This is a genomic window from uncultured Oscillibacter sp. (genome assembly GCF_910579365.1).
Lineage (GTDB): Bacteria > Bacillota > Clostridia > Oscillospirales > Oscillospiraceae > Oscillibacter.
Genome location: NZ_CAJTUX010000004.1, coordinates 1 through 57462 on the forward strand (window position 1 = coordinate 1; position 57462 = coordinate 57462).

Genomic DNA, 57462 nt, shown 5'->3' on the forward strand with positions numbered 1-57462 from the left:
GCTGCGAGAGCACTGCGTCCACTTTATCTCAGCGAAGTAAATTGGAAGCGGAACGCCAATCAACGGCGCTCCGCTTCCTTTTTGCATCCTTTTCCAGCGAAATCTTTCGTCGAAATACATATAATGGAAATGAAGAAACCGCTGTTTTCTACAAACTTCTTTGTTTTTAATAAAAATAGAAAAGTTATAATTGACAAAAACAAAATTATAACATAGTATTGTGTCAATAAAAATTGCTTAAACAAAAAATAGAGGTGACGATCATGGATTTCAGCCCAGTGTTTACGTACCCGGACGGAGTGGATGAAGAGCTGCTGGCCCAAACGATCCTCCGCCTGAAACGACCAAGGGGACCCGTCGACATGGTGTTGGACACCGACACCTTCAATGAGATCGACGACCAGTATGCCATCGCCTACATGCTGGCCTCTCAGGACCGTCTGCGCATCCGGGGCATCTTTGCCGCCCCCTTTGCCAACCACCACGCCTCCACCACCCGGGAGGGCATGGAGCGGAGCTATGAGGAAATCCTGCATGTTTTGTCCCTGACCGGATGGGAGGACATGGCCGGCCGGGTCTTCCAGGGGGCCCCGGAATTCCTGCCCGATGAAAAAACGCCGGTGGACTCCCCCGCCGCCCGGGAGCTGGTCCGGCTGGCCATGGAGCACTCCCCGGAACGTCCCCTCTACGTGGCCTGCATCGCCGCCCCCACCAACGTGGCCTCCGCGATTTTGCTGGAGCCGGAGATCGTGAACCGCATCGTCGTGGTGTGGAGCGGAGGCGTGGGCCTGGGCTGGCCGGACTGCCAGTGCTTCAACGGCGGGCAGAGCGTGGCCGCCAGCCGGGTTCTGCTGGAGAGCGGCGTGCCCCTGGTGCTGGCGCCGGGCCGGGCCGTTTCGGACAGGCTGCTGGTCACCGGGCCGGAGCTGGAGCATTGGCTCCGAGGGAAAAACCGCTTCTGCGACTACATTGTGGACCGCACCATCCGGGAGGCGGAACAGTGCTTCGGCGAACAAATCTGGAGCCGCCCGCTGACGGACGTGGTTCCCGTATCCTGGATCGTGGGAGGGGACTTCCTCCTGGACCGGTTCGCGTTCCGGCCGACCATCGAATACGACCGGTATTACAGCTTCGATCCCCGCCGCCCCATGATGCGGTATGTGTATTACGTCAAACGAGATCAGCTGATTGCCGATCTTTTTGAAAAACTGTCCAGCACACATTAAAAACAGGGAGGGAGCATATTGAATCCAACCAAGAGCCCGCGCAAACCCGTGCGCCTCAGCAAGCGGATCGAACCCTATCTCTATCTGCTGCCGGCGTTTATCTTCCTAATCGGGTTTGTCTACTATCCGTTTGTGAAAAACGGATGGCTCAGCCTGAACATTGTCAACCAATTCCGAGAAATCAAAAGCTTCGCGGGGCTGAAAAACTACACCCGCGTACTCTCGGACCCGGACTTTCATCAGGCGGTGCAGAACACCTTCGTCTATGTCCTGGTCACCATCCCCATCTCCATGGTCATCGCCTATTTCCTGGCCTGCATGGCCCGGAAGAAGCGGAAAGCCTCGTTGGTCTACGAAACACTGTTCGCCTTGTCCATGGCCACCTCGGATGCCGTCATGGCCATGATCTTCCAGCTTATGTACAGCGAACAAATGGGCATCATCAACAAGCTGCTGGGGTTCAAGATCGGCTGGCTGACCGACCCCAAGTACGCGCTGCTGAGCCTGATGATCATCCAAATCTGGCACAACATCGGCTATAACTTCCTCTTCATGCTCTCCGCCCTACGGGGGCTGCCCGGCGAGGTGATCGAAAGTGCCAGTCTGGACGGAAGCACCGGGCTGAACCTCCACCGGAAGGTCATTCTGCCCATGATCTCCCCCACCATGTTCTTCCTGCTCATCAAGGACATTGCCTACGGTCTGACGGTTTCCAGCTATACGCTGATTCTGACCAACGGCGGCCCCAGCGGTTCCACCCAGACGATTATCACGTACATCTATCAAAAGGCGATCTCCAGCACGAACTATAACTATGCCTTCTCGGCAACGATGATCGGCTTTGCCCTCTCGGCGGTGCTGATTGCCCTGAGCATGATTTTAGAAAAGAAGAAGGTGCATTATAATTGAAAGTGAGAGCGGACAAGCTGCACTGGCACAGCGGACTCTTCCAGGTCTTCTGCATTTTCCTGGGACTCTGCCTGATGGCGCCCCTGATCTACTGCCTGATCGTCTCCTTCATGCGGGAACCGGAGATTCTCTCCCCGGACCTGCACCTGTGGCCGGATGAGTTTTATCTCGGCAACTACATCCAGGTTATCACAAAGACCAAAATCTTCCGCTTCATGCTCAACTCTTTCATTGTGGCCTTCGGCTCCAGCATCGCCCGGGTGGTCACGGGGTGTCTGGCGGCCTACGCCTTCTCCTTCATGGAATTCCGGGGGAAGAAGGTGCTGTTCTGGCTGGTGCTGGGCTCCATGATCGTGCCGGCGGAGATGCTGATGGTGCAGAACTACTTCACCACAGCGGAGCTGAACATGATCAACACCTACATGGGCATGATGATCATCTACATGGTCTCCGGCGCCAACATCTTCATGATTCGCCAGCACTTCCTGAACTACTCCAAGGCGGTGCGGGAGGCGTCCCTGGTGGATGGCTGCGGCAACTGGCGCTTCTTCTGGAAAATCCTGATGCCCATGTCCACCCCGGTCATCGCCACGGTATTCATCTCCTCCTTCGTCAACTCCTGGACCACCTACCTCTGGCCTCTGATTGTGACGAACGTGGACGAGATGCGGACAGTGCAGGTGATTATCACCATGCTGAACGCCAACAAGATGGAGTCCGTCTACGGCCTCGTCATGGCGGCGTCGGTGCTGATTCTGATTCCCTCCGTGGTGATTTTCATGCTCTTCCAGCGGAAGATCACCGCCGGAATGACCGCCGGCGCGGTGAAGGAATGATTTTTCACAGGCTTCGCACTGTGTTAAATACAGCAAACCACCCAAAGAATTTTTGAATGGAGGATGAACAAATGAAAAGAGTATGGTCCATCATACTGACAGCGTCTTTGATTCTGGCCCTGGCGGCCTGCGGCGGAAACAGTTCCGAAGGCGGCGGCTCCAGCAGTGATGCCGGCAGCGGCTCCAGCGGCGGCGGCACGGCGGAAGTGGTATTCTGGCACAGCCTCAGCGGCGAGATCGGCGAGGAGCTGGAGGCCATCGTGGAGGAGTACAACACCGGCCGGGGCGCCGAGCAGGGCGTTCACGTCACCCCGGTTTACCAGGGCTATGACGGAACCGACAAGCAGATGCTGGCCTATCAGACCAAGGACACGGCCAACGCCTGCGACATCAACGTGGGTCTGACCTCCACGCTTCCCGCCATGCTGGAGCTGAGCTGGACCACCAAGGTGTCCGACATGTACGAGAAGTACGGCTCCTACGTTCCTATGGACAGCTTCTCCGACGCTCTGCGGGGCGCGGTGAGCTATCAGGGCGAGATGATCGCCCTGCCCTACCTGAATTCCACCCTGGTTCTCTATTATAATGAGGACCTTCTGAAGGCCGCGGGCTTCAATGCGCCCCCCGCCACCCTGGACGAGCTGGCGGAGTACACCGCCGCCCTGACGGAAAAGGACGCCTCCGGCGCCGTGACCCAGTACGGCTTCGAGTGCGAGCCTAAACGCTATCACGTGACGAACTACATTGCCCGTCAGTCCCCCAACGCCTACTTCGGCGACCTGAAGAGCGGCCGTGAGGGCCCGATGAACAAGGTCATCGCCGGTGAGGAGGGCACGCTGAAGGCCTTCCTGGAGGGCTGGGACAAGCTGGTGGAAACCGGCGGCTACCTCTACAAGGAGGAGACCATCCGGGAGGAGTTCACCAACCAGAAGACCGCCATGGCCATGATCTCCTCGTCCTCCTGCCGGTCCGTCAGCGAGCTGATCGGCGACTCTTTCCAGTGGGGCACCGCCATGATTCCGGCGGTCAGCGCCAGCGACACCGGAAGCTCCTGCGTGGGCGGCAGCTGCCTGGTGCTGTTTGACCGGGGCGACGAGGCCCGCCTTGCCGGCGCCTGGGACTTCATGCAGTACCTGAGCACCGCGGATGCCCAGTACCGCATCGCCACCCATTCCGGCTATATCCCCACCAACAAGGAGACCGGCAATCTGCCCGAGATGCAGAGCTTCTGGGAGGAGAATCCCCAGTTCAAGACGGCGTTTGACATCATTGCCAACGGCCCGGAGAACGCTCAGGAGCCTATGGACCTGATGTACAACGAGATCGACTCCGCCATCTCCGACAATATGCGCCTGTTCTGCGACCGCCAGCTCACGGTGGACCAGACGGTGGACGCCATTGTCAGCCAGTGCAACCAGCTGCTGGACGAGTGGCACGAGGCCAACGACTAAAGACTATGCTTTGGAAGCGGGACGGCAATCCGTCCCGCTTCCTCAAAAAATGGGGGACAGTAAATGATCCGACTAATTGTAACCGATCTGGACGGCACCTTTCTGGACGAAAACCGAGAGATTTCCGACGAGGCGGTGGAGATGGTGCGCACGCTTCGAAGCCGGAACGTGGACTTTACCTTCATCACCGGCAGGCCCTGGCAGGGCGCCCGGCGGTTTGCCCAGCGGGCCGGCATCCAGCTTCCCACCATCACCTGCAACGGCGCGGTGATCAACGACAAGGACCGCATCATCTGGAGCGCGCCCATGCCCCTCGCGCCCCTGCGGGAGCTGATGGAATCCGCCGCGGCCCAGGGACTGACGGTGCTTTACTCCAAGGACGGCGGCGAGTCCGCCCTCTCTGAAACCGAGTGGACCCGGTCCCGGAATTATCCCATTGCCATTCCCGACTGGGACCGCCAGCAGGCGGACAAGGTGAACCTCATCAGCGGGGACCACCGGGCGGAGTTTCGCGGCCTGACGCCGCTGATGGAGGCGCTGCGGGACCGCTGCGAAATCGTACGCTATGAGGACGTGGGCTGTGAGATTGCCGGGAAGGGCGTCCACAAGGCCGGCGCCCTGGAGCGCTACGCCGCCCTTCGGGGCGTCTCCCTGGAAGAAGTCCTGGCCGTGGGAGACAATGAAAACGACCTTCAGATGCTGCGTCTGGCCGGCGTGGGAGCGGCGGTGGCAAACGCCACCGACTCCGCCAAGGCCGCCGCCGACTATGTCTGCCGGGCCAACCGCACCCAAGGCGTTCTGGAGGCCATCCGAACGTTTTGCCTGGGAGGTGAAGAACCGTGATTCTGGCCACATCCACCAACGCGCTTTTCGAGCGGGCCGACGGCAGCCGGATTCCCGTGGAAGAAAGCATCCGCCGCTGCGCAGAGGCGGGATACCGCGCCCTGGACTTCTGCTTTTTGGACCAGATTACCACCAAAACCGCCTTTTTGGGGCCGCATTGGCGGGACTATCTGAAAGAAATACGGGACCTGGCGGAATCCCTGGACGTGCGCTTCATCCAAAGTCACGGGCCGCTCTATGACTTTTGCAACTCCTCCGACCCGCAGCAGGAGGAGCTGGTCCGCCGCAGCGCGGAGGGCAGCCGTCTGCTGGGCGCGCCCTGGATGGTGATGCACCCCATGAGCAAGGTCCGGGGGGACCGGCTGGACCCGGAGACGCCGGAGCGGAACGCCGCCTTTTTCCGGGAGCTCTCCGACTATGCGGGGAAATTCGGCGTGGGCGTCGCCGTGGAGAACATGTGGGGGAAAACCCGGGAGGGCGTCCGCCGCTATGCCGTGGACCCGGAGGAGTTTTTCGATCTGCTGGACCGGATCGACGCGGAAAACACAGGCGCCTGCTGGGATGTGGAGCACGGCAGCATCGAGGGTCTGGACCAGGGGGCGGCCATCCGTGCCCTGGGCGGCCGGCTGAAGGCGCTCCACATTTCCGACCAGACCTCCCACGCCAACATTCACATTCTGCCCTATCTGGGCGTCACCGACTGGGATGAGATTCTGACGGCCCTGGCGGATATCGGATACGACCATCCCTTCACCTATGAGATACAGCACTATCTGCTCCGCCTCCCGCTGGAGCTGGTTCCCTCCGCGCTTCGTCTGAGCTGGGAGATTGGGGACTATCTGGTCCGGCGGCTGGAGCAGTTCCAAAAGCAAGTATAATCCTGAAAGGAGAAGCAATATGAAACCCCTGGTATTTCAAACGGACTTCGGCATTGAGGACGGCGCGGTCAGCGCCATGTACGGCGTGGCCTACGGCGTGGACGGCGGACTGAACATCTCCGATCTCACCCACGGCATCACGCCCTATGACATCTGGCAGGCCAGCTACCGGCTGGTTCAGACCGTCCGCTACTGGCCCGAGGGCACCGTGTTCGTCTCCGTGGTGGACCCCGGCGTGGGCTCCACCCGCCGCAGCATCGTGGTGAAAACCGCCACCGGCCAGCTCATCGTCACCCCTGACAACGGCACCCTCACCCACATCAAGCGGAAATACGGCATCGCCGAGGCCCGTACCATCGACGAGACCGTCAACCGCCTCGCAGGCTCTGAGGAGAGCTACACCTTCCATGGCCGGGACGTCTACGCCTACACCGGCGCCCGCCTCGCCGCCGGGATCATCTCCTTCGAGCAGGTGGGTCCCGCCGTCCCGCCGGAGTCCGTCATCGAGCTGCCCGTGGTGGAGCCCGTGTGCCACGAGAACAACGTGGAGGGCACCATCGACGTGCTGGACATCCGCTTTGGCAGTCTCTGGACCAACATCCCCCGGGAGATGTTCAAATCCCTCGGCATCCAGGTGGGCCAGCGGGCGGAGCTGACCATCACCAACGACACCCGCACCATCTACCGCAACACCATGATTTACGCCCAGTCCTTCGCCGGCGTCTTCGTGGGCGAGCCCCTCATTTACGTCAACTCCCTGGACTGCATGGCCGTCGCCATCAACCAGGGCAGCTTCGCCAAGGCCTATAACATCGGCACCGGCAACAGCTGGCACATCGCCATCGGCCCCGATTCCAGGGCGTAAGGAGGAACATCCTATGCGCGCAATCCTCATTCAGACAGATTTTGGACCGGATCATCTCTCCGCCTCCGCCATGACCGGCGTCTGCCGGGGCGTCTGCCCGGAGCTTTCGATCTACGAGGCAACCCATATGATCCGGCCGTTCGACGTTTTGAACGCCTCGGACGCGCTGATGTACAATCTGCCCTTCTGGAAAGAGACGGTGTTCGTCTCCGTGGTGGACCCCGGCGTGGGAACCCGGCGGCGCTCCTGCGCCGCCAAACTGCGGGACGGAAACTTCATCGTGACGCCGGACAACGGCACGCTGACCTACGTCAAGCAGCGCTGGGGCATTGAAGAAGTTCGGGAGATTGACCAGACCATCAACCGCTATCACTCTACCCGGGACATCTATGTTTTCCATGGCCGGGACGTCTACGCCTACTGCGCGGCCCGGCTGGCCTCCGGTGTGATCTCCTTCGAGGAGGTGGGCCCTGCCTATCCGGTGGAGGACATTGTGGAAGCCCCCTACCCCGTTCCGGAAATCGGACCGGAGGGCTTTCTCACCGGCATGGTCATTGAGGCGTCGGAGCACTTTGGTCTGGTAAACAGCAACATTCCTTTCTCCTGGCTGGCCCAGAAGGGCATCCAGTACGGCACTCCCGTAGACGTGGAAATCCTGCACAAGGACCGCCCCGTCTTCGTGGGAACGCTGGCGGTGGAGCGGTCCTTCGGTTACGTCGCCCCCCATGACGCGCTGGTCATGCAGAGCGAGACCGGAACTGTCTCCCTGGGGGAAAACCTGGGGAATTTCGTAACCCGCCACAATCTGGATTTTGGCTGCGACTGGACCATCCGGCTGAGAAAGTCAACCGGCATTCCGGCAACAGCCGGCGGCGCACAGTGACCCGGCAGCCAAAGCCGCCCCAGAAAATCGAAAAACAATCAATGGCAGGACGGATTCAAAATCCGTCCTGCCATTTTATTTTGGGTAACGCCGGCTCAAGGGTCCGGCCGCGCAAAGCAGCGTCATCTTCTGAGAAATCCGATAGCCGGATTCAAAACATCTACGATGCACACGACGACAATCACCGTCATCAGCAGCGTGCAGCAGACAAACAGGCGGTACATCCACTTTTGATTGGTGGAAAGCTGCTGGTCCTTATCCGCAATAATGCTCTTGTACATCTGCACCGTCTCCGGATTGACCGGCTCCGAAGCGGCCTGCGGAGGAACCGCCTCCTCTTTCCTCTCAGGAGCCGCGGCAATCCCGGTCAGCTGATCCAGCGACCCGCCCATAGCGCGAACGAGGTCATACACATTTTGAAAATAAGGCGTATCCGTCCGGCCCGACATAATCCGGTTCACCGTACTCAAGGGCACGCCGGAGATCTGGGATAAATCCTTATTGGTAAGGTTCCGCTCATCTCTCATTTCTTTCAGCTTTGCCGTTATCATATGGACACTCTCCTGTACATGCCGGACCGGGACGCGCCGCATAGCCGTGCCGGATGACCGCCTTGTATATCCCGGTTTCCTTTCTTGAAATTATATCCATTTTTTCGCGCTATGTCAAGGCGTTATGCCGCCGGGGAATGTCCAAGCGCGCAGGGAATGGAAGCCGAAACAGAAAAAGGGACCGAACGGCCCCCCCAACGCCGGAACAAAAGTTGGTTACACCCGTTCCAAACTTGGCAGCGCAGCATCCATCCGCCGCACGGGAAACCGGAGCCGCCCTCCGGACGCGGCGCTCCATCTTCCGAAATCCTGGCGGCCGCTCGTTTTCTTTTCCGCCAACTACGAGTTGCACAAAAGTTTTTATTTTTTATATAATTTCTGTATTCTCCCACCAAATCATACAATAAAATTCCAAAAAATCACGGATGAAACTGTGGAAATCCAAGGATCACCATGCAAAACCACAGTTAAATATTGACAGGCCATTTTTGCGGCGGTATGGTTTGGGCAGTTCCAGCCGAGAGGCGATTTCACACCGGCGGCCCCAGGCTGAGACACAACATCACGAAGAAAGAAGGTGGGAGCATGGGTCACTTCATCCGCAGGTGCTCCTGCGCGGCCTGAGACGGGCGCCTGCCGCCGTAAACCGCAAATGATGCCGCTTCCCGTTTATACACAATCACACCATGTGAGATGCAGCGTGCTGCACTCCGCATGCAACCATGGAAAAGGAGGAGCTTTATGAAATCCAGTACTATGCGCAGGACTTCCTTCCTGCTGGTCATGTCTATGATCGTTACCCTTATGACGCCTTCCGCTTTTGCCGCCGGGGACAGCGCCGCTTCCCTCTTTGACGACGTCGGACGCGAAACCCCCTTCCGGGAGGACATTGAGGTCCTGGCCGGCGAGGGCATTCTGAACGGAACCTCGGACAGCGCCTTCTCTCCGGATTCCGATATCTCCGCCGAGGACTTCCTGCAGGCGCTCTACCATCTGGACGGCGCGCCGGTGATGACCTGTGTGGAGTCTCCCGAGCCGGTTCTGGACGCCTTTGAGAACGACAAGATGGCCTCCTGGGCCTACGCCTATGGAATGGTCCCCTCCGCCCCCGCGTTTTCGGGAGACTCTGACGTCACCTGCCAGCTGGCCGCCGAGATGCTGTACCATTACGCAGCGCACCATGACGCTGTGCTTCCCGAATTTTCCCAGGCGCTGGATTGGACCGTAGACCAGGGGATGATGGACGCGGACAGCAGCCGCGGCGATGCGCTGACCCGGGCCGAGGCGGCCAACGTCCTTCATAACTACATGGAGGCGGACCTTGCGGTCAACGGCGTGACGGAGGAAGGCCTCACCCTGATTTACCCCTCCGAATCCCAGCGCACCATCTGCCCCCTCCGGGACTTCTACGTGATCGGCGATATTGACGACGACATCTTTGTTCCCGCCGACGCGGCCCTCACCGTCACCGTCACCGCCAAAGACGGCACGCTCATGCGGGAGGTGTCCACCAATATCAAGGACAACCAGAACGGAATGTACGTGGATTATCCCGGCATTGACATCGTGGGCGACCGGGAGGCCTTCAAGACCTCCATGATGCCGGACCTGGTCTATAATCCCGCCAATCCGGAGACCTTCAAGGACACCTGGAACAAGGCGTACTACACGGATGACCACTATACCTGCGTCGTGTACGGCGGCTCTTATCACCAGGACATCAATCCCATAGACCAGTTCGGCCATGAGCTGAAGCCCCTTCCCGAAGGTGATTACGAGCTGAAGGTCACTCTGACCTGCGCTGGGCTGACCCTGGGTTACCTGGACACGCAGATCACCATCGGCGTCGTGGCTAACAAGGTTCTCTCCCGCTTCTCGCCCGACATTCACATGGAGAAGGTAGAGGCCTATGCCAAGAAACACCGCTACGTCGTCTTCCTGGACCCCTTCCCGGGTTACTGGAACACCACCCTGTTCCTGCCGGACTGGGGAACCGATTTCACCGCCGAGATCGTCAGGCGCTGGTCCCTGGCGGATCGGGAGGAGTACATCGGCGGAATGACGCACTTCTTTGATTACAATATCACCTCCTCCAGCACCTCCTACAGCGTGGAGCTGGGGCAGCTGGCCTACGACAAGGCTCTGGATCAGATGAACAGCCTCTCCTACTGCTACTACGACATTGGAGAGCCTGAGATCACCCAGCACGGAACCACCATCCAGGGCAAATTTATCCAAAAGGACAACGTGCAGATGAATCCCCTTGAGTTCACCCGGACGGACCACAGCATGACGGAAAGCCGCGAAAACTTCATCAGCCCCGCCATTCTAGAGGAAACCACCAGCCAGTTTGACTCCTCGAAATCCTTTGACGTCCATCCCGGGGAAACCATTTCTCTGAACGGCGTCTGCAAAGTCATCCAGCCCGAGGAGGTAACCTTCCTGCCGGATACGGAGTCCTTCCAGATGGGCAACCGCATCGCCAGCGTCACCTATACGATCAAGCTGGCGGACGGCACCTTCGTGAAATCCATCGACAAGGAGATTTCGGGCCTGGACCGGGAATTCGCGGACGGAAAAATCTCCAAGTCCATTCTGGAGTTCCGCCACAACTTTACGGTGGATGAGACCATGCGCGGCAATACCTACCGGATTTTCGCCCAGGCAAAAGACATGTTTGGCAACGATGTGGGCGGCATGCTCTACGGCTGCATGTTCCGCGTTCCCCGCTGAAGGCCGGGACCTTTGCATCCAGCCTTACCGTATCCTTTGGCACCGCATCCTATGTGAGGAAAAGGACTCCCCCGGCATAGCCGGGGGAGTCCTTCTGCGCATCCGGCAGACCACTTTTCTTTTTTGCACAGTCTCCTGTCATGCTTTTATAACCAAATGCCGCTGCAAATTATTGGTAACTCCAACAAATTTATCAAGAACCCACGAATCTTATTGACTTTTCCAGATTCTAATGATACTCTGTGTCAAAGAAAACGTTTTAGGAAAATAGTTTCTCTAAGGGCCGCAGAAAGGTGCAGACCATGACCATACGGGACATTGCAAAACTTGCCAACGTATCTGTCTCCACCGTCTCCAAAGTTTTAAACGGGAAGGACGGCAGCATCAGCGGGGAAACCAAGGCGCGCATTCAGAAAATCGCCAAAGAATACAACTACATGCCCTACAGCAGCGCCATCGCCGGAAGATCCTCCCAGCTGCTGGGAATACTGCTGGGGGATAAGGCGGACCTGTCGCTTTTAACCGGACTCTCCCTCCAGGCGCAGAACCGCGGGTACAGCACCGTCATCTCCATGTACTCCTCCCCGGAGGAAGAACGCGCCAACATGCGGGCGCTGGCGGCGCACCACGTTGACGGCGTGATCTGGGTGACAAATCCCCTGTCTCCGCCGGCCGCCGCCTTTTCCGGGGAATTGGGAAACACGCCGGTCTATGTGCTGGACGAATTCGGCCATCCGGCCCAGGGAACATTCTTCTCATACGAGGAGCTTGGCTTCAAAACGGCCCAGGCCTTTATTCGTCTGGGGCATCAGAAGATCGTCTGCGTCTCCTCGGCGGACGATTCCAGGCAGCGGGCGTTTGTAAGCGGGATTCGGAAATGCCTCTTTGAAAACGGCGTCTATGCCGAGCCCCAGAGGCTCTGGACCCTGAGCGGCGCCTGCAACTCCGCCTGGCTGCTGTCCTACACCGGTGTGATCTGCATGGACAGCAAGTCCATGGCGCGGGTGGCCGGTCTGGTGGAACGGCTGAATCTGCGCGTCGCCGGGGACATATCCGTCGTCTCTCTCTGCCCGGAGGAGTGGACGCTGAACGGCGCCCATGTCTCCAAAATCGCAAAACCTTATCGGGAGCTGGGCCAGTTTGCCGCCAACCAGCTGATCGACCGCGTGGAGCAGACGGAGCATGGCGGCGGCTTTGTCACAGAGGCCCGCATGGACCATCCGGACAGCCTCGCACCGCCAAGGCAGGACAAACGCAGGCATTTTGTGGTCATCGGCATGTCGAACATCGACACGCTCCTCTCCATCGACCACCAACTGGAGCCGGGGGAAACCGTCGGCGTCCGGCACCGCATGATTACACCGGGCGGCAAGGGCCTGAATCAGGCTCTGGGCGTGGCGAAACTGGGGGAGGACGCCGCCCTGATCTCCTCCCTGGGTGGAGACCTGGAGGGGCGGACCATCTACGAGTGCCTGAAAACAAACGGCGTGAAGACGGAGGGCATCGTTATGCACAACGACGCCAGCTCCGGATGCGCATATATTTACGTCCAGAGGGACGCGGAGAGCAGCATCTCCGTTTACGGCGGCGCAAACGAACGGCTGACCGTCTCCCACATCTCGGCCAACGAAGCGCTGTTTGACAACGCGGCCTACTGTCTCATGCAGACGGAGCTGCGCCAGGAAATCGCGCTGCATGCCGTGGAGCTGGCGAAAAAACACGGTGTGAAGGTAATCTTGAAGCCCTGCGCCATCTCTCAGATGGACCCGGAGCTGCTGCGCGGCGTGAATATCCTGGTTCCCAACCAGAAGGAAGCCCAAAAGCTGCTTCCCGGCTGCGCTTCCGTTGAGGAGCAGGCGGAGCGCTTCCGCCGCGGCGGGGCGGAAACCGTCATCATAACGCTGGGAGAACAGGGCTGCTACAAGCTGGACGAAACCGGCGGCGCTTACTTCCCTCCCGCCCCCATCTCTCCGGTGGACGTCACCGGAGCCGCCGACGCATTCATTTCCGCTCTGGCGGTTTATCTGGCAAAGGGAAGCGCGCTCAACACGGCGATTCAGTACGCCACCTGCGCCGCAGGGCTCTCCACCACCCGCCACGGCGTGCCGCCCGCCCTGGTGGACGCCGACACGCTGGAAATCTTCTACGCGGCGCACCGGGAAGAGCTGCGGGAGCAGACCCACGAACAAAACCCGTATGAACCGGCCTGACCGACCGTTCAGATAGAAGCATCATTTTCGCGATATTGGAAAGGAGAAGCAATATGAAACCCCTGGTATTTCAAACGGACTTCGGCATTGAGGACGGCGCGGTCAGCGCCATGTACGGCGTGGCCTACGGCGTGGACGGCGGACTGAACATCTCCGATCTCACCCACGGCATCACGCCCTATGACATCTGGCAGGCCAGCTACCGGCTGGTTCAGACCGTCCGCTACTGGCCCGAGGGCACCGTGTTCGTCTCCGTGGTGGACCCCGGCGTGGGCTCCACCCGCCGCAGCATCGTGGTGAAAACCGCCACCGGCCAGCTCATCGTCACCCCTGACAACGGCACCCTCACCCACATCAAGCGGAAATACGGCATCGCCGAGGCCCGTACCATCGACGAGACCGTCAACCGCCTCGCAGGCTCTGAGGAGAGCTACACCTTCCATGGCCGGGACGTCTACGCCTACACCGGCGCCCGCCTCGCCGCCGGGATCATCTCCTTCGAGCAGGTGGGTCCCGCCGTCCCGCCGGAGTCCGTCATCGAGCTGCCCGTGGTGGAGCCCGTGTGCCACGAGAACAACGTGGAGGGCACCATCGACGTGCTGGACATCCGCTTTGGCAGTCTCTGGACCAACATCCCCCGGGAGATGTTCAAATCCCTCGGCATCCAGGTGGGCCAGCGGGCGGAGCTGACCATCACCAACGACACCCGCACCATCTACCGCAACACCATGATTTACGCCCAGTCCTTCGCCGGCGTCTTCGTGGGCGAGCCCCTCATTTACGTCAACTCCCTGGACTGCATGGCCGTCGCCATCAACCAGGGCAGCTTCGCCAAGGCCTATAACATCGGCACCGGCAACAGCTGGCACATCGCCATCGGCCCCGATTCCAGGGCGTAAGCGCGGGGGCGGATATCGTATGACGCTTGTTTCAAACCGCAAGCCCTGCATCGTATGGCAGACGGACTTTTCCAGGAAATGGGGTGCGGTCGCCTCCATGGTGGGCGTCTGCAAGCTGGTGGACCCGGAGCTGGAATGCGTAGACATCACCCATGACCTCCCGCCCTATGACATCTGGGCCGCCAGCATGGAGCTGGACTATGTGGAACCCTACTGGCCCAAGGGGACGGTGTTTGTCTCCGTGGTGGACCCCGGCGTGGGCACGTCCCGGAAGGCCTGCGTGGCGCTGCTAAAGGACGGAAACTATGTCGTGACGCCGGACAACGGCACCCTGACGCACCTAAGCAAATCCCCCGGCATCGCCGCCGTCCGGGAGATTGACGAAACCGTCAACCGCCTCAAGGGGTCGGAGGCCTTCTCCGTCTTCCATGGCCGGGACATCTTCGCCTACTGCGCAGCCCGGCTGGCCTCCGGCGTGATCTCCTTCGAGGGGGTGGGTCCCGCCTATCCGGCGGAAGACGTCGTCCTTTTGGAGGACGCGCTCAAAACCGCCGAGGTTCGGGAGGGCGCCATCTCCGGCATTGTCACCAGCACCAGCGATCATTTCGGCAGCATCGTTTTCAACATTCCCCTGGCCCAGGTGGCGGAGGCGGGCTTCCGCCACGGCGATACGCTCCGCGTCCTGCTGACCCACGGCGGCAAGACGGTGTTCCAGGATGACGTGCTCTACCACAAGTCCTTCGGCTATGTGGCCCAAGGCGCCCCCATCCTCTTCAACGCCTCCGCCGGCTACCTCTCCCTGGGCCTCAATCAGGCCAGCTTCACCGCGAAGTACCAGTGCGGCCGGGGCGGGGATTGGGCGGTCACCGTCAGCCGGATTCCGGCGGAGGACGCCCGCCTATGACGGATTCAGCGCTTCGCAAAATGCTGGAATTCCCGGGAACCCAGCCCATCGACGCCGTCATCGACACGGACACCTTCAACGAGGTGGACGACCAGTTCGCCCTCGCCTATCTGCTGCGGAACTCCCGGCGGCTCCGGCTCCAGGCCATCTACGCCGCCCCCTTTTTCAACGAGAAAGCCGCCTCCCCCCAGGAGGGGATGGAGAAGAGCTACCAGGAGATTTTGAAGGTCCTGGACCTGGCGGGCCAGCCGGAATACCGGAGCCTCGTGTACAAGGGAGCGGACCGCTTCCTGTCCGACGCGTCCACGCCCGCCGTCTCCGACGCCTCGCAGGACCTGGTCCGCCGGGCCATGGCCCACTCCCCGGAGCATCCCCTCTATGTGATCGGCATCGCCGCCGCCACCAACATCGCCTCGGCCCTGCTGCAATGTCCGGCGATTCGGGATCGGATGGTGGTGGTGTGGCTGGGGGGCAGCGCCTATCACCGCATGGAACAGGAGGAATTTAACCTGATTGAGGACCTCCCCGCGGCGCAGGTGCTCTTTGGCTCCGGCGTTCCCCTCGTGCAGCTTCCCTGCTGGGGCGTGGTGGAGCATTTCACGGTCAGCCGCTCCGAGCTGGAGCAGCATCTGCTCCCGGCCAATCCCCTCTGCCGCTATCTCGCCTCCAACGTCATTGAGGAGGTTCATTCCTACTCAACCGACCTGTGCTGGACGAAAACCATCTGGGACGTGACCGCCGTGGCCTGGCTGCTGAACGACGGGGGGCGGTTCATGGAAGACAAACTGGTTCCCGCCCCGGTCCCCCTCCGGGCAGGATACGAATTCCCGGAGGGCCGGCACCTCATGCGTTACGTCAGCCACATTGAACGGGACGCCCTGGCCAGCAGCCTGTTCCAAACACTGATGGAAGGGGGAGATTCATGAAGGTCCTCTGTTTTGGCTCTCTCAACATTGACCATACCTACCGTGTGGAGCGTTTTTTGAAGCCGGGCGAAACCGTCTCCGCCGCCGGATACGCCCTCCACGCCGGGGGCAAGGGCCTGAACCAGGCGATTGCCCTGGCCCGGGCCGGAGCCGAGGTGCATATGGCGGGCTGCGTCGGCCCGGACGGGGAGACGCTGCTGAAGATTCTCCAGGCCGACCGCATTCACACGGACTGCGTGGAAACCGTCTCCGTCCCCACCGGCCACGCCATCATACAGGTGGACGGCAGCGGGCAGAACTGCATCCTCATCTGCGCCGGGGCCAACGCGGCGGTCTCCCGGGAACAGGCGGACCGGACGCTGTCCCGCTTTTCTGCCGGAGACGTGCTGCTGCTGCAAAACGAGATTTCCGAGAACGACTACATCGCCCGCCAGGCAAAGGCCCGGGGCATGGAGCTGTGGCTGAACCCGTCCCCCATCACGCCGGAGCTCTTGCGGGGGGACGCTGTGGGCCTGGCCGACTGGCTGGTTCTCAACGAGCTGGAACTGGCTGCGCTGACGGGGACGGAAGACCCCTCCCAGGGCGTCTCCCGGTTTATGGAGGCGTATCCCCAAAAGAAGCTGGTGCTCACCCTTGGGGGAGAGGGTTCCCTCTTCGCCGGGGAGGGGGAGGTACTCCGGCAGTCCGCCTTCCCCGTGACGGCGGTGGACACCACCGGAGCCGGGGATACCTACCTTGGATACTTCCTGGCCGTCTATCTGGAAACCCGCCGTCCGCAGACGGCCCTGGAGCGGGCGGCAAGGGCCGCCGCCGCCGCTGTGACCCGGACCGGCGCGGCGGAGGCGATTCCCCGGGCGGAGGAACTTTTCTGACCCCTCCACGGACTTTCACCAGCCGCGCGCAGATCACGAAATATAAAGGAGTGTCTACTATGAAAAAGTTCAGTATCAAGACCATCGTCGCCATCGGCATTGGCGCCGCGCTGTTCTTCGTGCTCAGCACCTACATCGCCATCCCCACTCCCCTGCCCAACCTGAAGCTCAGCGTTCACTACGGCACCATGGCGGTCATGAGCATGCTGTTCGGCCCCATGGCCGGCGCGCTGATGTGCCTCATCGGCCACTTCCTGGGCGACCTGGCCGGCGGCTGGGGCGTGTGGTGGAGCTGGATCATCGGCTCGACCTTCTTCGGTCTGGCCATGGGCCTGCTGGGCAAGAAGCTGCGCCTGGACGACGGCGAGTTTGGCATTAAGGGCATCATTCTCTTCAACGTCGCCCAGGTTGTGGCGCACCTGATCGCCTGGGGCCTGATCGCCCCCGGCCTGGACATCTTGCTGTACAGCGAGCCCATGGAGAAAATCTTCCTTCAGGGCGCCGTGGGCAGCGTGGGCAACATCATCTCCACCGCGGTGGTGGGAACGCTGCTCTGCATCGCCTATGTGGCGGCCCGCCCGAAAAAGGGCTCCCTCCAGAAAGAGGACTGATCGTTTCCCTGGTCTCAACCCTGCAAGGCAACATCGATAAAAGATAAAAAAGAAGGGACGCGGCGCCTATGAGCAGCCCTATCATTCAATTTGAGAATTTCTCTTTCCAATACAAATCTCAAGCCGAACCCACCCTGTACAACATCAACCTCTCCATCTATCCCGGCGAGAAGGTGCTGATCGCCGGTCCCTCCGGCTGCGGCAAGTCCACGCTGGCCAGCTGCATCAACGGGCTCATCCCCTTCGCCTACCCCGGTGAGCAGAGCGGAAGCCTGAAGATCAGCGGGGAGGAGGCCAAGGACACCAGCATCTTCCAGCTCTCCAAGACCGTGGGCACCGTGCTTCAGGACCCGGACGGGCAGTTCATCGGCCTGACGGTGGCGGAGGACATCGCCTTTGTTCTGGAAAACGCCTGCACGCCTCAAAAAGAGATGATTCCCAGGGTGAAGGCGGTCTCCGAGAAGGTCGGCATTGAGCGCCACTTGGACCACGCGCCCGACGAGCTGTCCGGCGGACAGAAACAGCGGGTCTCCATGGCCGGCGTAATGATCAATGACGTGCAGGTATTTTTGTTTGACGAGCCCCTGGCGAACCTGGACCCCGCCACCGGCAAACAGGCCATCGAGCTCATCGACCAGATTCACCAGGACACCAAGGCCGCCATCGTCATCATTGAGCACCGGCTGGAGGACGTTCTCTGGCGGGATGTGGACCGCATCATCCTGATGCGGGACGGGAAAATCCTGCTGGACTCCACCCCGGACCAGCTGCTCTCCACCGGACTGCTTTTGGAAAACGGCATCCGGGAGCCTTTGTACCTCACCGCCATGCGCTACGCGGGCGTGGAGATTACGCCGGAAAGCCTGCCCCAAAGCATCCGCAGCGTGCGCCTCTCCGAGGAGGACCGCCGCCGGGTCCGGGACTGGGGCGCGCAGCAGATTCCGTCTCCCCCGCCGGAGAAGGGAGAGGTTCTGCTCTCGGCGGAGAACATCGACTTTACATACGAAAACGGCTTCCACGCGCTGAAGGGCGTCAGCCTGCGCATCGAGAAGGGGGAGCTGCTGGCCATCGTCGGCACCAACGGCGCGGGCAAATCCACCTTCTCCAAGGCCATCTGCGGGTTTGAAAAGCCCCAGAAGGGCGTCCTTCGCTTCAAGGGAGAGGATATGTCCTCCCTGAGCATCAAGGAGCGGGCGGACCGCATCGGCTATGTAATGCAAAACCCCAACCAGATGATCTCCAAGTCCTTCATCTTCGACGAGGTGGCCCTGGGCCTCCGGCTCCGGGGCGTGGCGGAGGACGAGATCACCCGCCGGGTGGAGGAGACGCTGAAAATCTGCGGTCTGTACCCCTTCCGGAAGTGGCCCATCTCCGCGCTGAGCTTCGGGCAGAAAAAGCGGGTGACCATCGCCTCCATCCTGGTGCTGAACCCGGAAATGCTGATTCTGGACGAACCCACCGCGGGCCAGGACTTCCGCCATTACACGGAGATCATGGAGTTCCTCCGGGGCCTCAGCGCCCTGGACATCACCGTGGTCATGATTACCCACGACATGCACCTGATGCTGGAGTATGCCAAGCGGGCGGTGGTGTTCTCCCAGGGGCAGATCATCGCGGACGATACCTCCGCCAACATTCTGACCAGCCCCGACATCATCCGGCGCGCCAGCCTGAAGGAAACCTCCCTCTACGACCTTGCGCTGATGTGCGGCGCGGAGGCTCCCAACCGCTTTGTTCAGCACTTTATTGATTACGACAGGGAGGCGAGAAGCCATGGTTAAGCTCTTCAACTTCATTGACCGGAAGTCCCCCATTCACGCGCTCACCGGCGCGGCCAAGCTGGCGTGCATGATGTGCTGGATTTTCGCCGCCATGGTCACCTTTGACACCCGGTATCTGATCTTCCTCACCGTGGCCGCAGTAGTGCTCTTCCAGGTGTCGAAAATCCGCCTGTCCGACGTGAAGGTGCTGCTGATTTTCACCCTGGTGTTCCTTCTGCTGAACAACGCCCTGATCTATCTCTTCTCCCCGGAGCACGGCGTCACCATCTACGGCTCCAGGACGCTGCTTCTGCACATCATCGGGCGGTATACCATCACCAGCCAGCAGCTGCTCTATCACCTCAACGTGGTCCTGAAATACACCGCCACGATTCCGGTGGTCATGCTGTTCATCTGCACGACGCAGCCCAGCGAATTCGCCTCCTCCCTCAACCGCATCGGCGTCAGCTACCGCATCGCCTACTCCGTGTCTCTGGCGCTGCGGTATATCCCGGATGTCATGAAGGAGTTCCACGACATCTCCCTTGCCCAGCAGGCGCGGGGCGTAGAGCTGTCCGGCAAGGCGGGGGTCTTCAAGCGGCTGAAAAGCGCCACCAGCATTCTGATGCCGCTGATCCTCTCCAGTCTGGACCGGATCGAAGTGGTCTCCAACGCCATGGAGCTCCGCTGCTTCGGCAGAGAGAAAACCCGCACCTGGTATCGGGAGCAGCCGTTCCTCCGGAACGACTATATCGCCTTTGTCTGCGGCTTCGTCCTGATCGCCATCTCCCTGCTTTTGAACATTCCCAACGGCGGACGCTATTGGAATCCCTTCTGAACGGAAAACTGCGGCTCCCCGGTCCGAACGACCGGGGAGCCGCGTCCTCTCGGCCTTCCGCCGGCCATTCAGGGGCCCGTTTCACGCCCGCGCCCCGCGAAAAGGCCCGCCCTCCGGCGGTCTCCGGAACGCGGGCCTCGCCCTTATTAAACCGCAGCGGCGGGGATCCCGCCGGAAAACGGCCCCAGCGGCCAAAGCGACGGCCCCTATTCCGGCGGCGCGGGCAGGCGAAGCAGGGGCGCGTCCTCCAGCCCTTCCAGGCTGTGGGTGGCCAGCACCACGGGCTTTTTCTCCCCCGCCTCCCGGATCAGGGCCAGGCACCGGGCGCGGTTCTCGCCGTCCAGGCCGGTGAAGGGCTCGTCCAAAGCCAACGCCTCCGACGGAGCCAGCAGCGCCCTGGCCAGCGTCAGGCGGCGCTGCATCCCGCCGGACCAGAGCCGGACAGGCCGGGGGTCCTCCAGGTCCAGCCCCAGACGCTCCAGCACCTCCTGCGCCGCCGGGGGAATCTCCCCCAGAACAAACCGGAGATTCGCGGCGGCGGGCAGGTCCTCCAACAGGCGGTTCTCCTGAAAGACGGCGGCCCAGTGGCCATCCGCGCCCCGGATCGCTCCGGCGTCGGGACGCTCCAGCCCCAAAAGCAGGCGGAGCAGGGTAGTTTTCCCCGTGCCGGAGGGGGCGGTGACACAGGTGATTCCGGTCAGAAACACTGCGCTCAGGTCCCGCAGCACGGCTTTGCCGCCGTAGGACTTCCACAGGCGCTCCACATAAATCTCCATCAGCGTCCCGCCTTTCCCGCAAGCCCGTCCACCGCCGCCAGGAACAGCATCTCAAACCCCGCCGACAAAAGCAGGATGACGGCGGTCCAGGCGAAGAGGTCCGGCGTTTGCAGATAGATTTTGGCGGTGTACAGCCGCTCGCCAATAGTCCCCGCCGGAAGGCCGATGACCTCCGCCGCCGCGCCCGCCTTCCAGCAAAGGCCCAGGGCCAGGGAGGCGGCGGAGCGGAAATACGGCAGCGCCTGGGGCAGGTAAATTCCCCAGATCCGCCGCCGGAGGGGAACCCGGTAAACCCGGGCCAGCTCCAGAAGGCGCACATCTGTCCGGCGAAGTCCTTCCAGCACGTTCAGATACACCGGCGGGAAGGCCACCAGAACGGAGATGAACAGCGGCAGGGACCGGGAATCCAGCCAAACCAGGGCCAGAATGATGAAGGAGGCCACCGGCACCGCCTTCGCCGCCGCCACCGGCGGGGCCAGCAGCGCCTCCAGCCAGGGCCGTCCCGCCGCCAGGGCCGCCAGCAGCGCCGCCAGCGCGCAGGAGAGCAGGAACCCGCCGAAAATGTGAAGAGACGAATTCGCCACCGCCTGCCAGAAGGCGGCTGTGGGCAGCAGCTCCAAAAGCCGCAGGACCACCCGCGCCGGCGAGGCCAGCAGCAGCGACCCGTTGGGGACCGCCGCCGCCAGGGCCATGCTTCCCCCCTGCCAGACCAAAAGCCAGAACAGAACCGGACGGAGCTTAGATGCCATAGAAGAAGTCGTCCCGAGGCATCGCGCCGCCCACGGACTCCGGAGCCGCCTCCGCCAGAATCTGGAGATAGCCCGAGAGCTTTTCATACATCTCCTGTCCGGTGAGGCAGACGATGTTGCAGTGGGGCAGGGCCTTTTCCGCCACGGCGGGACTCTCGATGATGCCGTTTTGGGCCACCAGCTCCGCCGCCCCGGCGGTGTTTTCCGTTACCCAGTCCACGGAAGCGGCGTACTCCCTCAAAAACACATCCACCAGCTCCGGCCGCGTTTCCACCAGCTCCCGCCGGGCCACGGCCACGCCGGTAATCATGGCGGAGCCGTTGTCCAGGGCGTCCCACTCCGCCGTCAGGTCCAGAGCCACCCGGAGATATTCCAGCTTCTCCTGGGCCACGGTGACGAAGGGCTGCGGCAGCAGGGCCAGGTCCGCCGTTCCCGCCGCCAGGGCGGCGACGCACTCGGCGTGCTCACTCTTCCAGTCGATGGTCACGTCCCGCTCCGGGTCCAGACCGTTTTGCTCCAAGAGGTAGCGGAGACCGAACTCCGGCGTGGACCCCTTCCCGGCGGCCACCAGGGTCTTCCCTCTCAGGTCCGCCATGGACTGGACGGTCTCCCCGCCGTTCTCCACAATGTAGAGAACCCCCAGGGTATTGACGGCCAGGGTGACCATCTGCCCCTCGGTCTTGTTGTACAGCACCGCCGCCAGATTGGCGGGGACGCAGGCGATATCCAGCTCCCCTTTGATGAGCTTGGGGGTCAGCTCGTCGGCGGAGCCCGCCAGATCGAAGTGCCAGTTATAGACGGACGCAATGACGCCCCTCTTCTCCATCATCCGCACCAGGCCCATGGCGGTGGGGCCCTTCAGCGCTCCCACCCAAAGGGGATAGGCCTCGTCCGGCGTATCATCCGGGGGAGCGGGGTCCTCCGCCGGGGTATTCTGCGTTTCCTCCGCCGGGGCGGAGCCGCTCACTACCTGGGTGGGACCGTCGCCGCGGATCACGCCGCAGGCGGAGAGGGCCAGCAGCAGGGCCAGGGCAAGAGCCAGCGTCTTCATGACTTTCATCCATCGTTCCTCCAAACTATTTCATCGCCGCAGCTGCGGCTTGGTTCTTTGCCAAAGCATCAGAGCACACAAACGTGCTTTTTGCCCGCTTTTTCTTTCAAGAAAAAGCAGGAGGGGCGTAAACGGTCTTGGCCGTCACGCCGGGCAGGCGTCCGATCTTCCCCGACAGGGCGGAGATGACGTCCGCCGGTGCGTCCAGGGCCACGCTGATCAGGCGTATTCCCCGCTCCCGGCAGGGGACGCCCATCCGGCCGATGACGGCGCTTTCGTACTGGTGCAGTAAGGCGTTCAGCGCCGCCACGGAATCCGCCTCCCGGACGATGACCGCCAGAACGGCGACGCGGGTCTCCATACAGTCTTCCCTCCTTTTCCAAAAAACCAAGCCCCTCCGCCGATTGGCAGAGGGGCTGTGAACACGCACAACGCAACAAGACCCGGGGCGGGAAAATCCCTCCGTGTCCCACTCTCTCCTCTTACGGCTCGGAACCCACCTTGCCGCCAGACCGACAGATATTCATTCCGGTCCTCCGGTCAGAAACAACTTTCCGGGAACGGGCTTGCTAAGGACGATGATAGCATGGACAAAGCCGGATGTCAAGGCCCGGCCCTGGCAGGGTTTTCATTCCTTATCCAGATAGTCCAGCTCCTCCACGACCTCGCCGCCCCGGTAATAGACCCGGGGCACCCGGCGGGCCACGGCGCAGAGGAGCTCATAGGAGATGGTCCCCGCCTTCTCCGCCGCCTGGGCGAACCCGTCCGCCGGGGCGGCGCCCAGCAGGGTGACCTCGTCCCCGGCGGCGGCCCCGGGCACGGCGGAGGCGTCCAGAACGATCTGGTCCATGCTCACCCGGCCGATTATCGGGGCGGGTTTTCCGTGGATGGAGGCCACGCCCAAATTGGAAAGGCACCGGGGATACCCGTCGGCATAGCCGCAGCAGACCGTGGCCGCCCGGAGGGGGCGGTCCGCCGTGTAGAACCGGCCATAGCCCACGCAGTCCCCCGGGGCCAGGGTCTTCACCTGGCTGACCACAGTTTTCAGCGTCATGACCGGACGGAGCCCCGGAAAGGTCACCTCGGCGCTGGGGTCCTGGCCATAGAGTATCACACCGGCGCGAACCATATCGCAGCTCCAGTCCGGGTGGGCGGTCAGTCCGGCGGAATTGGAGCAGTGAATGACGCCCAGGGCCCCCGCCTCCTCCAGCCGCTCCACTACCCGGCGGAAAAGAGCGTACTGCTCCCCGGTGTAGCGGCGGTCGTCCTCCGCCAGGGAGTCCGCAACGGAAAAATGCTGGAACACGCCGGTGACGGAGAGGCCCTTCAGCCTCCGGCATGCCAGAAGGCCCGAGACCGCCTCCTCCAGGTCCCGGCAGGCCCCGAAGCCGATGCGGCCCATGCCGGTGTCCACCTTCAGATGCACCTCCACCGTGACGCCGGCCGCCTCCGCCGAGGCGGCCAAAGCCCGGCCGTACTCCAGGCTGTAGACGGCCTGGGTGATGCCCTCCGCCGCCAGCGCCGCCGCGCACGCGGGGCGGGTCATCCCCAGGATCAAAATGGGCTGCGTGATTCCGCTGCGGCGCAGATGCCGGGCCTCCGCCAGGGAGGATACGGCAAACCAGGCCGCCCCCGCCTCCGCCAGCGCGCGGGCTGTCAAGCGGTCCCCGTGGCCGTAGGCGTCGGCCTTCACCACGGCGCAGACCACGGCGGAGCCCGCCCGCCGCTGAATCTGATGAAAATTGTGAACCAGGGCGTCCAGGTCAATCTCCGCCCAGCAGTGCGCGTCAAAGGCAATGTGCATGGGGTTCCTCCTGTCTGTTGGATCGGATGCTTGGGGATATCTTACTCCGGTTCCGTCCGAAGCGCAACGGCGTTTTCTGCTCTCTAACAGGCGTTTTGTGTGGAGGGTTCCCGCTGCTTTTCCATCTGGTAATTCGTCAGAAGGACCCCGCGCCGGAGCACCTGTTGTTCCCGGACCACACGGTAGCCCCGGCTCTCAAAAAAGGGCCGGGCGGTTATGGACGCATGGGTGACCATCCGGTCCGCACCCACAGCCCTCTCCAGCGCATCGCAGAGGGCGGAGGCAATCCCCTGCCTCTGAAAATCCTTGTGGACATACAGTCTGTCCAGATAGCCCCGGGAGGTGATGTCTCCGAAGCCGGCGATTCCGCCGTCCGTCTCCGCCACAAGCGTCACATGGTCCAGAAAGCTCCGGTCCCACTCCGCCAGGTCCGTTCGCCCGTCCGCCCAGGCGTCCAGCTGCTCCGCCGTGTAGTCCGCAGCGTTCACTGCATGCACCGTCTCGTAAAACAGCGCCGCAATCTCCCGGATATCCGAGGAGGCATACGCCCGCAGGCGCACCCTCTGCCGGCTCACACCCGGACGCCCCGCTCCGCGAAGGCCTCCAGCAGCCGCTCCATGTCGCCGGGAATGGAGATGGGCTCTCCGCAGGCGGCGATGGCGTTGGCCACGTCCTTCAAGCCGTTGCCCGTCACCACAGAGACCACCGTGTCGTTCTTCCCGATGACGCCCGCCTCGCAGAGCTTCTTCACCCCCGCCGTGCCGGTGACGCCGGCGGGCTCGCCGAAGACGCCGCAGGTCCGGCCCAGAAGCTGCTGGGCGGCCATGATCTCCTGGTCCGTGACGTTCACGGTCAGGCCGTTGGACTCCCGAATCGCCATGAGGGCCTTGTCGGCGTTCCGGGGCACGCCCACGGCGATGGAATCCGCCAGGGTATTCTCCTCCATGGGCCTCCAGGGCTCTCCGGTCTCAATGGCCCGGTTCAGCGGGCAGCAGCCCGCCGCCTGGGCGGAGATCAGCCGGGGCAGCCTGGGGATAAAGCCGATGGCGTGCAGGTCCTTGAGGCCCTTCCACAGCCCGGCGATGGTGCAGCCGTCCCCCACGGAGATGGCGATGTAATCCGGGACCTCCCAGTTCAGCTGCTCCATGATCTCCAGGGCCACGGTCTTCTTGCCCTCGGAGAGGTAGGGATTGATGGCGGCGTTGCGGTTGTACCAGCCCCACTTTTCAATGGCCGCCTTGCTCAGCTCGAAAGTCTCCTCATAGCTGCCCTGGACGGAGATCACCATGGCCCCAAAGGTCATCAGCTGGGCCACCTTCCCCTTGGGGGCCCGGGAGGGCACGAAAATATAGGTCTCCAGTCCCGCCGCCGCCGCGTTTCCCGCCAGGGAGGAGGCGGCGTTTCCCGTGGAGGAGCAGGCGATGACCTTCGCCCCGGCCTCCTGGGCCTTGGCCACCGCCATGGCGCTGGCCCGGTCCTTCAGGGATGCGGTGGGGTTCTGCCCGTCGTCCTTCACGAAGAGGCGGCCCAGTCCCAGCTGCTCCGCCAGGCGGGGCTCCTCATACAAAGGCGACCAGCCCACCCGCAGAGGCGTGGGGGCGGTAGACTCCTCAATGGGCAGCAGCTCCCGGTAGCGCCACATGGAGCGCTCGGTCCGCGCCGCCAGAACCTCCTTGGTCAGCCGGGTCCTGATCCAATCATAGTCGTAGGTGATGTCCAAAATGCCCCCGCATTCGCAGGTGGTCAGGTCCGGCGCCGCCTCATAGGTCCTGCCGCAGCGGACGCACTTGCCGTATTTCACGTGTTTCATAGTCCCGCTCCTCTCCTTGTTGATGGTTCCATCATAGCAAATAGGTTGGCCTTTGTCAAAGGGGACCGGAAAAACTCCCGCTTGAGAACCCTGCCGCCCATGGAAAACTGCGGCAATTCCATAGGAGCCTATTGAGCGGAAGGGTAGCCCATGATAAAATCAGCGCAGCAGATTTTTATTCGGAGGGGAACATCCATGTTTACTAAAGCAATCGTTATCGGCTGTCCGGGCGCGGGAAAAAGCACGTTTGCAAGAAGGCTGAAAAAGAAAACCGGTTTGCCTCTATATCATCTTGATATGCTGTGGCACAAACCGGATAGAACCACCGTCAGCCGGGATACCTTTGACCGCCGGTTAAAAGAAATTATTTCAACAGGACAATGGATTCTGGATGGAAACTATGGCAGGACGCTTGAACTGCGGTTTCAATCTTGTGATACGGTGTTTTTGCTGGATTTCCCGGCAGAAACATGCCTCGCAGGGGCAGAGTCACGGATCGGAAAGCCCCGCGAGGATATGCCATGGGTGGAAACCGAATCCGACGAAGAATTCCGGCAGTGGATTTTGGACTTTCCGCAGAATGAAATGCCCGCAGTTTATGAACTCATCGATCGATACCGGCAGGAAAAAAGCATGTTTATTTTCCGTTCAAGAGAGGATATCGAGAACTACTTGGAAAAAACATTCGGCTGACGGCCCCCCCAGGCAAACGGCGGAGAGCCCTTCCCACGGAAACTGCATGCAGCTCCAAGAGAAAAACTCTCCGCCGGTTCTTATGCGCTCCGCGCTCAAATCCGGGCCCGGATCTCCGCGCCCATCTCCTTGCAGCCCAGAAGCCTGCCGCCCTCGCCCATGATATCGCCGCAGCGGAAGCCCGCCTTCAGCGTCTGGTCCACGGCGGCCTCTACCGCGCCGGCCTCCTCGGCCATGTCGAAGCTGTAGCGCAGCATCATCGCCGCCGCCAGGATGGTGCCGATGGGGTTGGCCTTGTTCTGCCCGGCGATGTCCGGGGCGGAGCCGTGAATGGGCTCGTAGAGACCCCGAGTCCCCTCTCCCATGCTGGAGGAGGGAATCATGCCGATAGAGCCGGTGATCTGGCTGGCCTCGTCGGAGAGGATGTCCCCAAAGAGGTTCTCCGTCACGATCACATCAAACTGGCTGGGGTCCCGGACCAGCTGCATGGCAGCGTTGTCCACATACATGTGGAGGAGCTCCACATCCGGATACTCCCTGCCCACCTCTTCCACGGTCTTCCGCCACAGACGGGAGGTGTCCAGCACGTTGGCCTTGTCGACGGAGGTCACCCGTCCCCGGCGCTTCCGGGCCATGTCAAAGGCCACCCGGGCCACCCGGCGCACCTCATGCTCCGTATAGGAGCAGACGTCCACCGCCTTCCGCTCGCCGTCCGCCTCCGTGGTGGTGTGCTCGCCGAAATACAGGCCGCCGATGAGCTCCCGCACCACCACGAAGTCAATGCCCCTGGCCGCGATGTCCGCCCGGAGGGGACAGGAGGCGGAGAGGTCGGAAAACATCCGGGCGGGCCGGACGTTGGTATAGAGCCCCAGGGCGCTGCGGAGCCTCAAAAGCCCCCGCTCCGGCCGGTTGGCGGAAGGCTGGTCGTCCCACTTGGGGCCCCCCACCGCCCCCAGCAGCACACTGTCGGAAGCCAGACAGACCGCAAGGCTCTCCTCCGGCAGGGGCACGCCGAAGGCGTCGATGGCGTTTCCGCCCATAGGGGCGTCCTGATAGGTGAAGGTATGGCCGAACTTTTTCGCCACGGTATCCAGTACGCCCACAGCCTCGTTCACGATCTCGGGGCCGATGCCGTCGCCCCGAATGACGGCGATGGTCTTGTTCATGCGTCCGCCTTTCCGGCCTTCAGAGAGGCCATGAGTCCGCCCTGCTCGATCATATCCTTGATAAACGGCGGGAAGGGCTCCGCCTGATAGGTCTCGTTCTTGGTGAGGTTCGTGATGACGCCGGTGTCAAAGTCCACCGCCACCTCGTCGCCGCCAGCGATTCCGGCGCTGGCGGCGGGACACTCCAGAATGGCCAAACCGATGTTGATGGCGTTGCGGTAGAAAATGCGGGCGAAGGTGGCGGCAATCACGCAGCTGACGCCGCTGGCCTTGATGGCGATGGGGGCATGCTCCCGGGAGGAGCCGCAGCCGAAGTTCACGCCGGCGGCCATGATATCCCCCGGTTTCACCCGGCGGATGAAGTCCTTGTCGATGTCCTCCATGCAGTGGGCGGCCAGCTCCTTGTGGTCCGGGGTGTTCAGATAGCGGGCGGGGATGATGACGTCCGTGTCCACATGGTCTCCGTATTTATGCACGGTTCCCTGTACTTTCATAGTTCAAACCTCCTCGATCAAACGTCTTCCGGATGGCAGATGTGCCCGGCGATGCCGGAGGCCGCCGCCACGGCGGGAGAGGCCAGATAGACCTCGCTGTCCACGTGGCCCATACGGCCCACAAAGTTGCGGTTGGTGGTGGAGACGCAGCGCTCTCCGGCGGCCAGGATGCCCATGTAGCCGCCCAGGCACGGCCCGCAGGTGGGGGTGGAGACGATGCAGCCCGCGTCCAGGAAGATATCCGTCAGGCCCCGCTTCATGCACTCGCGGTAGACGTTCATGGTGGCGGGAATGACAATGCCCCGGACGTCCTTCGCCAGATGCCGCCCCTTCAAAATGGCGGCGGCGGCCTCCAGGTCGGGAAGCTGGCCGTTGGTGCAGGACCCGATGACGATCTGGTCGATTTTGACATCCTTCCCCTCCCGGGCGCTGTGGGCGTTTTCAGGAAGGTGGGGATAGGCGACAGTGCAGTCCACCTGGGAGAGGTCGATTTCCACCGTCCGCTCATACTCCGCGTCGGGGTCCGCCTCGTAAACGGTCCAGGGGCGGGTGACCCGGCCCTCCACATAGGCCTTCGTCACATCGTCCACGGGGAAAATGCCGTTTTTCGCCCCGGCCTCAATGGCCATGTTGGAGATGGTCAGCCGGTCGTAAATCGAGAGTGCGGCCACACCGGGGCCGGTGAACTCCAGAGACTGATACCGGGCCCCGTCCACGCCGATCATACCGATGAGGGTCAAAATCACGTCCTTGCCGGAGACGAAGGGCCGCAGGCTTCCGGTGAGACGCACCCGGATGGCGGCGGGCACCTTGAACCAGGCCTCCCCGGACGCCATGGCGGCGCCCATGTCCGTGGACCCCACACCGGTGGAGAACGCGCCCAGCGCGCCGTAGGTGCAGGTGTGGGAGTCCGCGCCGATGACCGCCTCGCCAGGAGCCACCAGACCCTTTTCCGGAAGCAGGGCGTGCTCGATGCCCATGTCGCCCACGTCGAAATAGTGCTCGATGTCAAAGCGCCGGGCGAAGGTACGGCACTGCTTGCATTGGGCGGCGGCCTTGATGTCCTTGTTGGGGGCAAAGTGGTCCATTACCAGGGCAATTTTGCTCTTGTCGAAGACCTGGTCAAAGCCCGCCGCCTCGAACTCGTTGATGGCCACGGGGGTGGTGATGTCGTTGCCCAGCACCAGGTCCAGTTTCGCCTGAATGAGCTGGCCGGCCCGGACGGACTCCAGCCCCGCGTGCTTGGCCAGGATTTTCTGCGTCATAGTCATTCCCATATTAATCACGCTCCTTTACGATGATGGAAAGTATTGAACGGAACTCAGGCCGTGGCCCCGGCGGTATCGTCCTCCAGCATCTTGTTGATGCCGTTGACATAGGCCCGGATGGAGGACTCGATGATGTCCGTGGAGAGGCCGGTGCCGGTGTAGGTCTCTCCATTGGGGGCCTTGATCTTTACGATGCCCTCGCCGATGGCGTCCTCTCCGTCCGTGACGGCGTTGAGGCTGAAGCTCTCCAGCTTGATGTCCATGTTCAGCATCCGGTTGATGGCGGTGAAGGACGCGTCCACCGGGCCGGAGCCCACGGCGACGTCCTCCATAACCTCCCCGTCCCGCTCCAGCTTGACATAGGAGGTGGTGGGAAGGCTGGCGCTGGTGCTGGTGTTGATCAGGTGCCCCAGCAGGCGGCAGGCGCCGGTCTGGGCGTTGAGGCTGTTGTTCCGGCGGTGGAGCACCAGGGACTCCAGGTCGGAGCCGGTGATGCTCTTCTTCTTGTCCGCCAGGCCCTTGAAGCGGGTGAAGACGCCCTCCAGCTCCTCGTCGCTGAGCTCGTAGCCCATGGACTCCAGCTTCTCCCGAAGCGCGTGCTTGCCGGAGTGCTTGCCCAGGACCATGGTGTTCTGGGGAATGCCCACGTCGGCAGAATTCATGATCTCATAGGTCTGGGCATTGGCGATGACGCCGTGCTGGTGGATGCCGGACTCGTGGGCGAAGGCGTTGGCCCCCACGATGGCCTTGCTGGGGGCGATGGCCACGCCGGTGATGGAGCTGAGGAGCTTGCTGGAACGGTAAATCTGTTTCGTGTTGATGCCGGTGTCCGCGTCGTAGAAGTCCCGCCGGGTGCGGATGGCCATAACCAGCTCCTCCAAGCTGGCGTTGCCCGCCCGCTCGCCGATGCCGTTGACGGTGCACTCCACCTGGGTGGCCCCGGCCTGGACGCAGGCCAGGGTATTGGCCACGGCCATGCCAAGGTCGTTGTGGCAGTGGACGGAGATGTCCACGTTCTCCACCCCCGCCACGTTTTCCCGGAGGTAGCGGATCAGCTCTCCCATCTCCTGGGGAGTAGAGTAGCCCACGGTATCGGGGACGTTTAAGGTGGTGGCCCCGGCGGCCACGGCGTTGGAATAGCACCGGGCCAGGAAGGCGCGGTCGGAACGGGAGGCGTCCTCGGCGGAGAACTCGATGTCCTCGCAAAAGCTCTTGGCGTAGGCCACCATGTCGCTGATGCGCTGGAGGACCTCCTCCCGGGTCATCTTCAGCTTGTACTCCATGTGAATGTCGCTGGTGGCCAGGAAGACGTGGATGCGGGGATGCTTGGCGTTTTTCACCGCGTCCCAGGCGGCGTCGATATCCCCCTTAACACAGCGGGCCAGGCTGGCCACGGTACACTTGGAGACGGCGGCGGCAATGGATTTCACGCTCTTGTGGTCCATGGGAGAAGCAATGGCGAAGCCCGCCTCAATGACGTCCACCCCCAGGCGTTCCAGCTGCTTTGCCATCTCGATCTTCTCCGGCAGATTCATGCTGCAGCCGGGGGACTGCTCGCCGTCCCGGAGGGTCGTGTCAAAAATCTTGATGTGCTTCATGGCTTGGTTCCTCCTGTTTTCTATTCAAAATATCCATTTCAGGCAACAAAAAAAGCCCTCGTCTCCTTCCTAAAGAGACGAAAGCTCTGCTTCCGCGGTACCACTCTCATTGGCATAAAACATGCCCGCTTCCGGCATCGGTCCGGCGCGCCGGACGAATTCCGCCTCTTTGGTAACGGTGAGGAAACCCGTCTCCGCCTAAACGGCGCCGTCTCAGCGGAGCTACTCAAGGGCCAGTGACATCCTTCCCCTCCGCGCTGCCTCGCAGCATCCGGCAGCTCTCTGAAGCGTCCTGAAAGGATTTTCTCCCTGTCATTGTATTTCTTATTTCCTTGTTGGGGTATAAGATACAGGATTTTTCCCGGTTTGTCAATAGATAATTTCACCCCCTTCTGTTGATATTTGGTCCGGACGCTTCGTCATTTTTGCCGAAAATGGTGGATTGTCTCAAAAAACCTTGCTGCAAGCGGCTCTTCGGGCGCGCTTCTGCCGGGGGCGGGAGCAGCCAAGTCTCCCGCCCTGTGCATTTTTTTCCCGGCGGCGGTATCCCTATGCGCCGCGCGGCAAAGCGCGCCTGCCGGGGCTTGGATCCCTTCCTCACAGCTCCCGCATCAGGTGGAAAGTCTGCATCAGCTGTAGAGACCCGTAGCCCCACTGGTTGTTGGGATAGCTCATGTCGGCCCGCCGGAGGCATCCCCGGATCAAGTAGGCCCGAATCTGGTAGGTTCCCATGGCCGGGTCGTTTCCCTCCCGAATGCCCCATTGGAGCAGCAGGGCGCAGGTGCCCGCCAGCACCGCCGCCGCCGCGCTGGTGCCGCTCATCAGACCGGGACCGTAGGGATATATGCCCCGAACGCCCACTCCCGGGGCCGTCAGGTCCGGCAGTACCCGGCCATCCCAGGCGGGGCCCCGGGAACTCTTGGCGTACAGGCTCTTGCTGGCGCTGTCATAGGCTCCGCAGCAGATCACTCCCACGGCGGTGCCGGGACAGGTGACGGTATAGTCCGGCGTGGCCGCCAGAAACTCCACCGAGGGCGCCACAAACCCCGTCATGGGCAGCCACACCTGATAGCTCCCGTTGAGCAGAACGTCCCCGTGGAGCTGGATGGTCCACACGCCGGGCGTGGCCCCCAGAATGCGGATCACCGTCAGCTGCCCGCCGCTGCCCTCTATGGGGAAGTGGTACTCAATCTGCACTCTGGCGGCCTCCAGCACCAGCTTCACATCGGCGGCGGGGGCGACCCCCGGCCGGGCGGGCACCCGGCCCACCAGTTCCCCGGAGGGGGAGCGCACCGAAACCGACAGCCGGTCCGCCACCGAGTTCCACGCGGCGATGTACACGTTTCCCGCGTTTTCCCCCACCTTCAGGTCTACCTGCCCCGGCTTCTCCCCCGGCTCCAGGATGCCGCCGGTGTGGTGGCGGGCCTCGGCCTCGTTGCCCGCCGCCGCGCAGAGGCACACGCCCTTCTGAATGGAGACGGCGCTCAGATACTCCTCGAACACGCTGTAGCCGTCGTGGCTCCCCGCGTTGGTGCCAAGGCCAATGCAGATGGCCACCGGGCGGCCCAGCTCCCTGGCCTTTTGCAGGATGTATTCCACCCCCACCATCACGGCGCTGGACTCATAGGCGTGCTCCTGGTCCGCCGGAACGCAGAACCTCTCCCGGTAGAAGGGCCGGGCCTTTCGGAGCTTCACGGCGATGATCTCCGCGTCCGGGGCCGCGCCGGCGAAGTCCTGGGTCTCCCGCCCGGCGGCCACAGAGGCCAGGAAGGTGCCGTGTCCGTCCTCGTCCCGCTGGGGCACCCGGGCATAGGGGTCCCCGGACGTCAAGGCGGCGTCGATGTCCGCCTTGCTGTATTCCCGGCCCAGGAGAAAGCCGCTGGGCGGGTCCCCCTCGGCGGTCTGGTCGTAGATGTACTGAATCTTGCTGCTGCCGTCCTCATAGCGGAAGACGTCCTGGGTGTAGTCGATGCCCGTGTCCACAAAACCAATCAGCACGCCCCGGCCCTTCAAGTTCAGATAGGGCTGGTTATGAACCTGCGAGATGCCCGCCGCCTCCAGGGCCGGACGGTCCAACAGCCCCAGCACCACGGAGGCGGAGCTGATAAAGGCGGTTCCCAGGGCCTCCTCCAGATGGTGAAAATTCTCCTGCTTGATATACCCCAGAACATAGCGCCCGGAGAGCATCTGCCCCACCACCACCTCGTTGGACCCCCGCGCGTACTCGAAAAAGGAGTCGGTGGCCCGGGTGACAAAATCTACGGTATCCGGCGCGTGAATGAACTCCAGCGCCTCCTGTGAAAGACGCATGTCAAAGCCCCCTTTCCACGTGACTGACCAGCTCGTTCATGGTCCCGCAGAGATTCAGCCGCCCATAGCCCCACTGGGGATTGGGATAGGCCATGAAGGGACTGCGGAGCGCCCCCTTGCACAAAAAGGCCTTCACCCGCTGGCCATAGAGAAACAGGTCGTTCCCCTGGACCACGCCCCACTCCATCATCAGCGCCGCCGCGCCGGAGACAAAGGGCGCGGCCATGCTGGTGCCGGTGAACACGTCGTATCCCCCGCCGGCCTTGGCGGACCTGACGGCCTCCGCCGGGGCCGTCAGGTCCAGCAGCACCCGCCCTGCGCAGTCCTGGTCCCCCCGGCCGGAGAAGGGGCTGACCGTCTCCGTCTCTGGCCGGAAGCCTCCCACGGAAATGGGGTACAAGGCCGTGGCGGGGAGGGTGATGGTCAAATCCGGCTCCGGCTGGAGGAAGGCGGTGCGGTCGCTGACCTCCTCCACCGTGGGCAGCCAGACGTCAAAGCGGCCGTCGGACACCCGCTTGCCATGGCACCGCAGCTTCCAAAGACCGTCCAGCTCCCCGGCGGGAGCGTCCAGGAGAATCATGGCCTCCTGGGAGGCGCTGTAATGGGTGGGGACCCCGTAGAAAACCGACACCCGGATAGAGCCGAACCGGAGGAACCGGGTCCCCTCCGTCAGCATCCCGGTGGACTGTCCGTTGGGCAGGATCAGCTCCAGCGCCGCCTCGTCCGCAAAGTTTTTCCACAGGGAGAGGTAGATCTGCTCTCTCCGGGTGGAGACGGTGAACTCCGCGTCCACCGTGCCCCCCTCCACCAGCCGGCCCCGGAAGTGGTGCGCGCCGGAGCCCTCGTTTCCGGCGGCGCAGACCACGGCGCTCCGCCCCCGCTGGGCGGATTGGTCGATGTAGGACTCGAACAGCGTCTGCCCCTGGTGGGAGCCGCAGTTGGTGCCGTAGCTGATGTTCACCACACAGGGCATCCCCCGCTCCTCCGCCTGGTCCAGCAGGTATTTCACTGCCCGCATCACGTCGGTGGTCCGGGCGGTGGCCAGCTTCACCGCCGCGATGGCCGCGCCGGGGGCCACGCCGCTGCGCCCGGCAGCAACCGCCGCCACGGCGGTGCCGTGGCCCGTCACGTCGGCGGAGGAGACAAGGCCCGCGGCGATCTCCTCCTTGGAATAGGCCGCCCCGCGGCGAAAGCCCTTGGGCGGCGTTCCCTCCGCCGTCATGTCCCAGAGGGCCGCAACGCGGCTGGTTCCATCCTCCCCCAGAAACTCCGGGTGGTTCAGGTCCAGCCCCGAGTCCACAAAGCCGATCATCACCCCCTGCCCCGACAGTCCCAAGCCGCTCTCGCGCTGGACCGGGGGAATGCAGGCGGCCTCCATGCTCCGGTCCGTCAGCCCGCTGAGCCGCCGGGCCGGTTCATAAAAGGTCACCTGCCGGTGCTCCAGCAGCCGCCGGGGAGGCTGGTTCTCCTCCAGCTCCATGATGGCAAACTGCGCGTCCAGCAGCTCCGTGGGATAGCCCAGGGAGAGGATATCGCCTGTGTATTTGATAATGTATTCCATACAGCCCTCCGTCCCGATTCTTTCGGGCGGCCCCGGTGGAACCCCGCCCGCATAGAATAGTATACGGAAAGGAGGACTGCCGTTATGAATCCAACCTATCTGGACAAAGGCAATCTACAGGTTTTTGTAACCGCCGGAGACAGTCCCGCCCCCATCCCGGGGGCCAGGGTGCGCATCAGCGACCCGGAAAACGGCAAGGTGCTGGAGGAGCTCTCCACAGACGCGTCCGGCCAGACGCCCTTTGTGGAGCTGCCCGCGCCGCCCATTGAGCTCTCTGTCGCGGAGGGGGCGGCGGAGCAGCGGCCCTACGCCCTTTATAACGTCACGGTCTCCGCCGAAGGACGGGAAACCCTTCACATCGGCGGGGTGGAGCTGCTGCCCACAGGCCGCTCCATCCAGCGGGCGGCGCTCTCCCCGGCCCGGTCCGGCGGCTTCAACGTACACAACGTGTTCCTGGCCCCCCACGCCCTCTGGGGCGAGCCCTCCACCCGCCAGCCGGAGGAGGAGGTCAAGCCCCTGCCGGAGCCGGAGGGGCTGGTGGTACTGCCGGAGCCGGTGATCCCGGAATTTGTCGTGGTCCACGCCGGGCGGCCGGACGACGCCTCCGCCCCCAACTACTGGGTCCGGTTCAAGGACTACATCAAAAACGTGGCGTGCAGCGAGATTTACTCCACCTGGAGAACCGAGGCCATCAAGGCCAACGTCCTGGCCATCCTCTCCTTCACCCTGAACCGGGTCTATACGGAGTGGTATCGAGGGAAGGGGTATGACTTCACCATCACCAGCTCCACGGCCTTTGACCAGTCCTACTCCCACGACCGGACCATCTTCCAGGAGATCGGCGTGGTGGTGGACGATCTGTTCACCACCTACGTCACCAAGGAGGGCATCGCCCAGCCCCTGTTCACCCAATACTGCGACGGGCGGCGGACGCAGTGCGGCGGGCTGAGCCAGTGGGGCTCTCAGGCTCTGGGGGAGCAGGGCTGGGACGCGATGAGCATCCTGCGCAAATACTACGGCTCGGAAATCTATCTCAAAAGCGCGGAGAGGGTGGAGGGCGTGCCCCTGTCCTACGGCGGCGAGGTGCTGTCTCCCGGCAGCGAGGGCGAGGCCGTCCGGACCATCCAGGAGCAGCTGAACCGCATCTCTGTCAACTTCCCCGCCATTCCCAAAATTCCGGCGGACGGCGCTTATGGCCCCGCCACCCAGGAAGCGGTAACCACCTTCCAAAGCATCTTTCATCTCCCCCAAACCGGCAGCGTGGACTTCGCCTCATGGTACGAGATTTCCAACGTATTCGTGGCCGTGGAAAAAATGGCCTGACCGGCGCGGCGAAGCGCTCCTTGCCGTAAAGGTCCTGGAGTTCCGGAGCATCTGCCGGCTCCAATCCCTGCATGCTTACCCGGACGCACGGAATGCCCGGCGGCGAGAGACGTCTCGCCGCCGGGCATTCGCCGGTTTCCAAACAAAATTCCGCTCTGTCAAGACTCTGGAAGCCTTCCTCCGCCGGGTACGCGAGGCTGCGGGACGGCGCTCAAAGCAGCGTTTCCAAAATATCCGGCAGGCAGAGGGGATCCAGCTGCTTTTTCGTCAAGAGGCTGGCCAGGCGCAGAGTAAAGCCGAAATCCGTGGATATGTCCGGCAGGATCATCAGCTCCCGGTCCTCCTCCTTTTCGCTCCAAAGAACCCGGAGTCCAAAGGTCCGCCGCCCGCCGGCGCAGGAAGCGCGCCCCTCATTTTCGATTGGCAAATACAGGAACATGGATGCCCACCTCCTCCGCCACTTCTGCGGGAGACAGTTCCAAAACGGCCAGCAGGCAGATGGTATCCAGGCAGTTTAAACTGCTCTTCCCTCCCTCGACCTGAATAATCCAACGCACAGAACAGTTCATGAGCTCGGCAAGCTTTTCCTGCGTAAGTCCACGGCTATTCCGTGCGTCGCGGATCATCCGCCCAAAGGCCACCTTCTGGGTTTGACTAGGCGTGCGTTTTTTGAACATCATGATTTCTCCTTTATAGATTTCTATAAAGGAAGATTATGCCAGCCTTTGCGCCCCGTCCATGCGCGCCGCATGCAGATTGGAAAAATTTGTAGAATTTTAAATGAAAACCGTTGGGCAGGCGGCGAAACAGCCCGCAGATTTGTTGTCCGTTCGTAACATTTCTTCGTTTTTTCCCGTGTCTCCCTGGGAAAGAAGCAAGAAACGGAACGGCTGCGGAGCAGAAAAACGCCCCCTCTTTTCAAACGCTTCACCGAAAAGAGGGGGACCCATTTTATGAGACGGCACTTCCGTTCTGCCGCCTTCCGCGCCGCCCGGCGGCACGGTTACATCAGCAGAATCTCTCCGCTGGCCAGCTTGGCGGTACACTGCCGGGACTCGTGCCGCAGGCGGAGAATCTCCTTCCCGAAGATGATCTCCGTTCCCGCGTACGCAACGCCGCACTCCAGCCGTCCGCTCTCTTTTTCCTTCTCCTTCTGTCCGGCCTTGTTGTCGGCCAGTTCCTCCTCCAGCTGCTTTAGCTTGAGCTCGGTTACGGAAATCTTCATTCGGACCTTGCCCATCAAACTGGACTTGGTCGGGCTGTCCAGCTGGGCCTCCAGCCTTTCCAGGTCCTGGCCCAGTTCTCTCAGCTCCTGTTTGACGAGGTCCCGCTCAAAGTTCGTGCAGGGAAGCCCCCCCAGGGAAACGGAGGTCTTGCACTCCGACTTGGCGCCCACGGCGCTGGCGCTGATCTTTCGGGCGGCCCAGACCCGGCCGCCTATGATGCTGCCCCGCCCGGAGCGGACCACCACCTCTCCGTCGCAGTAGACGCTGCCGTTGACAATGCAGTCCGTCTGCAAATTTTCCCGGACATAGATGGTGGCGTTCTCGATATACTTGGAGAAGATGCACCCCGAGGCCCGAATGACCGTGGTCCCGTCCCCCAGGATACCCTTGACAACGGTCAGGTCGCCGCCGGCTTTCACGGTGCTGCCCGCTTCCACCACGCCGCCCACATAGATGTTCCCCATTGCCTTGACGGAAAAGCCGCTGATCACATCGCCCTTGATATTGACATCGCCCACGAACTTAATGCTCCCGGTGGAGAAGTCCACATTGCCGTCAATATCCAGCACCGGCTTCACCTGGAAGCTGTTGCCGCTAAACTCCACATGACCGGCAATGGAGGCGATCAGCGCGTCTCCATCCTCGCTGATCTCCGTATTTCGGCCCTTGGGAAGGGGCACGGACTTTCCGCTCTTGGCGGGCACCTCCTGGTCCTGCACGGTCCGGCCCGGCTCCCCCTCGGTGGGCCGGATCAGGCGGCAGATCTCCTGCCCCTCCTTGACGTTGCAGATGCGGTTCAGGGCGGTATAATCCACCTGACCGAATTCGTCGACCTCCAGCACCCGTTCGATTACCCGGGGAACATAGTCCACAATGTTCCCGTTCCGCCCGTCGAAAGCGGGCTTCCCCTTCGCGGCCAGGTACAGGGTAAAATAGCGGTCCCGGTCGTGAACCGCCCGGTCCAGCAGCTTTCTGTCCACACCGTAGGAGATGCCGTGTTCCGACAGGCTCAGATCGATCATCTCCCGCGTCAGCTCCGCTCCCGCTCCGATGGGAGGGAGCACAATCATCCACGCGTAAATCTTATCGGAGGATAGAAAAAGCCAAGGGCGCGCGTCCAGCGCCACCGGCTCGTCCTCCGCCTCCTCCTTTTTCTTGCTGTGCTTGCCTCTGCTTCTTCCCTTGGCGGCCTTCAGCCGGGAACTGCAAACGCTCCCCAAGGACGATTGCAGCCGGTTTTTCTCCTTCGCAATCATCTCCGGAGGCAGAACGCCGTCCTCGTCCATACACAGCCGGGGCGGGGGCAGGCCCCCCTTTTCTTTCCGCCGGAGATCATAGAGCTGGCGGAGGGGATGCTCCGCAGGAACCTCCAGCAGGGAGGGGTCGTTTGAAGCAGGCTCCGAAACCTCCGGGACCTCCTCCACCGTGTTTGTCTGCTCTTTGGCAGGCAGCTCTTCCGGCATCTCTTGCTCTTTCGCGCCAAACAGAACCGACATCACTTTGTCCTTCAGCCACATGTTTGCAACACCTCACTTTTGAAACCCTGCTTGAAAAGGCGGGATACCGGAATGGGACAAGTTTTTGTCGGGCAGAAGGATTCCGCCCCGGAACCCTGACCGATTACAAAAAGCGCCCGAAAGCCGTGTTCTGACATTTTTCAAACCGAGCTTTATATTTTGACGCTTTTATTATACCTGACAAGACCTTCATTGACAAGATGCAACTGCACAATCTGAAAAGAATTTCTCTTTTTCGCCCTGCGTTCCGCTCTGTTTCTCGCATTAAAATTCATACGCGCAGACGGTTCCCAAAATCCGTGCGCGGCATTCAAAGCTGTCTGCCGCCGGTGAAACGGGAGAGGAACCCTTTCCGGGTTCCTCTCCCAGCGCTCTTTCCGCCCGCGTCCGGCCCGTCTCCTCCCTGCCGGACAGACACGGGCTTTTTCAGGTCTTTCCAGCCGGATCGCTCCGCGCCTCGTTTACCGCCTTCACGGTCTGCTCCAGCACCGCCATGTCAATGGGCTTTGCCACATGGGCGTTCATGCCGGCCTCCAGGGCGTCCCGGACGTCCTCCGCAAAGGCGTTCGCCGTCATGGCGATGATGGGAATCGTCCGCGCCATGGGGTGCCCCAGGTCCCGGATCACTCTGGTGGCCTCATAGCCGTTCATCACCGGCATCTGCACGTCCATCAAAATCAGCTGGTAAAGGCTCGGAGCGGATTTTTCAAAGGTCTCCGCCGCCATCTTCCCATTCTCGCAGACGTCGCAGGAGGCGCCCGCCATGTCCAGCAGCTCCCGCAGAATTTCCGCGTTGATGTCGTTGTCCTCCGCCACAAGAATGTGCATTCCCCGCAGGACGCTTTCCCCCTCCCCGGCGTCCGCCTCCTCCGGCGCGCCGCCCAGGGCGGTCTCCACCCTCTGGCGGAAGCTGGTGAGGAAGAAGGGCTTCGGCAGGAACGCGTTCACGCCCGCCGCCCGCGCCGCCTCCTCAATTTCCGGCCAGTCATAGCTGGACAGCACCAGAAGCGGGGCCGGGAACTCCTCCCGGATGCGCCTGGCGGTTTCCACGCCGTCCATCTCCGGCATTTTCCAGTCCAGAAGCACGAGATCATAGAGGCGGCCTTCCCGTTCGGACTGTCTCACCCGCTCCAGGGCTTCGCGGCCGTTCCGGGCGCAGTCCACCGCCACTCCGGCTTCCTCCATGGTCATCCGGATGTTCTCACAGACCATCGCCTCATCGTCCGCGGCCAGCATTCGGGCAATGCCGTTCTTCTTCCAAAAGTCCCGGTCTATGGCCTGCTCGCTGATTCGGAGCTCCAGGTCCACCGTAAAGACGGACCCCTTTCCCTTCTCGCTCTCCACCGAGATTTTTCCGCCCATCAGGTCCAGAAGGTTTTTGGTTATGGCCATGCCAAGGCCGGTTCCCTGAATCTTGTTGGTAACGCTGTCCTCCTCCCGGGTGAAGGCCTGGAAGATTTTTTGGAGGTATTCCGGGCTCATGCCGTAGCCGTCGTCCTCCACAACGAAGCGGAAATGCGCCAAGCGCTTGGCGTTCTGCGGCAGCTCCCGCACGGTCAGCGTCACGTGGCCGCCCTCCGGCGTGTACTTCACGGCGTTGGACAGCAGGTTCAGCAGAATCTGGTTCAGGCGGAGCTTATCCATCTCCACCCGCTCGTGCCGGATGTCCCTGCTGTAGACCTCAAATGTATGCCCCCTCTCCTTCATCTGCGGGCGGATGATGGAATCGAGGTTCTCCATCAGGTCCACAATGCTCTCCTCCGACAGATTCAGCACCGTCTTTCCGGCCTCGATCTTGCTGATGTCCAAAATGTCGTTGATGAGGCCCAGCAGATGCTGGCTGGAGGCCGTGATCTTCCTTGTGTACTCCCGCACCTTTTCCGGGTTCTTCGCGTCCCGGTTCAAAAGGGCGGCGAAGCCCACGATGGCATTCATAGGCGTGCGGATATCATGGCTCATATTGGAGAGGAAGGAACTCTTGGCCCGGTTCGCCTCCTCCGCAATCCGGAAAGCCTGCTCCGCCGTCTCCTTGGACCGGGCCAGCATGGCGTTGGACTCCTCCAGCCGGGCGTTCATCTCCTCCTGCCGGCGCAGATTCTCCTGCTCCTGCCGGAAGAGGCGGTTGCTGCTCTGCTGTCTCATGAGGGACACCGCCGCCAGAACCACCAGCAGCACCACCACCACTGTCAAAATCAGCAGCATCCGGATCACCGCCCCCACCATGTTCACGGTACTGGAGGCGACGAACTCCGCCGGAATCAGAAACAGCAGCAGCGTGTCGTACTCCGCCAGGGACGTCAGGCAGTAATAGTACTCCCGGTCATGATACCGGAAATTTGCGCTGATGGTGGACCGCTCCGCCAGCGCGGCCCGGATGTCGGGAATTCTCTGGCCCTCCATCTGCTCCAGCGCCTGGATGGCGTTATAGGCCTGCAGGGCTTTCTCACCGGACACTTCGTCGTACATCCGGGTTCCGTTGCCCTTCAGGATGTACGTTTCATTCCGGCTGCCGTAGGCGGAGCTGTCGTAATACTCGCGCAGCGTAAACACATCCTTCAGCAGCACGGCATAGGAAAAGCAGACATCTCCCACCTGAAACGGCTCCTCCAGCTTCTGCACGAAGGCCCAGTAGCTGCCCTGATACAGGTAGCTGTCCGTAATAAAAGTATAGCGCGCCTCCTCGCCGGAAATCTCGTCAATATCCGTCCAGACGCCCCGCCGTCCGTCCCTGTCGTAGCAGCTTCCCCATCTGTCCAGCAGCACCAGCCTGGAGCCAAAGCTGTCCATCTCCAGAACCCGCTCCAGATCGCCGATGCAGCCGCTGACCTCCTCCGCCGTTTCAAACCCCTGGATTTTCAATATATTGACGGAGGCGTCCAGATAGTTCCAGTGTGAGTCCAGCGCTCTTCCCAGGTTCACCCGTATCTGGGACGTAAGCTCGTTCAGCTGGGTGGTGCGCTCCTCAAAAATCCGTGTCTCCAGATAGTCTTTGAAATACGAAGCGCCCGCCGGCAAAAACAGCAGCAGACACGCCGCCAGCGCCGCCGGAAGCGCCATGCGGCGCAGGCTGCTCTTAACGTTCATATTGTTTCCATGCCTCTCTTCCGCCTCCCGAATTCTCCCTCACTCCCAGGCGCGCTCCTCCGGAGAGACGGTCCCCCGCCGCTCCAGATAGCTCCGAAGAAATCCCGCCAGAGATCCCTCGCACACCTGCGCTCCATAAGTCCGGCCCGCCTCCTCGCTGTATCCCCGCGCCAGGAAGGCCACCTGATACGTCTTTTCATCCTCCAGCGGAGCGCCGTCCCGGGTCACCAGAACATAGGGGAAGGGATGGCCGTCCCCCTCCGCGTCAAAGCCCGCCGCGGCCAGCTCCCCGGCCTGAGCACCGGTCATAGACAGCAATGCGTACTCCCCGTCAAAGGCGGGGACAATGGAGCGGACAATCTCCACATTGATCTTCCCCGCGTAGAGTTTTCCCGTCACGCTGGACGGAAGCTCCACGCCTCCTTCATGGAACTCTCCCAGAGGAATGATGGCCGCGCCGGCCCCCACGGCGGAGCCCAACGCCCTGCCGATCAGCTCCGCAGTCTCCTCCAGGGTGAAATCCTCCGTACTCTCGCAGAAAGAAAGCTGATCCGAATGCTCCAGATAGTTCCTTTGAAGGGCGTCCATGCGGGCGATGCACCCGGGCCCGTCCATGCCGTTCTCCCCGCGGAACCACTCTTTATAGGCCTGCCCCATTTCGGACAGCACGTTTTCCCAGCGGACATAGGTCATGGGAAACGCCCGCCCCTCCCACAGCGCCTGCTGGGCGTCGTGAATCAGATTCCCCTCCGGAATGACCGCGCTGTCAAGCACGCTCATGACGCAGGGCGTTTCCTCGGTGATGAAGGCGGCCTGCCCCTCCGGGGAAAACAGCAGCGACAAAATCCGGATGGCATTCTCCAGCTTCTTCTCGTTGCCCGGCTCCGTCAGCCGTTTGCTGATTCCAAAGTAACAGGTGGGGTTGTACATGTAGAGGTTCTTGCTGCCGTTCTCGCTGATAAAGGGCATGAGTCCCAGCTGATCGCCGGTCTCCGGGAACGCGGTGATGTTGACCGTCTGTACCGCCGTGCAGAAAACCGCCCTCCGGCCTCCCAGATAATCCAGAATCAGTCTGGGGCTGCTCCGGTCCTCCGGGTCGGCGTGAAACATCCCGATGTCTATGTAACGCTGCACATAGTCCATGGTGTCCTCCCAGACGCCTTTCGCCGTGGCCGTTCCGGCCAGGAACTCCCGCTCCCACTTCACGCCTTCCGGGGTCGTCAGCCAGCTGGTTTTGGCCAGGTTGAACACGCTGGAAAACGGGCCTCCGGTAAGCTGCGTGCCGATGACGCCGGGGATCAGGCCCTCCGCCTCGATTTCCCCGCAGAGCGCTTCCAGCTCTTCAAAGTTCGTGGGTACCTTCCATCCCTTTTCCTCCAGCAGCGTCTTGTTGTAAAAGATGCCGTACATCGCGCTGTCCACAGGCAGGAGGTAGACGCCGCCGTCAATGGCCACCCGGTCCAAAATGGCTGTGGAAAACCGGTTGACAAAATCATAGCCGGACAGGTCCGCCAGGCGCTCTTTCGCCAGGTCCTTATCCAAAATTTGAGACGTTATAAAAATATCGGGAATATCGCCGGCCCGCATCTGCGCCCAGCTGTAGCCCGTTCGGTTGCCCCCCGTGTAGGAGCGGAACTCCAGCTCGATATCCGGACAGGTCTGGGCCAGCAGGTCCAAAAACACCTTATGCCGACTGTAGCTGCCCCAGGTTTCCCAGGTCAGGGCCTCCCCGCCGGAGGCGCGGCCCCCTGCCAGGGGGGCGCAGGCGGACAGCAGCAGAGCCGCCGCAAAAAACAGCGCCAACACGCGGCGGGCCGGTTTCATGGTCATAAGAACGGCCTCCTCTTGTTTGTTCCGATGCGCTCTGTGCCGCAGGGCGGCCGGCAGCCTCTTTTTTCGAAAGCAGGCGCAAGGGGACTCCCGCACCCGTTCAAAAACGCGCAAAAAGCCGCAGATAGAATTTTACATACCATCACGGAAAAAGTCAAGGCCGCGTCCCCACGGACGCGCGGACGAAGAAAAAGCGGGAAGCCGGTAAAATCCGCCGTTGAAGATTCCCTCGATGTGGGCTATACTATTCCATAGCGATAAAAAAAGTTTGCCGCCAAGCGGGAGGAGGGAGCGCCATGTCCGGACGGGGCCGCGGAAAATATTGGACTGCATCGGTTCTGAAGCGGCGGGGGTGGACCAACGAGCTGATTCGCGCGCTGCTTCCCAAGCCGCGCTATATCCTCTCCGGCGAGCAGAGTATCCGGGTCTGGGACAAGGAGGAGGTCCGCGCGGCGGAGAACGGTCCCGGCTTTTCCAGGCGGGAATCCGCCGCCCCCTCCGGCACGTCCAGGCCATCGGGACCGGAAGTGCGGCGGACCCGCGCCGCTCTGGCGCAGGCATGGGACGGCGCGGAGAAGGACGAAACCCTCCCCTGGCTTCTGGCCGGGCAGTATCACCGCGCCATTCTCTCCCGCCTCTCCGCCGGGGGAAGGGGGCGGGGGCTCCGCGCCACGCAGGCCGCCGCCTGGCTGAGCGAGTTTCTGGCTCTGGAGCAGCGCTGCGACGTCCAGCGCCTTCCGGAAATTCTGAAAACCTTTCTCCAGACCGCCGGCTGGATGGGCGAATATCCCCGGCATCCGCTGACCGGGCAGGTCTTTGCCCGGTATCCCCAAGTCCTGCGTGCCGCGGCGGCGCAGACCGCCGCAGAGTTCACCGCCGCCCAGCCGGAGGCGGACCTTGGCAAGCTGCTGCGGGCGAAGGATTTCCCGGCAGAGCAGCTGCTGCGGGAGGGGCTGGGCGCCGTCTGGTCGGTCTAGTACGTTCCCCAGGCCATCCGCACCAGCCTGTCGCTTTTGATCGCCCTGAACCCCAAGGACGAATACCCGGAGGCCCGCCGCCTGCGCCGCCATTTCGTCCTTCACTTGGGGGGCACCAATACCGGAAAGACCTACGCCGGCTTTCAAAGGCTGATGCGGGCGGAGACGGGGGTGTACCTGGCGCCGCTGCGCCTTCTGGCCCTGGAGGCCCAGGAGACGCTTCTGAACGCCGGGGTGGACTGCGGCCTCTCCACCGGCGAGGAGGAGGACCTGCGGGAGGAGGACACCCACGTAGCCGCCACGGCGGAAAAGCTGGAGCTGAGGCGGCGCTATGACGTGGCGGTGATTGACGAGTGCCAGATGATCGCCGACCCGCAGCGGGGCTACGCCTGGACCCGGGCCATCCTGGGCGTTCTGGCCCCGGAGGTCCACCTCTGCGCCGCTCCGGAGGCCAAGGACCTGCTTCTGCGTTTGATTGAAAGCTGCGGGGACAGCGCGGAGGTGGAGGTCCATCAGCGGACCACGCCGCTGATCTGCATGTCCCGGACGGTGGATTACCACCGCGTCCAGCCGGGGGACGCTCTCATCACCTTCTCCAAGGTGGGCGTGCTCAGCGTGGCGGAGGACCTGCGCCAGAGCGGGAAGGAACCGGCCATCATCTACGGAGCCCTCCCCTACTCCACCCGGCGCAAACAGATGGAGGGCTTCCTGGCCGGGGAGATGGAGTATATCGTCTCCACCGACGCCATCGGCATGGGCCTGAACCTCCCCATCCGGCGGATTATCTTTCTGGAAACGGAGAAGTTCGACGGCGTGGAGCGCCGGGAACTGCGGCCCGGGGAAATCCGCCAGATTGCCGGCCGGGCCGGCCGGTTCGGCATGTACAACAAAGGCTATGTGGGAGCGGTCCAGAACCTGGAGACCATCCGAGCGGGGCTGGAGGCGGTTATCCCGCCCCTTTCGTACGCCGTGGCCGGCTTTTCCGACCTGGTGCTTCAAACGGAGTTCGACCTGCTGGAGGTGCTTACCCAGTGGAACCAGATGCCCACGGTGGAACCCTACCGCAAGCTGGACATCACCCGGTATATCACCATGATCTCCAAGATGCGGGAAATGGGTTTCCTCCTCTCCCCGGAGCAGGAGCTCCGGGCCGCCAACATCCCCTTCGACGAGACGGAGGACGCCCTGCGGGAGCTGTTTTTTCAGTTCCTGCACCGCTGGCAGCGGGGAGAGGCCGTGGAACAGCCCGGACTCCCGGAGGGAGAGGCCACCCTTCCAGAGCTGGAGCTGTACTACCGGAAGCTGGACCTCTACTTCTCCTTTTCCAAGGCCTTCGGCTGCCCGGTGGACGAGGACAGACTCTACGACAGCCGGGAACGGGTGGCCGGAGAGATCAACGAGATTCTGCTCCACCGCCTGCGGAACAACATCCGTTTCTGCGACCTCTGCGGGAAGGCCCTGCCCCTGTACCACCGGGGGAGGCTGTGCGACACCTGCTTTCAAAAAAGCCGGAAGAGCCGGAGCCGGCGCTAAGCCCCGCCGCAGGCGGGCGGAAATCACCACTTGTCAGAGAGGAACAAAATCATGATCGCGGACTTACACACCCACAGCACCGCCTCCGACGGGCAGTATACTCCAACGGAACTGGCGCGGCTGGTCAAAAACCGAGGCGCCGAGGTCTGGGCCCTGACGGACCACGACACCGTAAGCGGCTTGGAGGAGGCCGTCCGGGCCGGGGAGGCCCTGGGCCTCCGGGTCCTCCGGGGCGTCGAGCTGGGGGCCGCCGAGTACAGCGGACTCCACATTCTGGGCTATGGCTTCGACCCTGCGGGGCTTGCGCCGCTTTGCCTCCGGCTGAAGCAGGGCCGGGACCAGCGAAAGCACCACATCCTCGCCTTTCTGCGGGAAAAGGGCCTGCCCCTGACCCTGGAGGAGGTGGAGGAAATCGCCGGAGGGGACATCATCGCCCGTCCTCACTTTGCCCAGGCCCTGGTGCGCCGGGGCTGGGCCGCCTCCAACCAGGAGGCTTTCAGCCGCTATCTGGCCACGCCGGAGTTCCGCCAAAAGGTCAAGCGCTTTAAGGCGGACGCCCGCACCTGCGTGGAGACCGTCAAACGCGCCGGGGGAAAGGCCGCCCTGGCCCACCCCTATCAGACCGGCCTGGAGGACGAACCGCTGGAGGCGCTGGTCCGCGCCCTGACAGACTGCGGCCTGGACGCCATCGAGTGCCATTATCCCAAGTACACGCCGGAGCAGGAAGCCTTCTACCTCCGCCTGGCGGAGAAGTACCATCTCCACGTCACCGGAGGCAGCGACTTCCACGGGGAACGGGTGAAGCCGGACGTCTCCCTCGCCGCCGTACCTCTGGAGCTGGATTGGCTGCTTTGAGGAAAGCGGCTTCTCTCCCCTCAAAAGCCAGGAAGCCCTGGGGCGCAAGGCCCCAGGGCTTCCCTTCTCTTTATATCGCAGAACGGAACACGCCGCAAGCGCAAACCGCCGCTTTGCCGCCCGAAATGGGAGACGCGGGGGAATGGGCATAAACTTGGATCGGTCTCTCTCCGCGCCTCAGCCGGCGAAGCGCTTCAGAACCGCGTCCAAATCCCGGGTGGCGGTCCCATCTTCCAGGACAAGGCAGGGGATTCCAATGCCGCCGTTCTCCCGGATATCGGCATAGGCGGGGCTGTCCTGCCGCAGGGACAGATAGACCTTCAGGTCCGGCAGGCTGGCGGAGAGGTTTTTGAAGTCGATCTCCGCTTTCGCCTCGCTGAGACGGTTCAGGGCGTACAGGGTATCCGGGCACAGGTGGCTTCCAATCACAGTTACTTTCATGGGAATGTCTCCTTTTTACTTGATTATTTTATTGCATGAACGACGGCCTGCGCCGGGTTACTTGACCGCGATGGCCTCGATTTCACACAGGACGCCCTTGGGCAGGTCCTTCACCGCCACGCAGGAGCGGGCGGGCTTGGAGATGAAATATCTGGCGTAGACCTCGTTGAACGCGGCAAAGTCCCCCATGTCGGCCAGGAAGCAGGTGGTCTTGAAGACCTTGTCAAAGCCGGCGCCGGCGCTCTCCAGAATGGCGCCCACGTTTTTGCAGCTCTGCTCCGCCTGGGCGGCGATGCCGGCGGGAACCTCGCCGGTGGCGGGGTCCACAGGAATTTGGCCGGAGGTGAAGACCAGGCCGTTTACTTCATAGCCCTGAGAATAAGGGCCGATGGCGCCGGGGGCATTCTTGGTTTCCAATACGTTCATGGTGACAAACTCCTTCGATTGTTTTATGGTTTTTATGTCCGCTCACAGGCCGTCAGCTTCTTCTCCAGCCAGTCCTTGCCCTCCACCAGCCGGGTGACGATCATGGAGGCGATGGTATCCCCGGCGGCGTTGAGGCAGGTGGCGGCGGGATCGAAGAGGAAGCCCAGGGTGGCGATGAGGGGGAACGCCTCTGCGGGGAAACCGAACATGCTGACGATCAGTATCTCCCCCACCAGACCGCCGCCGGGAGCCCCGGAGAGGACGAAGGCGCTGAGGATGGCCACAGCAATGGCCATGGCATAGGTGCCCGCTCCGGTGAACGGCATGTTAAAAATGCCGAACAGGAAGGCGATCTTCACAATGGAGCTGAGGACGGAACCGTCCATGTGCATGGTGCAGCCCATGGGCAGTACCAGGTCGCTGACGTCCTTGGGCACGCCGATGTTGTCGCAGGCCTTCTTATTTACCGGCAGGGTGGCGGCGGAGCTCTGGGTGGCAAAGGCGGTAACGGCGGGGGTGAAGATGTATTTCAGCATACGCGAGAGACCGGCCTTCCCTCCGGCAAACAGGGCGTACAGAGGGAAGAAAATTACCACGTACAGCAGGCACAGGGGATAGTACACCACCATGGACCGCCCGTAATCGCTGAGGAGCTGGGGGCCGAACTCGCCGATGAGGTTGGCAAAATACGCGCCCAGTCCCAAGGGGGCGATGGTCATGATGACGCCCACGAATTTCATGATGATGTCATTGAGGTTCATCAGCAGTTTCCCAACGGGGCTGCTCTCTCCGCCGCAGGAGGCCGCGCAGAAGCCGGTGATGATGGCGAAGATGATAAGGGGCAGCATGTGGGACTTGCTCCAAAGCTCCGGGAAATCGCTGACCGTCAGGGAGCCCACGATCATCTGGGCGGCGGTCTGGGCCTCTCCCACCTCGGCGGCGGCCAGCTGGATGTTGGTCCCGGCGGAGGGGCTGAACAGGTTCACCCAGATAAGGACACAGGCGGCGGCCACCGCTCCCGTGCCCAGGAAGGTGGCCACGGTGCCCCCCAGAATCTTCCCCAGGCGGTTCATATTCGCCATGCTGCCCACGGCGCAGGTGATGGACACAAAGACCAGCGGCACCACAATGGTAAAGAGCAGGTTCAGGAAAATGTCGCCCACAGGCTTCAAGGTCTGGCCCAGTCCGGGGGAGATCACGCCGATCAGGGAACCGGCGGCGATGCCGCCAAGAAGGAGGATGGGGGTCTTATACTGCTGCCAAAGAGTCTGCTTTCCAGTTTGCGTAGCCATGATAACATCTCCATTTCTCGTTTCTTTTGTGCCTTGTTTCGTCTGGGGGAAGCGGGGGGATTACAGGCCGTTGACGGCGGCCTCCAGCTGGTGGAGCGCCCGCTCCAGCACGCTCCGGGGACAGGCGGCGTTGAGCCGCATGAAGCCGTTCAGGCTCCTTCCAAACGCGCAGCCGTCGTTCAGCCCCAGCCGGGCCCTTTCGATCATGAAGTCGTGAAGCTCCTGATTGTTCAGGCCCAGCTCCCGGCAGTCCAGCCACATGAGATAGGTGGCGTCGGGGGCGTGGGTCTTGACTCGGGGGATGTGACGCCGGCAGTAGTTCACCACGAGGTCGAAGTTGTCTGAGAGATAGGGCAGCAGCTGGTCCAGCCACTCCTCCCCCTCCCGGAAGGCCGTCTCCACGGCGGTAACGGAGAAGGCGTTGTTCCGGTGGATGTCCATGTTCATCCAGAAGCGGTCAAACGTCTCCTTCATATGCCGGTCGGGAAACACCACCGTGCTGGCCTGGAGGCCCGCCAGATTGAAGGTCTTGGTGGCGGAGATGCCGGTGACCACGTTGGCGGCGATCTCCGGGGACAAGGAGGCGGTGGGAATGTGCTTCTTTCCGTGGAAGATCAGGTCGGAGTGAATCTCGTCGCTGACCACCAGGACGCGGTGCTTTAAGCACAGCTCCATCATCCGGCGCAGCTCCTCCTCCTTCCAGACCATGCCCAGGGGATTATGGGGGCTGCACAGCAGGAACAGGTCCGCGTCCCGGAGCTTCGCCTCGAAGTCCTCCCAGTCCACCGTCCATTCCCCGTCCCGCTCCAGCATCTGGTTCTCCAGGACCCTCCGCCCGGCGAACTCGGTCATGTCGTAGAACTCGCCGTAGACTGGGGTCTGAATCAGGACGCTGCCGCCCTGGGGCGTGTAGAGCTGCACCATGGCGGAGAGGGTCTGAACCACACCCAGGCAGAAGCTCATGAGGCTCGTGTCCGGGGTCCAGCCGTTCCGGCGGCTCTGCCAGTCCCGGACGGCCTCGAAATAGCTGTCCGGCCGGGCGGTGTAGCCCCAGATGCCCTCCTCCGCCCGCCGCTTCAGCGCATCGATGACAGGCTGGGCGGTCTTGAAGTCCATGTCCGCGATCCACAGGGGAATCACGTCGTCCCTGCCGAACTTCTTGACCCGCTCGTCGTACTTGGCGGAGAGGTTCCCGGTCCGGTCCACCACTTGGTCAAAATCGTATCGCATACTCTCGCTTCCTTTCTGTATGAATCGTATGTCCGCGTCGTTTGGCAAATTATTATAGCAATAATCGTGCCAAATCAGACGAGCCGAACGTGTTTGCCGGAAAATTCCAGCGGATTTAGAGGGACGCACAAAACCCCCAGGACGGATTCAGCAAATTGCCAAGGTCCATCCCGGGGGTTCACGCAGGAGGAAATCCTGCTCCCGCTTTGCGGCGGGCCGCCTTTTGGTTAAACTTGATATATTGGTCAAATAAGTTTATCTTTGACCCATTTCCCAGAGCGCCCGCCCCTTGCCGGTCAGGCGGCTGCCGCCGCGGCCCCGGCTGACCCGGACCAGCCCCCGGGCCGCCATGTCCGACAGGATGTCCCGCACCTCCCTCTGGGAGAGGGGGATGTGCGCTTCCCGGGCTTTTTGCAGCAGCGCTTCCCGGCCTGTGGAGGCGCCGGACTCGGAGGCGGCGTAAAGCTGGGAAAGGATAAAGGAAAAGCCGTCGGAGACCTCCGCCTCCGCCGGAGCGGAGGGGCGCGGAACGCCGGAGAGGAACAGCGTGGGGGGCAGGTCCTCCAGGCCAATGTCCGGATGGCCGGTATAGATGAAGTACTCCACGGCGTTCCGCAGCTCCCGGATATTGCCCGGCCAGGTGTGGCGGCGGAAGAAGTCCTTCACCGGCTCCGTCAGACGGAAGGAGCCTCCCAACTCCCGGCGGAAATGCTCCGTCAGCAAAAAAATGTCGCCGCCCCGCTCCGTCAGGGGCGGAATCAGAGCGGGGAGCGTGCTGAGCCGGTAGTACAGGTCCCGGCGGAAGGAGCCCTCCCGGACCTTCTGCTCCAGGGCCTCGTTGGTGGCGGAAACCACGCGGACGTCCACATGGATAATCCGGTTTCCCCCTACCCGCATGACCTCCCGCTCCTGGAGCGCCCGGAGAAGCTTGATCTGAAGGGCGGGGCTCATGCCCTCCACCTCATCCAAAAACAGCGTGCCCGCGTGGGCCAACTCGAAGAGGCCGGGCCGCCCGCCCTTCTTCGCCCCGGTAAAGGCCCCCTCCTCGTATCCGAACAGCTCGCTCTCCAGCAGGTTCTCCGGGAAGGCCGCCACATTGATGGCCACAAAGGGGCCCTCCGCCCGGCGGCTGGCCTGATGGACGGCGTGGGCAAAGAGCTCCTTGCCGGTGCCCGTCTCGCCGATCAGCAGCACCGGACTCTCGCTGCGGGCCATGCGGCTCAGGGTATCCTTGGTCTTTCGAATCGCCTCCGACTGGCCCACGACGTCGGCGAAGCTGTACTTCGCGCAGTGACCCTTGTGGAAGAGCTGGCTGCGCAGCTCGCTCTGCCGGGCCTCAACGTCGTTGAACCGCTGGAGCAGGGCGAAGGCCCCGATGCAGGCGTTCTGCCGGATCACCGGAACCACCTCCACGCTGAGGTTTACGCCGCTGACCTTGACGGCCTTCACCGGCAAGGTCTGGCGGCTTTGCAGGCATCGGGCGAAGGGGATGTAGGGAAACACCTCCTCGCACCGCCGGCCCTGCACCAGGGAGGCGCTGACCAGGGTCATCTCCTCGGCGTGGCGGCTGCACGCGAAGATCTCCCCCTTTTCATTGACGCCCACCACGCCGTCCTCCAGGCTCTCCATTAAAATATGGAACTGGCTCTCCAGGCGGATGGACCGGGCGAACATCCGGTCAAAGCTGTAGTTGCTGGTGGCCACCGCCTGGGCATACTCCTGAAAGGCGGGCCCCTCCAGCAGGGACTCCAGCCCCAGCCGGAGGGCAATCTCAATCATCATGCCCGAGGTGCACACCCGCTGGCCCAAGTCGATGACCGTCTCCATCCCCGGAGGGACGTAGCGCAGCTCGTCCGGCGTGACGGCAATGTGAACATCCGGAACCTCCGGTGCGCCGGGGTAGAAGGGAATCCAATGAATATGGGTGATGCCGAACTGCTCCAGCTGGGCGATGGCCTCCCGCGCCATGGTCTGGGTCATGTTGACAAACAGCACCCGGCTGCCCGCCGGGAGCTCCTTCAGCCTGCGCAGCTCGCTCCAGCGGAAGGACACCTCGATGGCCATGGTCTGGCTGTCGATGGGAATGTGCCGCATCAGCTCCTCCGGAGAGCCGTAGGCGTCGGTGGAGGCTACGAACAGGTCCGCCCGGTCCAGCACCCCGGCGGCGCTGCCATCCAGCATGGAGAAGACGGAGATGTCCGCCGCATCCGCGAACAGCTTGGCAATGTCGGATTTGTAGGACTCCCCCGCCCTGGGGTCCAGGGCGATGACGGAAATTTTCTTTTTGGGCGGCATAGCGGTCCTCCCCTTTCCAAACTTCGACCTATTTCTTTAACCAGTTAACCACAAATACCGTCGGATTACAAGGGTTTTTCAGGCAAACGATCTGGCACAAAAATTGCTTTATTAGTTCCACAAGGAAGAAAGCAAGTCCAAACCATTTGACAGAGAGGAGCATCCGTATGATTACCAAAAACGAACTCATCACGCTGCTGCGCCAGGAAGTCGTTCCCGCCCTGGGCTGTACCGAGCCGGTCTGCGTGGCCCTGGCCGCCGCAGACGCCTGCCGCGCCATTGGCGGCGAAATCGTCTCCGTCAAGCTGGAGGTCAACCCCGGCATCTACAAAAACGGCATGAGCGTGGGAATTCCGGGCTTTTCCAGAGTGGGGCTGAAGTACGCCGCCGCCCTGGGCGCCAGCCTGCGCAACCCGGAGAAAGGTCTGCGGCTTCTGGAGGACCTGAACGACGCGATTTCCGCCCAAGCCGTCGCGCTGGTGGAGAACCGCCAGGTAGCGGTGTCCATCCAGCACGGAGAGGCCCAGCTCTACGCCCGGGCGGAGGTCATCACCACCGCCGGCGCGGGCCTCAGCATCATCCGGGGCACGCATTCCAACATCATCCTCACCAAGCGGAACCACGAGGTGCTGCTGGAGAAGCCCTGGTCTCCCGGGAGCGGCGACGCGCTCCATGACGGGCTGAAAACCATGACGGTGGCGGAAATCCGGGCCCTGGTGGAGCAGTGCTCCCAGGAGGAGCTGGCCTTCATGCTGGAGGGCGTGGAACTGAACGAGGGTCTGGCGGACTACGGCCTGGAGCACGATCCCGGCATTGGCATCGCCGGGGCGCTGAAGCGGCAAATGGCCTCCGGCGACTTGGGGGACAACCTGTTCAGCCGGATCATGACCCGGGTGGCCAGCAGCGCCGAGGGGCGCATGAGCGGCTGTCCCTACGCGGTCATGAGCAGCGCAGGCAGCGGGAACCACGGCATCACCGCCGTCATCCCCGTCGCGGAGATGGCCCGGCATCTGGGCTCCTCCAGCGAGCAGCTGGTAAAGGCCCTGGCCTTTTCTCACACTCTGAACATCTACATCAAGCTCTTCACCGGGAAGCTGTCCGCCGCCTGCGGCTGCGGCGTCTCCGCCGCTACCGCCGCATCCGCCGCCATGGTCTGGCTCATGGGCGGAAGCGACGAACAGATTGGCGGGACAATCATCAACATGAGCGGGGACCTTACCGGCATGGTCTGCGACGGCGGAAAAATAGGCTGCGCGCTGAAGCTGGCCACCGCGGCCAACGCGGCGCTGATGTGCGCCCACCTGGCTATGGAAGGCGTGGTCCTCCTGTCCACCAACGGCATCTGCGGCGCGACGCCGGAAGAGGCCATCCGCAGCATGGGCCGGGTGAGCACGCCGGGGATGGTACAAACGGACCGGACCATTCTGGAGATCATGATGGAAAAGGAGGGGTGACGGCGGCGCGGAGGGCGGCCTTACAGATGGTGATCCCGGAGGAGGCGCTTGGCCTGCTCCCACAGCTCGTCGCTGACCGTCTGTATGACCGCCACCTTCCGCACCAGATCCGGCAGGGCGGCGGTAAGCTCCGCCTCCACGATGGTCTCGTTGGTCAGGTCCGCCGAGGGGCACCCGGCGCACTGGCCCAGCAGCTTCACGTACAGCACGCCGTCCTCCAGGCGGTCCGCGGCGATCTCCCCGCCGTGGGCACGGAGGGCGGGACGGACCTTCTCGTCCAGCACGGCCTCAATGCGTTTCATATCCTCAGTCATGGATTTCCTCCTGTTCCGCCCGTCTGGCGAACTCAATATTCTCCCGGATGCGGCGGCGGGTATCGTCAAACAGCAGCTCCCGGTTGTGACGGAAGTAGGCGTCGCAGCCGAACTGCTCGATGAACCAGCTGGTGTCCGGTCCGGCGGTGAGCTCGGTGACGAAGAGCACCAGCTCCTGTCCCTGGCCGAAGGTCTCCTCAAGAAAGGCGAAGGTATGATCCAGTTCCGCCCTGGCCCCCCGGGCCAGGGCGGCCCGCTTTTCCACCTCGCCGCCGAACCATTCCCGGACCGCCTCCATGGCCGCCTCCGGAGCAGCCAGGCCCTCCCCGGCAAGGCGGCGGCGGTAATCCTCCAAGACGCCCACTTCCAGCTGAATCAGCGTCTGTCTCTGTTTTTCCAACTGTCCCGCGTCCCGGGCCCGCCTCAGCTCCTCCCGAAGGCGGCGGGCCTGGGAGTCCAATATCTCCCAGGGCTTCTCCCCGGCGGAGAGCGTCCCCTTGAACTCCGCCAGGACGGCGTGGAGCCCCTCGCACAGCGCGTCCTGCCGGCGGACGTCCCGCACCGCCTCGGACAGGCGGGAGAGCAGCAGGCCCATGACGGAGAGTTTTTCGTCAAAGGGGGCGGCCCGGAGTTCCCGAACGGTGACGGGCCTCCAGGCGCCCCTGAGAATCTCATCCACGTGATAGATATCCTGGTATTTATGATAGAGCTCCAGGTAGTTGGCAAAGTCCCGGGCAATCCGGGGCATCTGGATATACTGCCCCACCACCTCCCGGTCCGCCCGGAGGCCCAGGCTCTCGTAGACCGTCAGCAGCTCGCTCAGGTCCTCCCAGCCCCGGGCGGTGGCGAACTGGACGCCCTCCGCCGTGGTTTCCACCCGGTAGAAGTTCTCCTTCTTGATATCCAGATAGGAGAGCACCGCTCCGTGAAGCCCCTTCCCCCGGGCGTACTCCTTCCAGACGGCGAAGTCCTCCTGGATGTCCATGCGCTTCACCCGGTCCAGGGTTACCACGTCGAACTCACGGACGGAGCGGTTATATTCCGGCGGATTCCCGGCGGCGGCGATCAGCCACCCCTCCGGCAGGCGCTGGTTGCCGAAGGTCTTGCACTGGAGGAATTGCAGCATCATGGGCGCCAGCGTTTCGGAGACGCAGTTGATCTCGTCCAGGAAGAGGATGCCCTCCCGAAGGCCGGTTCTCTCCATGAGCTGGTAAACGGAGGCCAGTATCTCGCTCATGGTGTACTCGGTGACGGAGTACTCCTCTCCGCCGTAGGTTCGTTTTTCAATGAAGGGCAGGCCCACGGCGCTCTGGCGGGTGTGGTGGGTGATGGTGTATGCCACCAGGCCCACGCCGGTCTCGGCGGCGATCTGCTCCATCACCTGGGTCTTGCCCACGCCGGGAGGGCCCATCAGAAGAATGGGCCGCTGGCGTATGGGGGGAATCCGGTAGTTTCCAAGGGAGTCCTTGGCCAGGTAGGCTTTTAGCGTGTTGGTGATTTCTTGTTTGGCTTGTTTGATGTTCATGGTGTGGTTCCTTCCTGTTCTCCCGGGGGGAGGGGCGGTTGCTCGCCCTGGCGGGCGGGGGGGGGGATTTCAGCCATGAAGATGGCTGGTCCTTTGCACCCCCCATTTTCTCTTTTTGGTTGCGCCAAAAAGAGAAAACGGGCCGTGCACGGTCCAAAAGAGAAAAAGCGCTTTTAATGCGGGGACGGGGACGCGCCTGGGGCGGGGTTTCAGGTACGAATGTCCCTGCCCGCGGCTCGGTGCAGGCGGGGGTTGGTGGTTGTCGAATCGACTGGCTTCTTTTTTCGCTGCCGCTGGCTTGGCGGTAGAACACCCTGTGCGCTTACTCTCTCCATTTCACCAGCTCTTCCAGCGGCTTCCGGGGACGGGGCGGCGGGCTTTCGGCGGCATAGCCCAAAGCCAGGGCCGCCGCCAGGGTTCCCTGTCCGCCCAGCCATACATTCAGCGCGTCGTAAGCGAAAAAGGTATCGCAGATCCAGAGACTGCCCAGACCCAGCGCCGCGGCCTGGAGCGTCATGTTTTCCAGGCACGCTCCCAGGGATTGGGCGTTGCAAAGCTCGAAGACCCATTCGTCTGTGGTCCGCGCTCGCCTTGGGTCCTGGCCCAGAGGGTTCGTGACAAAGATAATCGCCGGAGCTTGTTCCATGACGGCCAGCGTCCGCTCC

General features: G+C 62.4%; 51 protein-coding genes and 1 other annotated feature (1 of these 52 only partly in view). Of the genes, 24 read left to right on the plus strand and 27 right to left on the minus strand.

Going from position 1 to position 57462, the window contains the following annotated elements:
- The 9 genes from QZ329_RS02240 to QZ329_RS02280 form a co-directional block, all read left to right on the plus strand.
- A partial coding sequence (locus QZ329_RS02240) for a hypothetical protein (protein WP_295747903.1) occupies nt 1-216 on the plus strand: 216 nt, incomplete at its 5' end.
- Between the two features lie 47 nt (nt 217-263).
- A complete protein-coding gene (locus tag QZ329_RS02245) occupies nt 264-1226 on the plus strand; it encodes a nucleoside hydrolase (RefSeq protein ID WP_295747905.1) in 963 nt (320 codons plus the stop codon).
- 18 nt (nt 1227-1244) lie between these two features.
- Nucleotides 1245-2135, plus strand: coding sequence for a sugar ABC transporter permease (locus tag QZ329_RS02250; protein ID WP_295747907.1), 891 nt, complete (start codon nt 1245-1247; stop codon nt 2133-2135).
- A 2-nt stretch (nt 2136-2137) separates the two neighbouring features.
- Entirely contained in the window at nt 2138-2971 is an 834-nt protein-coding gene (locus QZ329_RS02255) for a carbohydrate ABC transporter permease (RefSeq protein ID WP_295748036.1), read from the plus strand.
- 71 nt (nt 2972-3042) lie between these two features.
- Nucleotides 3043-4422, plus strand: a complete 1380-nt coding sequence (locus QZ329_RS02260; RefSeq protein ID WP_295747909.1) for an extracellular solute-binding protein — start codon at nt 3043-3045, stop codon at nt 4420-4422.
- Nucleotides 4423-4485: 63 nt separating this feature from the next.
- Nucleotides 4486-5265 carry an HAD family hydrolase gene (locus QZ329_RS02265; protein WP_295747911.1) on the plus strand — a complete coding sequence of 260 codons (780 nt, stop codon included), beginning with the start codon at nt 4486-4488 and terminating at the stop codon, nt 5263-5265.
- Nucleotides 5262-6143 (plus strand): sugar phosphate isomerase/epimerase, encoded by an 882-nt coding sequence (locus tag QZ329_RS02270; RefSeq protein WP_295747913.1) that lies wholly within the window; start codon nt 5262-5264, stop codon nt 6141-6143. Before QZ329_RS02265 ends, QZ329_RS02270 begins: the two co-directional genes overlap by 4 nt.
- 19 nt (nt 6144-6162) lie before the next feature.
- Entirely contained in the window at nt 6163-7008 is an 846-nt protein-coding gene (locus QZ329_RS02275) for an S-adenosyl-l-methionine hydroxide adenosyltransferase family protein (protein ID WP_295747916.1), read from the plus strand.
- Between the two features lie 13 nt (nt 7009-7021).
- The gene (locus tag QZ329_RS02280; protein WP_295747918.1) at nt 7022-7891 is read left to right on the plus strand and encodes an SAM-dependent chlorinase/fluorinase; all 870 of its coding nucleotides are present in this window, start codon (nt 7022-7024) and stop codon (nt 7889-7891) included.
- Nucleotides 7892-8013: 122 nt separating this feature from the next.
- Here the strand turns inward: QZ329_RS02280 and QZ329_RS02285 are convergent, their stop codons facing one another.
- Nucleotides 8014-8442 carry a helix-turn-helix transcriptional regulator gene (locus QZ329_RS02285; RefSeq protein ID WP_295747920.1) on the minus strand — a complete coding sequence of 143 codons (429 nt, stop codon included), beginning with the start codon at nt 8440-8442 and terminating at the stop codon, nt 8014-8016.
- Nucleotides 8443-9183: 741 nt separating this feature from the next.
- Between QZ329_RS02285 and QZ329_RS02290 the strand changes: the two genes are divergently transcribed.
- The 9 genes from QZ329_RS02290 to QZ329_RS02330 all read left to right on the plus strand — a co-directional run bounded on the left by QZ329_RS02290 (nt 9184) and on the right by QZ329_RS02330 (nt 20195).
- On the plus strand, nt 9184-11175 hold the full coding sequence (locus tag QZ329_RS02290) for an S-layer homology domain-containing protein (RefSeq protein WP_295747921.1): 1992 nt from the start codon (nt 9184-9186) through the stop codon (nt 11173-11175).
- Nucleotides 11176-11477: 302 nt separating this feature from the next.
- Nucleotides 11478-13385, plus strand: a complete 1908-nt coding sequence (locus QZ329_RS02295; RefSeq protein ID WP_295747923.1) for a PfkB family carbohydrate kinase — start codon at nt 11478-11480, stop codon at nt 13383-13385.
- A 53-nt stretch (nt 13386-13438) separates the two neighbouring features.
- Nucleotides 13439-14284, plus strand: coding sequence for an S-adenosyl-l-methionine hydroxide adenosyltransferase family protein (locus QZ329_RS02300; RefSeq protein WP_295747916.1), 846 nt, complete (start codon nt 13439-13441; stop codon nt 14282-14284).
- A 19-nt stretch (nt 14285-14303) separates the two neighbouring features.
- Nucleotides 14304-15188 carry an SAM-dependent chlorinase/fluorinase gene (locus tag QZ329_RS02305; protein ID WP_295747925.1) on the plus strand — a complete coding sequence of 295 codons (885 nt, stop codon included), beginning with the start codon at nt 14304-14306 and terminating at the stop codon, nt 15186-15188.
- Nucleotides 15185-16114, plus strand: coding sequence for a nucleoside hydrolase (locus QZ329_RS02310; protein ID WP_295747927.1), 930 nt, complete (start codon nt 15185-15187; stop codon nt 16112-16114). The genes QZ329_RS02305 and QZ329_RS02310 overlap by 4 nt, the downstream gene beginning before the upstream one ends.
- Entirely contained in the window at nt 16111-16986 is an 876-nt protein-coding gene (locus QZ329_RS02315; RefSeq protein WP_295747929.1) for a ribokinase, read from the plus strand. Before QZ329_RS02310 ends, QZ329_RS02315 begins: the two co-directional genes overlap by 4 nt.
- A gap of 59 nt (nt 16987-17045) precedes the next feature.
- Nucleotides 17046-17597 (plus strand): ECF-type riboflavin transporter substrate-binding protein, encoded by a 552-nt coding sequence (locus tag QZ329_RS02320; protein ID WP_295747931.1) that lies wholly within the window; start codon nt 17046-17048, stop codon nt 17595-17597.
- Nucleotides 17598-17665: 68 nt separating this feature from the next.
- Nucleotides 17666-19378, plus strand: a complete 1713-nt coding sequence (locus QZ329_RS02325; protein ID WP_295747933.1) for an ABC transporter ATP-binding protein — start codon at nt 17666-17668, stop codon at nt 19376-19378.
- Entirely contained in the window at nt 19371-20195 is an 825-nt protein-coding gene (locus QZ329_RS02330; RefSeq protein WP_295747934.1) for an energy-coupling factor transporter transmembrane component T, read from the plus strand. The genes QZ329_RS02325 and QZ329_RS02330 overlap by 8 nt, the downstream gene beginning before the upstream one ends.
- A 206-nt stretch (nt 20196-20401) precedes the next feature.
- Here QZ329_RS02330 and QZ329_RS02335 read toward each other — a convergent pair whose 3' ends face one another.
- From QZ329_RS02335 to QZ329_RS02365, 7 genes are all read right to left on the minus strand, one after another.
- Nucleotides 20402-20971 carry an ATP-binding cassette domain-containing protein gene (locus QZ329_RS02335; protein ID WP_295747935.1) on the minus strand — a complete coding sequence of 190 codons (570 nt, stop codon included), beginning with the start codon at nt 20969-20971 and terminating at the stop codon, nt 20402-20404.
- Nucleotides 20971-21720: an ABC transporter permease subunit gene (locus tag QZ329_RS02340; RefSeq protein WP_295747937.1), complete on the minus strand. Its 750-nt coding sequence runs from the start codon at nt 21718-21720 to the stop codon at nt 20971-20973. The genes QZ329_RS02335 and QZ329_RS02340 overlap by 1 nt, the downstream gene beginning before the upstream one ends.
- The gene (locus tag QZ329_RS02345; RefSeq protein WP_295747939.1) at nt 21710-22780 is read right to left on the minus strand and encodes a PhnD/SsuA/transferrin family substrate-binding protein; all 1071 of its coding nucleotides are present in this window, start codon (nt 22778-22780) and stop codon (nt 21710-21712) included. The genes QZ329_RS02340 and QZ329_RS02345 overlap by 11 nt, the downstream gene beginning before the upstream one ends.
- A gap of 97 nt (nt 22781-22877) precedes the next feature.
- Nucleotides 22878-23132 carry a TM1266 family iron-only hydrogenase system putative regulator gene (locus QZ329_RS02350; protein ID WP_295747941.1) on the minus strand — a complete coding sequence of 85 codons (255 nt, stop codon included), beginning with the start codon at nt 23130-23132 and terminating at the stop codon, nt 22878-22880.
- Between the two features lie 267 nt (nt 23133-23399).
- Nucleotides 23400-24575, minus strand: a complete 1176-nt coding sequence (gene alr / locus QZ329_RS02355) for an alanine racemase (protein ID WP_295747943.1) — start codon at nt 24573-24575, stop codon at nt 23400-23402.
- Nucleotides 24576-24658: 83 nt separating this feature from the next.
- Nucleotides 24659-25135, minus strand: coding sequence for a GNAT family N-acetyltransferase (locus QZ329_RS02360; RefSeq protein ID WP_295748038.1), 477 nt, complete (start codon nt 25133-25135; stop codon nt 24659-24661).
- Nucleotides 25136-25146: 11 nt separating this feature from the next.
- Complete coding sequence (locus tag QZ329_RS02365; protein ID WP_295747945.1) at nt 25147-26385, minus strand: threonine synthase; 1239 nt, start codon at nt 26383-26385, stop codon at nt 25147-25149.
- Nucleotides 26386-26580: 195 nt separating this feature from the next.
- Here QZ329_RS02365 and QZ329_RS02370 point away from each other — a divergent pair, with 195 nt between their 5' ends.
- On the plus strand, nt 26581-27078 hold the full coding sequence (locus QZ329_RS02370; protein WP_295747947.1) for an adenylate kinase: 498 nt from the start codon (nt 26581-26583) through the stop codon (nt 27076-27078).
- A gap of 95 nt (nt 27079-27173) precedes the next feature.
- Here the strand turns inward: QZ329_RS02370 and leuB are convergent, their stop codons facing one another.
- The 6 genes from leuB to QZ329_RS02400 form a co-directional block, all read right to left on the minus strand.
- Nucleotides 27174-28244: a 3-isopropylmalate dehydrogenase gene (leuB, locus tag QZ329_RS02375; protein WP_295747948.1), complete on the minus strand. Its 1071-nt coding sequence runs from the start codon at nt 28242-28244 to the stop codon at nt 27174-27176.
- On the minus strand, nt 28241-28738 hold the full coding sequence (gene leuD / locus QZ329_RS02380; RefSeq protein ID WP_295747950.1) for a 3-isopropylmalate dehydratase small subunit: 498 nt from the start codon (nt 28736-28738) through the stop codon (nt 28241-28243). Before leuD ends, leuB begins: the two co-directional genes overlap by 4 nt.
- A 17-nt stretch (nt 28739-28755) precedes the next feature.
- Nucleotides 28756-30015, minus strand: a complete 1260-nt coding sequence (gene leuC / locus QZ329_RS02385; RefSeq protein ID WP_295747952.1) for a 3-isopropylmalate dehydratase large subunit — start codon at nt 30013-30015, stop codon at nt 28756-28758.
- 44 nt (nt 30016-30059) lie between these two features.
- Complete coding sequence (locus QZ329_RS02390; protein WP_295747954.1) at nt 30060-31604, minus strand: 2-isopropylmalate synthase; 1545 nt, start codon at nt 31602-31604, stop codon at nt 30060-30062.
- Nucleotides 31605-31674: 70 nt separating this feature from the next.
- Nucleotides 31675-31929 (minus strand) — a binding site (T-box leader).
- 272 nt (nt 31930-32201) lie between these two features.
- Nucleotides 32202-33914, minus strand: coding sequence for a S8 family peptidase (locus tag QZ329_RS02395; RefSeq protein WP_295747956.1), 1713 nt, complete (start codon nt 33912-33914; stop codon nt 32202-32204).
- Nucleotide 33915: 1 nt separating this feature from the next.
- Complete coding sequence (locus QZ329_RS02400; protein ID WP_295747958.1) at nt 33916-35475, minus strand: S8 family peptidase; 1560 nt, start codon at nt 35473-35475, stop codon at nt 33916-33918.
- 84 nt (nt 35476-35559) lie between these two features.
- Between QZ329_RS02400 and QZ329_RS02405 the strand changes: the two genes are divergently transcribed.
- Complete coding sequence (locus QZ329_RS02405) at nt 35560-36798, plus strand: peptidoglycan-binding protein (protein ID WP_295747960.1); 1239 nt, start codon at nt 35560-35562, stop codon at nt 36796-36798.
- 211 nt (nt 36799-37009) lie between these two features.
- Here the strand turns inward: QZ329_RS02405 and QZ329_RS02410 are convergent, their stop codons facing one another.
- From QZ329_RS02410 to QZ329_RS02430, 5 genes are all read right to left on the minus strand, one after another.
- Nucleotides 37010-37237 carry a DUF6514 family protein gene (locus QZ329_RS02410; protein ID WP_295747962.1) on the minus strand — a complete coding sequence of 76 codons (228 nt, stop codon included), beginning with the start codon at nt 37235-37237 and terminating at the stop codon, nt 37010-37012.
- Nucleotides 37209-37478: a helix-turn-helix transcriptional regulator gene (locus tag QZ329_RS02415; RefSeq protein WP_295747964.1), complete on the minus strand. Its 270-nt coding sequence runs from the start codon at nt 37476-37478 to the stop codon at nt 37209-37211. Before QZ329_RS02415 ends, QZ329_RS02410 begins: the two co-directional genes overlap by 29 nt.
- A gap of 323 nt (nt 37479-37801) precedes the next feature.
- Complete coding sequence (locus tag QZ329_RS02420) at nt 37802-39541, minus strand: FapA family protein (RefSeq protein ID WP_295747966.1); 1740 nt, start codon at nt 39539-39541, stop codon at nt 37802-37804.
- A 426-nt stretch (nt 39542-39967) separates the two neighbouring features.
- On the minus strand, nt 39968-42625 hold the full coding sequence (locus QZ329_RS02425; protein WP_295747968.1) for a response regulator: 2658 nt from the start codon (nt 42623-42625) through the stop codon (nt 39968-39970).
- Between the two features lie 39 nt (nt 42626-42664).
- Nucleotides 42665-44455 (minus strand): ABC transporter substrate-binding protein, encoded by a 1791-nt coding sequence (locus QZ329_RS02430; protein WP_295747970.1) that lies wholly within the window; start codon nt 44453-44455, stop codon nt 42665-42667.
- A gap of 296 nt (nt 44456-44751) precedes the next feature.
- On the opposite strand from QZ329_RS02430, the gene QZ329_RS02435 reads away from it, so the two are divergent.
- The 3 genes from QZ329_RS02435 to QZ329_RS02445 are packed head-to-tail and all read left to right on the plus strand — an operon-like array spanning nt 44752 to nt 47820.
- Nucleotides 44752-45432: a hypothetical protein gene (locus tag QZ329_RS02435; RefSeq protein WP_295747972.1), complete on the plus strand. Its 681-nt coding sequence runs from the start codon at nt 44752-44754 to the stop codon at nt 45430-45432.
- A gap of 36 nt (nt 45433-45468) precedes the next feature.
- Entirely contained in the window at nt 45469-46965 is a 1497-nt protein-coding gene (locus QZ329_RS02440) for a helicase-related protein (protein ID WP_295747974.1), read from the plus strand.
- 51 nt (nt 46966-47016) lie between these two features.
- Nucleotides 47017-47820 (plus strand): PHP domain-containing protein, encoded by an 804-nt coding sequence (locus tag QZ329_RS02445; RefSeq protein WP_295747975.1) that lies wholly within the window; start codon nt 47017-47019, stop codon nt 47818-47820.
- A 177-nt stretch (nt 47821-47997) separates the two neighbouring features.
- Here QZ329_RS02445 and QZ329_RS02450 read toward each other — a convergent pair whose 3' ends face one another.
- From QZ329_RS02450 to QZ329_RS02470, 5 genes are all read right to left on the minus strand, one after another.
- Entirely contained in the window at nt 47998-48261 is a 264-nt protein-coding gene (locus QZ329_RS02450) for a glutaredoxin (protein ID WP_295747976.1), read from the minus strand.
- Between the two features lie 57 nt (nt 48262-48318).
- Nucleotides 48319-48687: a RidA family protein gene (locus QZ329_RS02455; RefSeq protein WP_295747977.1), complete on the minus strand. Its 369-nt coding sequence runs from the start codon at nt 48685-48687 to the stop codon at nt 48319-48321.
- A 32-nt stretch (nt 48688-48719) separates the two neighbouring features.
- Nucleotides 48720-49979, minus strand: coding sequence for a dicarboxylate/amino acid:cation symporter (locus QZ329_RS02460; RefSeq protein WP_295747978.1), 1260 nt, complete (start codon nt 49977-49979; stop codon nt 48720-48722).
- Nucleotides 49980-50039: 60 nt separating this feature from the next.
- Nucleotides 50040-51209 (minus strand): PatB family C-S lyase, encoded by a 1170-nt coding sequence (locus tag QZ329_RS02465; RefSeq protein WP_295747980.1) that lies wholly within the window; start codon nt 51207-51209, stop codon nt 50040-50042.
- A gap of 255 nt (nt 51210-51464) precedes the next feature.
- The gene (locus QZ329_RS02470) at nt 51465-53504 is read right to left on the minus strand and encodes a sigma 54-interacting transcriptional regulator (RefSeq protein ID WP_295747981.1); all 2040 of its coding nucleotides are present in this window, start codon (nt 53502-53504) and stop codon (nt 51465-51467) included.
- Between the two features lie 167 nt (nt 53505-53671).
- Between QZ329_RS02470 and QZ329_RS02475 the strand changes: the two genes are divergently transcribed.
- Complete coding sequence (locus tag QZ329_RS02475) at nt 53672-54958, plus strand: L-serine ammonia-lyase, iron-sulfur-dependent, subunit alpha (RefSeq protein ID WP_295747983.1); 1287 nt, start codon at nt 53672-53674, stop codon at nt 54956-54958.
- Between the two features lie 20 nt (nt 54959-54978).
- Here the strand turns inward: QZ329_RS02475 and QZ329_RS02480 are convergent, their stop codons facing one another.
- From QZ329_RS02480 to QZ329_RS02490, 3 genes are all read right to left on the minus strand, one after another.
- Nucleotides 54979-55272 (minus strand): NifU family protein, encoded by a 294-nt coding sequence (locus QZ329_RS02480; RefSeq protein WP_295747985.1) that lies wholly within the window; start codon nt 55270-55272, stop codon nt 54979-54981.
- A complete protein-coding gene (locus QZ329_RS02485; RefSeq protein ID WP_295747986.1) occupies nt 55265-56797 on the minus strand; it encodes an AAA family ATPase in 1533 nt (510 codons plus the stop codon). The genes QZ329_RS02480 and QZ329_RS02485 overlap by 8 nt, the downstream gene beginning before the upstream one ends.
- Nucleotides 56798-57119: 322 nt before the next feature.
- Nucleotides 57120-57462 carry the 3' portion of a nitroreductase family protein gene (locus QZ329_RS02490; RefSeq protein ID WP_295747988.1) on the minus strand. 248 nt of this gene lie beyond the right edge of the window, so 343 of the gene's 591 nt are visible here — the last part of the coding sequence; its start codon lies off the right edge, out of view — the gene reads right to left on this strand; the stop codon is at nt 57120-57122.

Bases quoted from the DNA above. Each gene is read 5' to 3' on its own strand.
- QZ329_RS02245 (WP_295747905.1), top strand. From the start codon at position 264: ATGGATTTCAGCCCAGTGTTTACGTACCCGGACGGAGTGGATGAAGAG.
- QZ329_RS02260 (WP_295747909.1), top strand. From the start codon at position 3,043: ATGAAAAGAGTATGGTCCATCATACTGACAGCGTCTTTGATTCTGGCC.
- QZ329_RS02265 (WP_295747911.1), top strand. From the start codon at position 4,486: ATGATCCGACTAATTGTAACCGATCTGGACGGCACCTTTCTGGACGAA.
- QZ329_RS02275 (WP_295747916.1), top strand. From the start codon at position 6,163: ATGAAACCCCTGGTATTTCAAACGGACTTCGGCATTGAGGACGGCGCG.
- QZ329_RS02280 (WP_295747918.1), top strand. From the start codon at position 7,022: ATGCGCGCAATCCTCATTCAGACAGATTTTGGACCGGATCATCTCTCC.
- QZ329_RS02285 (WP_295747920.1), bottom strand. From the start codon at position 8,442: ATGATAACGGCAAAGCTGAAAGAAATGAGAGATGAGCGGAACCTTACC.
- QZ329_RS02290 (WP_295747921.1), top strand. From the start codon at position 9,184: ATGAAATCCAGTACTATGCGCAGGACTTCCTTCCTGCTGGTCATGTCT.
- QZ329_RS02295 (WP_295747923.1), top strand. From the start codon at position 11,478: ATGACCATACGGGACATTGCAAAACTTGCCAACGTATCTGTCTCCACC.
- QZ329_RS02300 (WP_295747916.1), top strand. From the start codon at position 13,439: ATGAAACCCCTGGTATTTCAAACGGACTTCGGCATTGAGGACGGCGCG.
- QZ329_RS02305 (WP_295747925.1), top strand. From the start codon at position 14,304: ATGACGCTTGTTTCAAACCGCAAGCCCTGCATCGTATGGCAGACGGAC.
- QZ329_RS02310 (WP_295747927.1), top strand. From the start codon at position 15,185: ATGACGGATTCAGCGCTTCGCAAAATGCTGGAATTCCCGGGAACCCAG.
- QZ329_RS02315 (WP_295747929.1), top strand. From the start codon at position 16,111: ATGAAGGTCCTCTGTTTTGGCTCTCTCAACATTGACCATACCTACCGT.
- QZ329_RS02320 (WP_295747931.1), top strand. From the start codon at position 17,046: ATGAAAAAGTTCAGTATCAAGACCATCGTCGCCATCGGCATTGGCGCC.
- QZ329_RS02325 (WP_295747933.1), top strand. From the start codon at position 17,666: ATGAGCAGCCCTATCATTCAATTTGAGAATTTCTCTTTCCAATACAAA.
- QZ329_RS02330 (WP_295747934.1), top strand. From the start codon at position 19,371: ATGGTTAAGCTCTTCAACTTCATTGACCGGAAGTCCCCCATTCACGCG.
- QZ329_RS02335 (WP_295747935.1), bottom strand. From the start codon at position 20,971: ATGGAGATTTATGTGGAGCGCCTGTGGAAGTCCTACGGCGGCAAAGCC.
- QZ329_RS02340 (WP_295747937.1), bottom strand. From the start codon at position 21,720: ATGGCATCTAAGCTCCGTCCGGTTCTGTTCTGGCTTTTGGTCTGGCAG.
- QZ329_RS02345 (WP_295747939.1), bottom strand. From the start codon at position 22,780: ATGAAAGTCATGAAGACGCTGGCTCTTGCCCTGGCCCTGCTGCTGGCC.
- QZ329_RS02350 (WP_295747941.1), bottom strand. From the start codon at position 23,132: ATGGAGACCCGCGTCGCCGTTCTGGCGGTCATCGTCCGGGAGGCGGAT.
- alr (WP_295747943.1), bottom strand. From the start codon at position 24,575: ATGCACATTGCCTTTGACGCGCACTGCTGGGCGGAGATTGACCTGGAC.
- QZ329_RS02365 (WP_295747945.1), bottom strand. From the start codon at position 26,385: ATGAAACACGTGAAATACGGCAAGTGCGTCCGCTGCGGCAGGACCTAT.
- QZ329_RS02370 (WP_295747947.1), top strand. From the start codon at position 26,581: ATGTTTACTAAAGCAATCGTTATCGGCTGTCCGGGCGCGGGAAAAAGC.
- leuB (WP_295747948.1), bottom strand. From the start codon at position 28,244: ATGAACAAGACCATCGCCGTCATTCGGGGCGACGGCATCGGCCCCGAG.
- leuD (WP_295747950.1), bottom strand. From the start codon at position 28,738: ATGAAAGTACAGGGAACCGTGCATAAATACGGAGACCATGTGGACACG.
- leuC (WP_295747952.1), bottom strand. From the start codon at position 30,015: ATGGGAATGACTATGACGCAGAAAATCCTGGCCAAGCACGCGGGGCTG.
- QZ329_RS02390 (WP_295747954.1), bottom strand. From the start codon at position 31,604: ATGAAGCACATCAAGATTTTTGACACGACCCTCCGGGACGGCGAGCAG.
- QZ329_RS02395 (WP_295747956.1), bottom strand. From the start codon at position 33,914: ATGCGTCTTTCACAGGAGGCGCTGGAGTTCATTCACGCGCCGGATACC.
- QZ329_RS02400 (WP_295747958.1), bottom strand. From the start codon at position 35,475: ATGGAATACATTATCAAATACACAGGCGATATCCTCTCCCTGGGCTAT.
- QZ329_RS02405 (WP_295747960.1), top strand. From the start codon at position 35,560: ATGAATCCAACCTATCTGGACAAAGGCAATCTACAGGTTTTTGTAACC.
- QZ329_RS02410 (WP_295747962.1), bottom strand. From the start codon at position 37,237: ATGTTCCTGTATTTGCCAATCGAAAATGAGGGGCGCGCTTCCTGCGCC.
- QZ329_RS02415 (WP_295747964.1), bottom strand. From the start codon at position 37,478: ATGATGTTCAAAAAACGCACGCCTAGTCAAACCCAGAAGGTGGCCTTT.
- QZ329_RS02420 (WP_295747966.1), bottom strand. From the start codon at position 39,541: ATGTGGCTGAAGGACAAAGTGATGTCGGTTCTGTTTGGCGCGAAAGAG.
- QZ329_RS02425 (WP_295747968.1), bottom strand. From the start codon at position 42,625: ATGAACGTTAAGAGCAGCCTGCGCCGCATGGCGCTTCCGGCGGCGCTG.
- QZ329_RS02430 (WP_295747970.1), bottom strand. From the start codon at position 44,455: ATGACCATGAAACCGGCCCGCCGCGTGTTGGCGCTGTTTTTTGCGGCG.
- QZ329_RS02435 (WP_295747972.1), top strand. From the start codon at position 44,752: ATGTCCGGACGGGGCCGCGGAAAATATTGGACTGCATCGGTTCTGAAG.
- QZ329_RS02445 (WP_295747975.1), top strand. From the start codon at position 47,017: ATGATCGCGGACTTACACACCCACAGCACCGCCTCCGACGGGCAGTAT.
- QZ329_RS02450 (WP_295747976.1), bottom strand. From the start codon at position 48,261: ATGAAAGTAACTGTGATTGGAAGCCACCTGTGCCCGGATACCCTGTAC.
- QZ329_RS02455 (WP_295747977.1), bottom strand. From the start codon at position 48,687: ATGAACGTATTGGAAACCAAGAATGCCCCCGGCGCCATCGGCCCTTAT.
- QZ329_RS02460 (WP_295747978.1), bottom strand. From the start codon at position 49,979: ATGGCTACGCAAACTGGAAAGCAGACTCTTTGGCAGCAGTATAAGACC.
- QZ329_RS02465 (WP_295747980.1), bottom strand. From the start codon at position 51,209: ATGCGATACGATTTTGACCAAGTGGTGGACCGGACCGGGAACCTCTCC.
- QZ329_RS02470 (WP_295747981.1), bottom strand. From the start codon at position 53,504: ATGCCGCCCAAAAAGAAAATTTCCGTCATCGCCCTGGACCCCAGGGCG.
- QZ329_RS02475 (WP_295747983.1), top strand. From the start codon at position 53,672: ATGATTACCAAAAACGAACTCATCACGCTGCTGCGCCAGGAAGTCGTT.
- QZ329_RS02480 (WP_295747985.1), bottom strand. From the start codon at position 55,272: ATGACTGAGGATATGAAACGCATTGAGGCCGTGCTGGACGAGAAGGTC.
- QZ329_RS02485 (WP_295747986.1), bottom strand. From the start codon at position 56,797: ATGAACATCAAACAAGCCAAACAAGAAATCACCAACACGCTAAAAGCC.